At 60.0% G+C, this 57,671-nt stretch carries 48 protein-coding genes, 1 tRNA gene and 4 pseudogenes (1 of these 53 only partly in view); 27 read left to right on the top strand and 26 right to left on the bottom strand.

Annotation, left to right across the window (positions count from 1 at the left end; translation table 11 throughout):
* Window positions 1–346: 346 nt before the first annotated feature.
* Window positions 347–730 (bottom strand): annotated as a pseudogene (locus AC2444_RS16180) (glycosyltransferase family 2 protein); the annotation flags it as partial.
* A gap of 145 nt (window positions 731–875) precedes the next feature.
* Here AC2444_RS16180 and AC2444_RS16175 point away from each other — a divergent pair.
* Window positions 876–998: pseudogene (locus AC2444_RS16175) on the top strand (non-homologous end-joining DNA ligase); the annotation flags it as partial.
* A 212-nt stretch (window positions 999–1,210) separates the two neighbouring features.
* Window positions 1,211–2,260 (top strand): glycosyltransferase family 2 protein, encoded by a 1,050-nt coding sequence (locus AC2444_RS16170; protein ID WP_012758595.1) that lies wholly within the window; start codon window positions 1,211–1,213, stop codon window positions 2,258–2,260.
* Here the strand turns inward: AC2444_RS16170 and AC2444_RS16165 are convergent.
* Window positions 2,249–5,296 (bottom strand): trifunctional glycosyltransferase/class I SAM-dependent methyltransferase/polysaccharide deacetylase, encoded by a 3,048-nt coding sequence (locus AC2444_RS16165; RefSeq protein WP_012758594.1) that lies wholly within the window; start codon window positions 5,294–5,296, stop codon window positions 2,249–2,251. The two genes, AC2444_RS16170 and AC2444_RS16165, sit on opposite strands and share 12 nt — an antisense overlap.
* Before the next feature lie 115 nt (window positions 5,297–5,411).
* On the opposite strand from AC2444_RS16165, the gene AC2444_RS16160 reads away from it, so the two are divergent.
* The 4 genes from AC2444_RS16160 to AC2444_RS16145 are packed head-to-tail and all read left to right on the top strand — an operon-like array spanning window position 5,412 to window position 10,102.
* Window positions 5,412–6,260 (top strand): ABC transporter permease, encoded by an 849-nt coding sequence (locus AC2444_RS16160; RefSeq protein ID WP_012758593.1) that lies wholly within the window; start codon window positions 5,412–5,414, stop codon window positions 6,258–6,260.
* Entirely contained in the window at window positions 6,257–7,558 is a 1,302-nt protein-coding gene (locus tag AC2444_RS16155; RefSeq protein WP_012758592.1) for an ABC transporter ATP-binding protein, read from the top strand. Before AC2444_RS16160 ends, AC2444_RS16155 begins: the two co-directional genes overlap by 4 nt.
* The gene (locus AC2444_RS16150; protein WP_012758591.1) at window positions 7,558–8,742 is read left to right on the top strand and encodes a glycosyltransferase family 2 protein; all 1,185 of its coding nucleotides are present in this window, start codon (window positions 7,558–7,560) and stop codon (window positions 8,740–8,742) included. Before AC2444_RS16155 ends, AC2444_RS16150 begins: the two co-directional genes overlap by 1 nt.
* Window positions 8,735–10,102: a glycosyltransferase gene (locus tag AC2444_RS16145; protein WP_012758590.1), complete on the top strand. Its 1,368-nt coding sequence runs from the start codon at window positions 8,735–8,737 to the stop codon at window positions 10,100–10,102. Before AC2444_RS16150 ends, AC2444_RS16145 begins: the two co-directional genes overlap by 8 nt.
* A gap of 20 nt (window positions 10,103–10,122) precedes the next feature.
* Here the strand turns inward: AC2444_RS16145 and AC2444_RS16140 are convergent.
* The 8 genes and pseudogenes from AC2444_RS16140 to xylF form a co-directional block, all read right to left on the bottom strand.
* Window positions 10,123–10,435, bottom strand: a pseudogene (locus tag AC2444_RS16140) (glycosyl transferase); the annotation flags it as partial.
* Window positions 10,436–10,463: 28 nt separating this feature from the next.
* Complete coding sequence (locus AC2444_RS16135) at window positions 10,464–11,417, bottom strand: NAD-dependent epimerase/dehydratase family protein (RefSeq protein WP_012758588.1); 954 nt, start codon at window positions 11,415–11,417, stop codon at window positions 10,464–10,466.
* A gap of 840 nt (window positions 11,418–12,257) precedes the next feature.
* Complete coding sequence (locus AC2444_RS16130; protein ID WP_012758587.1) at window positions 12,258–13,634, bottom strand: peptidoglycan L,D-endopeptidase MepK; 1,377 nt, start codon at window positions 13,632–13,634, stop codon at window positions 12,258–12,260.
* A gap of 463 nt (window positions 13,635–14,097) precedes the next feature.
* A complete protein-coding gene (locus AC2444_RS16125; protein WP_012758586.1) occupies window positions 14,098–14,460 on the bottom strand; it encodes a hypothetical protein in 363 nt (120 codons plus the stop codon).
* Between the two features lie 216 nt (window positions 14,461–14,676).
* Window positions 14,677–14,753 (bottom strand) — tRNA-Arg (locus tag AC2444_RS16120).
* Between the two features lie 205 nt (window positions 14,754–14,958).
* The gene (locus AC2444_RS16115) at window positions 14,959–15,741 is read right to left on the bottom strand and encodes an ATP-binding cassette domain-containing protein (RefSeq protein WP_003561812.1); all 783 of its coding nucleotides are present in this window, start codon (window positions 15,739–15,741) and stop codon (window positions 14,959–14,961) included.
* Window positions 15,742–15,755: 14 nt separating this feature from the next.
* Window positions 15,756–17,069: a sugar ABC transporter permease gene (locus tag AC2444_RS16110; RefSeq protein ID WP_012758585.1), complete on the bottom strand. Its 1,314-nt coding sequence runs from the start codon at window positions 17,067–17,069 to the stop codon at window positions 15,756–15,758.
* Between the two features lie 266 nt (window positions 17,070–17,335).
* Entirely contained in the window at window positions 17,336–18,376 is a 1,041-nt protein-coding gene (xylF, locus tag AC2444_RS16105; protein WP_003542055.1) for a D-xylose ABC transporter substrate-binding protein, read from the bottom strand.
* 227 nt (window positions 18,377–18,603) lie between these two features.
* On the opposite strand from xylF, the gene AC2444_RS16100 reads away from it, so the two are divergent.
* Window positions 18,604–19,854 (top strand): ROK family transcriptional regulator, encoded by a 1,251-nt coding sequence (locus AC2444_RS16100; protein WP_012758584.1) that lies wholly within the window; start codon window positions 18,604–18,606, stop codon window positions 19,852–19,854.
* A gap of 326 nt (window positions 19,855–20,180) precedes the next feature.
* Here AC2444_RS16100 and iolG read toward each other — a convergent pair whose 3' ends face one another.
* Entirely contained in the window at window positions 20,181–21,173 is a 993-nt protein-coding gene (gene iolG / locus AC2444_RS16095; protein ID WP_012758583.1) for an inositol 2-dehydrogenase, read from the bottom strand.
* Between the two features lie 313 nt (window positions 21,174–21,486).
* On the opposite strand from iolG, the gene AC2444_RS16090 reads away from it, so the two are divergent.
* Together AC2444_RS16090 and AC2444_RS16085 are read left to right on the top strand one after the other, a co-directional pair.
* Window positions 21,487–21,768 (top strand): hypothetical protein, encoded by a 282-nt coding sequence (locus AC2444_RS16090; protein WP_026157448.1) that lies wholly within the window; start codon window positions 21,487–21,489, stop codon window positions 21,766–21,768.
* 170 nt (window positions 21,769–21,938) lie between these two features.
* Window positions 21,939–22,165, top strand: a pseudogene (locus tag AC2444_RS16085) (hypothetical protein).
* Between the two features lie 120 nt (window positions 22,166–22,285).
* On the opposite strand, the gene AC2444_RS16080 reads toward AC2444_RS16085, so the two are convergent.
* The 3 genes from AC2444_RS16080 to AC2444_RS16070 all read right to left on the bottom strand — a co-directional run bounded on the left by AC2444_RS16080 (window position 22,286) and on the right by AC2444_RS16070 (window position 25,135).
* On the bottom strand, window positions 22,286–23,164 hold the full coding sequence (locus tag AC2444_RS16080; protein ID WP_012758580.1) for a Hint domain-containing protein: 879 nt from the start codon (window positions 23,162–23,164) through the stop codon (window positions 22,286–22,288).
* A gap of 310 nt (window positions 23,165–23,474) precedes the next feature.
* Complete coding sequence (locus AC2444_RS16075; RefSeq protein WP_012758579.1) at window positions 23,475–23,948, bottom strand: hypothetical protein; 474 nt, start codon at window positions 23,946–23,948, stop codon at window positions 23,475–23,477.
* Window positions 23,949–24,130: 182 nt separating this feature from the next.
* Window positions 24,131–25,135, bottom strand: coding sequence for a LysR family transcriptional regulator (locus AC2444_RS16070; protein ID WP_012758578.1), 1,005 nt, complete (start codon window positions 25,133–25,135; stop codon window positions 24,131–24,133).
* A gap of 270 nt (window positions 25,136–25,405) precedes the next feature.
* Between AC2444_RS16070 and chvE the strand changes: the two genes are divergently transcribed.
* The 6 genes from chvE (at window position 25,406) to araD (ending at window position 33,727) form a co-directional block, all read left to right on the top strand.
* Window positions 25,406–26,470: a multiple monosaccharide ABC transporter substrate-binding protein gene (chvE, locus tag AC2444_RS16065; RefSeq protein WP_012758577.1), complete on the top strand. Its 1,065-nt coding sequence runs from the start codon at window positions 25,406–25,408 to the stop codon at window positions 26,468–26,470.
* A gap of 92 nt (window positions 26,471–26,562) precedes the next feature.
* Window positions 26,563–28,101, top strand: a complete 1,539-nt coding sequence (gene mmsA / locus AC2444_RS16060) for a multiple monosaccharide ABC transporter ATP-binding protein (protein WP_012758576.1) — start codon at window positions 26,563–26,565, stop codon at window positions 28,099–28,101.
* On the top strand, window positions 28,098–29,309 hold the full coding sequence (mmsB, locus tag AC2444_RS16055; protein WP_003561801.1) for a multiple monosaccharide ABC transporter permease: 1,212 nt from the start codon (window positions 28,098–28,100) through the stop codon (window positions 29,307–29,309). Before mmsA ends, mmsB begins: the two co-directional genes overlap by 4 nt.
* 118 nt (window positions 29,310–29,427) lie before the next feature.
* Window positions 29,428–30,423 (top strand): AraD1 family protein, encoded by a 996-nt coding sequence (gene araD1 / locus AC2444_RS16050; RefSeq protein WP_012758575.1) that lies wholly within the window; start codon window positions 29,428–29,430, stop codon window positions 30,421–30,423.
* Between the two features lie 69 nt (window positions 30,424–30,492).
* On the top strand, window positions 30,493–31,926 hold the full coding sequence (locus AC2444_RS16045; RefSeq protein WP_012758574.1) for an aldehyde dehydrogenase family protein: 1,434 nt from the start codon (window positions 30,493–30,495) through the stop codon (window positions 31,924–31,926).
* A gap of 61 nt (window positions 31,927–31,987) precedes the next feature.
* Window positions 31,988–33,727, top strand: coding sequence for an L-arabinonate dehydratase (araD, locus tag AC2444_RS16040; RefSeq protein ID WP_012758573.1), 1,740 nt, complete (start codon window positions 31,988–31,990; stop codon window positions 33,725–33,727).
* 90 nt (window positions 33,728–33,817) lie between these two features.
* Here araD and AC2444_RS16035 read toward each other — a convergent pair whose 3' ends face one another.
* The 5 genes from AC2444_RS16035 to AC2444_RS16015 form a co-directional block, all read right to left on the bottom strand.
* Window positions 33,818–34,879: an HD domain-containing phosphohydrolase gene (locus tag AC2444_RS16035; protein WP_012758572.1), complete on the bottom strand. Its 1,062-nt coding sequence runs from the start codon at window positions 34,877–34,879 to the stop codon at window positions 33,818–33,820.
* A 362-nt stretch (window positions 34,880–35,241) separates the two neighbouring features.
* Window positions 35,242–36,066 (bottom strand): transglutaminase family protein, encoded by an 825-nt coding sequence (locus tag AC2444_RS16030; protein WP_012758571.1) that lies wholly within the window; start codon window positions 36,064–36,066, stop codon window positions 35,242–35,244.
* A gap of 12 nt (window positions 36,067–36,078) precedes the next feature.
* Window positions 36,079–37,020 carry an alpha-E domain-containing protein gene (locus AC2444_RS16025; RefSeq protein WP_003561792.1) on the bottom strand — a complete coding sequence of 314 codons (942 nt, stop codon included), beginning with the start codon at window positions 37,018–37,020 and terminating at the stop codon, window positions 36,079–36,081.
* Entirely contained in the window at window positions 37,020–38,429 is a 1,410-nt protein-coding gene (locus AC2444_RS16020) for a circularly permuted type 2 ATP-grasp protein (protein ID WP_012758570.1), read from the bottom strand. Before AC2444_RS16020 ends, AC2444_RS16025 begins: the two co-directional genes overlap by 1 nt.
* Complete coding sequence (locus tag AC2444_RS16015; RefSeq protein ID WP_155248925.1) at window positions 38,411–38,578, bottom strand: hypothetical protein; 168 nt, start codon at window positions 38,576–38,578, stop codon at window positions 38,411–38,413. Before AC2444_RS16015 ends, AC2444_RS16020 begins: the two co-directional genes overlap by 19 nt.
* 218 nt (window positions 38,579–38,796) lie before the next feature.
* On the opposite strand from AC2444_RS16015, the gene AC2444_RS16010 reads away from it, so the two are divergent.
* Window positions 38,797–39,696 (top strand): DMT family transporter, encoded by a 900-nt coding sequence (locus AC2444_RS16010; RefSeq protein ID WP_012758569.1) that lies wholly within the window; start codon window positions 38,797–38,799, stop codon window positions 39,694–39,696.
* A gap of 96 nt (window positions 39,697–39,792) precedes the next feature.
* On the opposite strand, the gene AC2444_RS16005 is transcribed toward AC2444_RS16010, so the two are convergent.
* The 3 genes from AC2444_RS16005 to AC2444_RS15995 all read right to left on the bottom strand — a co-directional run bounded on the left by AC2444_RS16005 (window position 39,793) and on the right by AC2444_RS15995 (window position 44,064).
* Window positions 39,793–41,520, bottom strand: a complete 1,728-nt coding sequence (locus AC2444_RS16005) for a DEAD/DEAH box helicase (protein WP_017994897.1) — start codon at window positions 41,518–41,520, stop codon at window positions 39,793–39,795.
* 246 nt (window positions 41,521–41,766) lie between these two features.
* On the bottom strand, window positions 41,767–42,882 hold the full coding sequence (locus AC2444_RS16000; RefSeq protein ID WP_012758567.1) for a DNA alkylation repair protein: 1,116 nt from the start codon (window positions 42,880–42,882) through the stop codon (window positions 41,767–41,769).
* Between the two features lie 153 nt (window positions 42,883–43,035).
* Window positions 43,036–44,064: a LacI family DNA-binding transcriptional regulator gene (locus AC2444_RS15995; RefSeq protein ID WP_012758566.1), complete on the bottom strand. Its 1,029-nt coding sequence runs from the start codon at window positions 44,062–44,064 to the stop codon at window positions 43,036–43,038.
* Between the two features lie 163 nt (window positions 44,065–44,227).
* Between AC2444_RS15995 and AC2444_RS15990 the strand changes: the two genes are divergently transcribed.
* Both AC2444_RS15990 and AC2444_RS15985 read left to right on the top strand, forming a co-directional pair.
* Window positions 44,228–45,175, top strand: a complete 948-nt coding sequence (locus tag AC2444_RS15990) for a dihydrodipicolinate synthase family protein (RefSeq protein ID WP_012758565.1) — start codon at window positions 44,228–44,230, stop codon at window positions 45,173–45,175.
* Window positions 45,176–45,368: 193 nt separating this feature from the next.
* Window positions 45,369–46,754, top strand: a complete 1,386-nt coding sequence (locus AC2444_RS15985; RefSeq protein ID WP_012758564.1) for an MFS transporter — start codon at window positions 45,369–45,371, stop codon at window positions 46,752–46,754.
* Between the two features lie 127 nt (window positions 46,755–46,881).
* On the opposite strand, the gene AC2444_RS15980 is transcribed toward AC2444_RS15985, so the two are convergent.
* Window positions 46,882–47,190, bottom strand: coding sequence for a hypothetical protein (locus tag AC2444_RS15980; protein WP_012758563.1), 309 nt, complete (start codon window positions 47,188–47,190; stop codon window positions 46,882–46,884).
* 319 nt (window positions 47,191–47,509) lie between these two features.
* On the opposite strand from AC2444_RS15980, the gene AC2444_RS15975 reads away from it, so the two are divergent.
* Window positions 47,510–50,905, top strand: a complete 3,396-nt coding sequence (locus AC2444_RS15975; RefSeq protein WP_012758562.1) for a PAS domain-containing hybrid sensor histidine kinase/response regulator — start codon at window positions 47,510–47,512, stop codon at window positions 50,903–50,905.
* Here AC2444_RS15975 and AC2444_RS15970 read toward each other — a convergent pair.
* From AC2444_RS15970 to mnmC2, 3 genes are all read right to left on the bottom strand, one after another.
* Window positions 50,899–51,207 (bottom strand): type II toxin-antitoxin system RelE/ParE family toxin, encoded by a 309-nt coding sequence (locus tag AC2444_RS15970; RefSeq protein ID WP_012758561.1) that lies wholly within the window; start codon window positions 51,205–51,207, stop codon window positions 50,899–50,901. The two genes, AC2444_RS15975 and AC2444_RS15970, sit on opposite strands and share 7 nt — an antisense overlap.
* Window positions 51,204–51,452 carry a type II toxin-antitoxin system ParD family antitoxin gene (locus AC2444_RS15965; RefSeq protein WP_012758560.1) on the bottom strand — a complete coding sequence of 83 codons (249 nt, stop codon included), beginning with the start codon at window positions 51,450–51,452 and terminating at the stop codon, window positions 51,204–51,206. Before AC2444_RS15965 ends, AC2444_RS15970 begins: the two co-directional genes overlap by 4 nt.
* Window positions 51,453–51,533: 81 nt before the next feature.
* Window positions 51,534–52,250 (bottom strand): tRNA (5-methylaminomethyl-2-thiouridine)(34)-methyltransferase MnmC2, encoded by a 717-nt coding sequence (mnmC2, locus tag AC2444_RS15960; RefSeq protein WP_012758559.1) that lies wholly within the window; start codon window positions 52,248–52,250, stop codon window positions 51,534–51,536.
* Between mnmC2 and AC2444_RS15955 the strand changes: the two genes are divergently transcribed.
* The 8 genes from AC2444_RS15955 to AC2444_RS15920 all read left to right on the top strand — a co-directional run.
* Window positions 52,249–53,427 (top strand): NAD(P)/FAD-dependent oxidoreductase, encoded by a 1,179-nt coding sequence (locus AC2444_RS15955; protein WP_012758558.1) that lies wholly within the window; start codon window positions 52,249–52,251, stop codon window positions 53,425–53,427. The two genes, mnmC2 and AC2444_RS15955, sit on opposite strands and share 2 nt — an antisense overlap.
* A gap of 114 nt (window positions 53,428–53,541) precedes the next feature.
* Window positions 53,542–54,249 carry a DUF1045 domain-containing protein gene (locus AC2444_RS15950; RefSeq protein WP_012758557.1) on the top strand — a complete coding sequence of 236 codons (708 nt, stop codon included), beginning with the start codon at window positions 53,542–53,544 and terminating at the stop codon, window positions 54,247–54,249.
* Window positions 54,250–54,363: 114 nt separating this feature from the next.
* Window positions 54,364–55,287 carry an allantoinase PuuE gene (gene puuE, locus AC2444_RS15945; RefSeq protein ID WP_012758556.1) on the top strand — a complete coding sequence of 308 codons (924 nt, stop codon included), beginning with the start codon at window positions 54,364–54,366 and terminating at the stop codon, window positions 55,285–55,287.
* The gene (gene uraD, locus AC2444_RS15940) at window positions 55,287–55,787 is read left to right on the top strand and encodes a 2-oxo-4-hydroxy-4-carboxy-5-ureidoimidazoline decarboxylase (RefSeq protein ID WP_012758555.1); all 501 of its coding nucleotides are present in this window, start codon (window positions 55,287–55,289) and stop codon (window positions 55,785–55,787) included. Before puuE ends, uraD begins: the two co-directional genes overlap by 1 nt.
* Window positions 55,784–56,146, top strand: a complete 363-nt coding sequence (locus tag AC2444_RS15935; RefSeq protein WP_003541963.1) for a HepT-like ribonuclease domain-containing protein — start codon at window positions 55,784–55,786, stop codon at window positions 56,144–56,146. Before uraD ends, AC2444_RS15935 begins: the two co-directional genes overlap by 4 nt.
* Window positions 56,130–56,651: an ureidoglycolate lyase gene (locus AC2444_RS15930; RefSeq protein ID WP_012758554.1), complete on the top strand. Its 522-nt coding sequence runs from the start codon at window positions 56,130–56,132 to the stop codon at window positions 56,649–56,651. Before AC2444_RS15935 ends, AC2444_RS15930 begins: the two co-directional genes overlap by 17 nt.
* A complete protein-coding gene (gene uraH, locus AC2444_RS15925) occupies window positions 56,648–57,004 on the top strand; it encodes a hydroxyisourate hydrolase (RefSeq protein ID WP_003541961.1) in 357 nt (118 codons plus the stop codon). The genes AC2444_RS15930 and uraH overlap by 4 nt, the downstream gene beginning before the upstream one ends.
* A 3-nt stretch (window positions 57,005–57,007) precedes the next feature.
* Window positions 57,008–57,671, top strand: partial view of a metallophosphoesterase family protein gene (locus AC2444_RS15920; protein ID WP_012758553.1) — the 5' portion only. Its footprint extends 77 nt past the window's final position; 664 of the gene's 741 nt are visible here — the first part of the coding sequence; it begins with the start codon at window positions 57,008–57,010; the stop codon falls past the right edge of the window.

Here is a 57,671-nt window from a genome sequence, read left to right as displayed (position 1 = left end):
CCCGAGCTTTGACCTTCACTTGCCGATGATGGGGGATTTTCTGATCAAGCCGATCTCAACAGCATGATACCACTATCCAAGTAAGATCTAATTATGCTGATGCAGCGAGAACGGCGACCGCATTATGGCAATCAGCCGGGAAGCAAAGTTGAGGACCCGCCGGGGTGGTTGGCGGGTCCTCCAGTAGGAATGCTTGCACAGTGCGTACGTATGATTGCAGTTAAAATCGACATTGTCGAAGTTCATTATTGGGGTAATTCTTTTTTATGTAGATTACTCCATTTTTTAGCAATTACTATTCTGTTTTAATATAAAATTTTGTAGTACAAAATAGTGGAGATAGTCGTCAGGCCTCCTGCGAAATCGCCGCAGAGCATTCGCCAGACCGATCGATCTCAGACAAGCGGCTGAGCAATGCCTCCGTTCTAAAGCGAGACCAACCGCCAACCAACGGGAGAAGCGGGTCTATCTCGTCGAATTTCCTGAGATTCTTTTGCTTCTGTTCCCTCGCTGGCCAGACTTTCGATAACGCCCTGCGTGAGGCTCTGTTGGCTTTTGTAAAGATCAATCTGGTGAGGATGCAGGAGGCGAGCATTGGGCCATGATGATAAATGTGTCTGAGCGAGGTCGCAGCGCTGGACCAGTCTTTCAAAGCGGCAAATTTTGAAAATGCATAAAGATGCGCCGACGCGCGGGCGCAGCAGACGACAAAAGCTGGTAGAGTTTCATTATCGATGGCACCCATTTTACGGGGTTGTTTTCGGCACGGAGGTCGCGAGGATCGGGCCAGCAGTGCGATCGTACGGATAGAGGTTCGACCGGGCGAAGTCATTCAGGTTGCAGAATGGACGTTGGACCGGGCGTTTTGCATCGGCATGGGGCCGGCGTTGATGATCATCGATGGCGGGGCAGTTGTGCTCGACGAGGAGGGGCGGCCGGGTTTCGGGCTGCTGCAGCGATCGCTGGGCGCACCCGGCAAGAAAGCTGGCAATCACAGCTGTGCATCGATGGATACGGATCAGCTTCTTCACAGGTAGATGGTAGCCGTCTTTTTGGCGGCGCGCGTCACTTTGCACCGGCAATCTATCGACTACGAACAGCTGCTGGCTAGAAATATCTTTGTCGAATAACCATTGCTCCATTTATTGAAACTCAAACGTCCATCTTGGTGTAACTTCCTCGCGATCGTGTGGACTTCGGAGTTGAGAGCTTGAAGAAATCGGCAAGAAGTGAAGTAACTGTTGCTGTTGTAATCCCGGCCTACAACGCGGAACGAACTCTGGCTGAAACAATCAGCAGCGTTCGCAATCAAACGCATCATGCGCTCGATATCGTCGTGGTGGACGACGGTTCTAAGGACGATACCCTGGCTGTTGCGCAAGAAATCGTTAAAATTGATCCGCGCGTGCGAGTATTGAAACAAAGAAATTCCGGCGTCGCTGCTGCTCGAAATGCGGGTTGGCGCTCTACCCCTGCCGACCTAGTGGCATTCCTAGATGCTGATGACCTTTGGTCACCTGATAAAATTGAGCGACAATTGGTGGCATTGGAGACAGGCGGCCCACAAGTTGGGCTAGTCTACACGTGGTATGCGATGATCGACCACAAGAATTACGTCATTTACCGGAGCAATGAGATTTCTGTCGAGGGAGATGTGCTCGACGAAGTACTTGCCAAAAACTTCATCGGAAATGGAAGCTCGCCACTCGTACGACGGAATATCCTCGACGCGACGGGAGGATTTGACTCCTCACTCCAACAGCGCGAGGCGCAGGGATGTGAAGATTATCTCTTCTACTGCCTTGCCGCTGAACTCTCGCATTTTGTAGTGGTGCCGGATCATCTTGTCGGCTATCGCCAAACCCCCGACAACATGTCAGCCAACCTCACGCGAATGCTTCGGTCCTGGATTCTGGTCGCGGATGAAATGCTAAAAAGACACCCGGAAAGGGGCTTTGCAATCCGGGCCGGCCTACGCGGCTGCGGCCGGTGGCTCGCCCAGAGGGCGGTTGAACAAGGCCGATACCGCGCGCTCATCGGACTTGTGGCTACCATGTCGCGACATGATAAGCCAATTGCCGCCAAGATGCTTGTGGTCGACGCGAGATCAAAGGCAATGAAGAGCCTCAAGAAAAAGGCCCGGTCATGGCTGAAGCAGGAACCTTATTTCTCTCCAAATCCCAATCATCGCTTTGCTCTAGGAACAAAGTACGATGCGGGTTGGACGGTGGCCCCCCCCATTCTTGTCTCAGCCAAATAGCAGATTTGCAAACTCTGACTGGCTGATCCCGCGAAAGACCTCCTGTCTTTTCAATGCGAGCTTATCGGCATCCGCCCGCACCGTGCCACCGACGCAGCTTAACCCGATCCGGTAACCACATTGTTCGGCTATGTCCCGGATAGCGGGGTCGAAGTCGCCGTACGGATAAGCGACCGCCAGCACTTCTCGACCTAGACGTTTTTCAAGCATTGCTTTGGAGCCAGCAAGCTCTCGCAATAGGCTCTCCGGTGCCAGGGCAGATAAACGCACGTGCCGGACACCGTGGGCGCCCAGCGTCACGTCGCTGTTCGCGACTGCCGCAAGTTCCTCCCAAGTTAGCAGTGGAGCTGGCGATCCATAGGCCGAATCCCATATTGCCGAGCCGCCGACCCGATCGGTTGGGACAAAGAGTGAGGATGGGAAGCCGTATCGATGGAGCAGTGGGAGGGCATGCGTCATGAAATCGCGTGTAGCGTCGTCAAAGGTCAGAACTAATGTCTTTTCGGGCGGTTTGGCACCTTCATCGAAACAAGCAAGCAGCCGATCCAAAGTCATCCCGCGCCATCCGGCGTCGCGCAGGAAGGCCAGTTGAGTTTCGAAAGCCTCCGGAGACTGGCGGTATCGAGCAAGCTGTTCAGCACCGTCGTCCGAAACCTGATGATACATCAAGATCGGGACATCGTTCCAGTCGGCGGCCGCTTCCACAACTTGCCCCCCTCTCCAGCGTACTTGGCTGGCGACCTGAAGAGGCAAGGGCTGTGCCGTGTTTACTTCCACGCGTGTGGGCTCAAGGAAGCCCCCGAGCTCCACCTTCTCGAACCTTTGGATTCTATAGAGCGGACTCTTGGCTTCGACCGAGAGAGTTAAATCCGGATGCTGGTCAAACATCTCACCTATGCCGACCGCACCGAATTCATGCGGCCACCCAAATCCTGTCTCATGCGGCATATCAATCAGGAGGTTGGCGTGGGCAGTAACGAACCAACCACCCGTGCGAAGACTGCCCGCAATCTTATCGACTATCTGCTGGAGTTTTTCTCTGTTCTCGAAATAGTACAGAACTTCACTGCAGACGATGAGATCGTAAGGCCCTTCTAGCGCGTCGCTCAAAAGATCCAACTGCCGATAGGCTACCGCGGAACCATGGTCCTGAAGCGAGGCCGCTCGAGCGACTGCCGACGCCGAAATGTCGGTCGCCAGCAGGTTGTCGACGCGGGGGGCCAACATCCGTGTAAAGGTTCCTTCCGCGCAGGCCAGCTCAAGGCCGTTTGAAAAGCGCCGATCGTCCAACAACGAGAGTGTTTGAAGATATTTCACAGTCTCATAGTTGTTTCGGTAGTCCCAAGGGTCTACCTGGGAAAACAGCTCCTCCCAGTACGCCTCCGTATCGTATCTCGGCACCTCATCGCCCACTGGGCCGGTTTTTTTCGACGGCATCTCCATGGACATCTGCGTTGAGGCTGCAACCGCCCGCTGGCTTTCCTCTTCAACGATTCGATCGAATTCGGCGCGCCCGGCGTGCGCCATGCCTGATATCGAGTCGACACGTGTTGGTGTCGGCTCTTTCTTGCTCCACCAACCCGTTACTGTCTTTGCTTCGGCCCAATATGATACTTTCGCCATGAGCTTCAGCACCTGTTGAGCTACTCCGCTGTAGCTTGGCGCTGCCATGCTGGCGGCGGCGCGCCCGTCATCCTGATCAGAAAGATTGACGAAGCCATCTTCTGCCAACAAAGCTGCTGCTGGGTGGTTCAGATCGTCGAACTCCGGGCCGAACTCCCTCCTAAGTCGATTTCGTATAGCATCCGCTTCGATTGCTCCGAAGACAACAAACTCCAGTTGCCCCAGCAGCGTCGAACCTCGCCAGATGCAACAGCGCAACCGCTCAATGCCGGGCAAGATAAGGTCGACGATAGGTTGATCCAAATCAATTGGCTGTATCCTTGTTCTCCCGATCGTGGTGGGCACGTTGGTCGGCAGCTGGTCAGCGACCTTTCGCTCCAGTGAACGAACCAACAGGGAACCAAAAGCTTCTTGGGGAGCATGCCGATCAAGCCAAGCCTCTAGGTCCGGAAGCTTGTCCTGGATCTTCGACCAGAGTCCGGGCCAGATCGGCTCGTCGGGGAAGGCGCCGACCACAATCCCGTCTATCATTATTGCGCAGAACGCGTAGACATCGGCGTCAGGTGGGATAGGCTCTGCCACCCGGTCAAGCAGTTCGACAGGATTGTCGCCCTGACCTATTGAGGCGCCGACAAGCCAGATCGCGAGATACCAGCACGCCATTCCCAAAGCAGCTTTTGTTATTCCCTGGGCGAGCGCCGGCACCGGATAGGCGATGCGCGGATCGGAATGGTGGCCGCGCCGGATCACCTTAAGACCAAAATCGAGATGCTTAACCCTGTTTGACGACAGCGAACCGGCCTCTACGCTAACGTCAGCCATCAGGCCTTCGACCGGCGCAAATTCGGCGCCAGCTCGGGCGAGGCGCTGCCATAGGTCCCAGTCCTCGCACATTTTCATCTCTGGATTGAAGCCGCCGACTTCTGCAAGCCGGGACCGGCGAAGCAAGGCGGCGTGGATCGCGAAGGGGCAATATCGCGCCGCTACGGCAAACGGATTGTCCATTTTCACCGCGGGGTGAGACTGCCACCAGGGAGCACCATTTTTCAGACGGCGCCAACCGCAATGCAGAATGTCGGCCTGCGGCAAAGTGCGCGTGTGATTCAGCATGGTTTCGAGATGGAAGGGTGCCAGCGCGTCGTCAGAGTCGAGAAAGACGACCCAGTCGCCTTTCGCCTGTGCCAGTCCCGCATTGCGAGCAGCCGAAACGCCGCTCTGCTCCTGCCGTAGCACACGGAAGCGCGTATCCCGAGCCGCGAAACGGTCCGCGATCTCAGCGGTCTGATCGGTTGAACCATCATCAATGATGAAGCATTCCCAGTCGGGATGACTTTGCGCTATCAGGCTCTCCAAAGTCGAAGAAATCGTTGTTTCCGCTCCATGCGCCGGTGTGATGATGGAAACCATCGGCATAATTGTTGCTTCCTACGATAACGATCACGCTAGTGTACCGTGTCAGTTCGCGAGTATGATGATCTTTACTACTTTGAGGCAAGGTGTATTTAACCGGTGGCAAAAGTGAGCCGAAATGCCTGAACAGCTCAAGGATGATGCGCTTGATCGCGCGAAGCGACGGGACCAATACTGGCGCCGTGATCAGTGGAAGTCCTTGATCCACATCTGTCTGCAATGGAACGATTTGCTGTTAGAACTTCTGGCACGCGATCTGAAGATGAGATATCAACGGTCCGCAATTGGCCTCGGCTGGTCCTTAATGCGGCCATTGAGCCAGCTGCTGGTTTTTTCGCTGATCTTTCGTCACGTTCTGCCCCTAGATATTCCCCATTACACCACTTTCGTCTTTTCCGGCGTGTTGGCCTGGGGTTGGCTCAGCACTGCGGTACCCGCAGCGACGACTTCCATAACCGGCAGCAGCGAACTGGTGCGCCGGCCGGGCTTTCCGGTCGGCATACTTCCTGTTGTCGCAGTCATCACACAAGCAGTGCACCTTCTGCTCGCTCTGCCACTCCTCTTCATCATCTCGTTTATCGAGACCGGGGGCCTGACTTTGAGCGTCGTCGCACTTCCACTCGTCTTCCTTGCGCAGGCGCTATTCACGATGGGCCTGTCCTATCTTGTTGCGATTGCGCATGTCCACTTCCGGGATACTCAACATTTGGTAGGCGTAGTTTTGATGCTGGGTTTTTACCTGACACCCGTGTTCTACAGCCCACTTAAGGCGAGTGAGCCGATGGCGTTAATTCACACCTTGAACCCGATGGCCTGGATTCTTGAGGGCTACCGCGCCATTTTCGTCGAACACGCGTGGCCTCCCGTTGATATCTATTGGAAGACTGCGCTGATTTCTTTGCCGATGCTATTTGCTGGAATTTGGCTGGTCGAGCGTGGCAGCGCAAGCCTAGTGGACGAACTATGAGACAAGGCGCCATCACCGTCCACGACGTCGGCAAGCGCTACCGTGCGCAAGGGGGTGCACGCTCCACCACGTTGAAGGGTTACCTTTTGTCCGGACGGTCCGTGGTGCCGTCGAAAAGCTTTTGGGGCCTGCGCCACATCAGCTTCGCGGTTGCGCCAGGGCAAGCTGTCGGCGTGGTCGGGCTAAACGGGGCCGGGAAGTCCACTTTGCTGCGTCTGATCGGCGGCGTTGGTCGTCCCGACGAAGGGCAGATCAAGGTGATGGGTCGAATTGGCGCCTTGCTCGACATCGGGGCGGGCTTGACCGACGATTTGACGGGGCGCGAGAACATCTTCCTGCTGGGTGTTATCGCGGGAATGCGGCGGACCGAGGTTGCCGAGCGGTTTGACGAGATTGTAGCCTTCGCCGAGCTGGAGGCGGCCGTTGAGAACCCGGTTCGCAGTTATAGCACCGGGATGCGCATGCGCCTGGCATTCGCCGTGGCAGTCCATGTGCGCCCGGACATCTTGCTTATCGATGAGGCCCTCGCTGTAGGCGACCAAGCCTTCCAGCAGAAGTGCATTGCAAGAGTGAAGGAGATACTGAACGACGGCGCCACTATCTTCTTCGTGTCACACGACGTCTCGCAGGTAAGAGAAATCTGCGACTACGTGCTGTTCCTGAGAGGCGGACGCGTCGTGGGCTACGGACCAATCGACGAAATGCTCCCACTTTATACCTCGGCTGTCGAGGCGAAGGTCGCCAGTGTCCAGCACGAACCGTTCGGCGTTACAAAATTGCCCGTCGAGCTTGTGCCGCAGGTCAGCCGGTTCGGCAATGGCGAACTCCAGATCACAGCCGTAGCATTGCTGAACGAGCAAGGCATGCCGACAAGTACCATCGTTGCGGGCGACCGGCTGTCGATTTCACTGACCTATGTGGGCGCCACCAGAGATCGCAACGCCGTTATCGTCATCGGCATCTATGCGGCGGACGATACGTGCTGCTTCGAGACCGACAGCAAGTTGGCCGAATTCGCCCCTCTCGTAGATACGGACACGGTGCGCATCGAAACAACACTCAATCGTATCGACCTGGCGCCAGGCGACTATCGCGTTACGGTGGGCCTTTTTTCGGCAGACTGGCAGCAGGTTTACGATTATCATGCTGAAGTCTATCCTCTCGCCGTGACCGGCCCCGGCCCAAGAAAGGGTATGCTGAATCCCCCGACACAGTGGCAGCAGGTGCAGTCGCGCCCCACCGCGACCTCGCCGGACCACGGCTCATTGGGGCAGCACAGCTTGGATCCGAACTCCTGATGCGCCTTGCGGTCCGAGACATCGACATTCTTGACCTTCCGCCAGATTTTGGGCCGACTGGTGACTATCAGGGTGCACTTGTGCTGATCCGGGTCGCCGGTCGTCCGTGCGGCCAAGCTGTGATCGCCTTCGACACCGATGGCGGCAAGACGCCAATTAAGGATCGGATTCTGTCTGCGGCCAGTTCGTCGGTGTTCGAGGCTTGGCTGAGGCATCGGCTGGCCCTCCCTGACCCGTCGCCGACTCCAAATCAGCTGCCGAAAGCTTCCGTGGTGATCTGCACGCGCGATCGTACCGAAGATCTGGAGCGCTGCCTCACCGGGCTTTTGGCTATGCCCGATAAGGCCGATATTCTAGTCGTCGACAATGCCCCATCGAACGAGGCCACGCGAGATTTAGTCGGGCGCTTCGATACTGTGAGATATCTGCGCGAGCCGCGTCCTGGTCTTGACGTCGCGCGCAATACTGCCCTTCGCAACACAGAAGCAGACGTCGTCGCCTTCATCGACGACGATGCGGTCCCCGACCCGCTATGGCTTAGAACCTTGCTTCGCAATTTCGAGGACCCCCTGGTGCTGGCCGTAACCGGCCTTACTATGGCGTCCGAGCTGGAAACGGACTCGCAGATCGCCTTTCAACATTTTGGCGGTTTTTGCCGTGGTTTCAGGCGTCAGGTCTATGACGCCTACAACCTGGACCCTTTCACCGGATGGCATGCGGGTGCCGGTGTCAACATGGCATTGCGCCGAACGATCGTTGACGTGGTGGGGTGGTTCGACGAGGCCCTCGACGCTGGAACACTAAGTCTGGCTGGTGGCGACACAGACATGTTCCGGCGCGTGCTCGAAGCCGGGTATCGGATCATCTACGATCCCGAAGCTCTGAACTGGCACCGCCATCGTCGCTCAAGCAAGGAACTTCAGCAGCAGATGTATGGCTACGAGGCTGCATCGCTCGCCATCTTGACGAAGGCCCTCGTGTTCGAGGGAAACCCGCGCGCGCTCCCTCGCATGATTCGTTCGTACATCAGGCTTTTTCGGCGATTGTTTCAACCTCGACGGACACACCAATTCAGCCTGCCTTACAACGACGCCTTAACCCAGTTCAGAGGGGCTGCGAGCGGCCCGGTTCGTTATCTGAGGGCGCGGGCGCGAGCAGTGAAGGCAGGGCATAAGCGTGGTTGACATCAGCGTTATCATACCAACCCATAATCGTGCTGCCATGCTGAGATCGCTTCTGGGCAAGCTCGACGCCCAGCGAGATGGGACCCCAGCGTTCGAAGTCCTGGTTGTGGCTGATGGCTGTGAGGACGACACGTCGACAATGCTCGCGTCGCTTCGTACCCGCGTTCCGCTTCGTACCCTGTCGTTGCCGGGCGTCGGTCCGGCACTCGCCCGCAATGCGGGGTCGCAGGTCGCGAGCGGCCGTTTATTGATCTTCCTTGATGACGACATTGAGCCCGGGGAAAACTTCGTTGGGGCGCACGTCGTTGAACATCAGCGCCACCCTGGGGGCGTAGTGATGGGCCCCTATCCGCCACTTCCGCACATTGCAAGGGACCGCTTCCGCCTCAGCGCGCGCGCATGGTGGACGAGGCACTTCGAGCGCGTGTCCCTCCCTGGACATCAGTTCGCCTTTACCGATGTGCTGACAGGAAACCTTTCGCTGGATGCGGAACTATTTCACGCAATGGGCGGCCTCGATCCTCAATTCGCCCGTGCACGAGAAGACTTCGAATTTGGTCTGCGTCTGATCAAAAAGGGAGTTCCAATTCGTTTTGCTCCTGACGCATTGGGCTATCATCTCGAACATCAGACGGCGACACTGACCGGAAAGATGGTGCGCAGGCATCAAGAGGGACGCTCCGATGCCTTGATGGCTCGCAAGCACCCCGACATACAGCGGCGGCTCGAGATCCATCGGTTTGCCGGAAAAAAGGGGCGGAAAAAACGTCTGCAAAGGATCATCGCTACCCGCGCCGGTTCTGTCCTTGACCCCCTCGTCAAGGCTGGCCCCCGCGTCCTCCAAATGTTGGAAAAGGCTGGCCTTCGCAGGCTCTATGAGAAGGTAGAGCGACAGCTCAATGGATATCATTATCTTCGCGGCGCCGCGGAAGTTTTGGGTGAGGATTGGCGGCTTCCGACGGATCCGACAGCTTCCGCTGACGAAATCGAGGTGCTCGAGATCAATCTGGACCAAGGCCTTGAGGCAGCCGAAGCTATGCTGGCGGAACGCCGACCCCTCGCTGCTCGTATCGTGAATGGGACGGTACCGGTCGGCGACATGGGTCACCAGATCGGCGCCGAACCGTGGGACGCACGGCATTTCCGTCCGTGGCTGAACGGCCAGGCAATACGCGGATATCTTCCTGTGGCGCTTGCCGAATGGCAGATTCAGCCGAACAACGTCCCCCCGCATTTGTCCGACTTCACATTGAACACCCTCAATAACCCCGGTTTCCGCGCGCATATAATCGAACAGCACGTCCAATGGATGCAGGCGAAACTGAGTTCAGCACTCTATGACAATACGACCAAATCGTAGCGGCCGACGCTGCTGCGGCCGAGTGCCAGGTTCAGACGCCCTACCGCGCTCATGCCGATGCGCCTGCCGTGGGGCAGTTCCGGCTGTCGAGTACGGCACGCTCGGCGAGTGCCGCCGTCTCAGGCCTTTCGATTAGGCTTGTCCTACGGGAAGACCATCCGACAGGAAGACCACGAGCCCATCGGAGACCAGGAGCGAAACGGCATCACGGTGAGAGGTGGCGAGATCAAGATAGTGAATCGATATGAGAAAACTTATATCCTTCAGATCGGACGGAAGTGGTTCCCGCATCATCACTCTCTCAATCACGTCGTGAACATACGCCATCTGCACCTCGGACGAGAATCTCGAAAGTCATAGTTTATTCCGCGGCGTGCCTCATTTGGTCCCTGAACCAGTCGAGAGTCATCGCCACGCCCTGTTCGTAGGTGATGTTGCACGACCATTCGGGCATGACATAGTGCGCATTGGTCAAATCAGGCCGTCTGTTCGTGGGGTCCTGCGGTGGTGACGGCTCGAAGACGATCGGCACGCCGCCAACGAGCCTGGAGACATATTGCGCGACCTCGAGAACCGAAATCTCGCGATCATTGCCGACGTTCAGAGGCCCCTTATAGTCGGTTTCATTTATCCAGAAATATCGCGCGAAACCATCGACAACGTCATCGACATAGCCCCAACTGCGTGACTGAAGACCGTCACCGAACACGGTAATCGGGCGACCCGAAAGCGCCTGGGTGATGAAGTTGGAGACCGCGCGCCCATCGTCGGAGCGTGTCCGGGGACCATAGATATTGAAGGGGCGAACGATCTTGACGTCGAGCCCTTGGGTACGCTGCATCTCGAACAGCAGCGACTCAGTGCACCTTTTGCTTTCGTCGTAGGACGAGCGCGGTCCGGTGCAGTCGACCTGACCCTTGTAGGATTCCGGCTGCGGCGACACCAGAGGATCGCCATAGACTTCGGAAGAGGAGGTGAAACCGAAACGTCCGCCCTTCTTCAGCAAGTCGAGCAACCGGAATGCCCCGAGAAGATTGGCGGAGATCGTTCTCTTCGGCTCCTTCATGTACCACGGCGGCGATGCGGGGGATGCAAGGTGATAGATTTCGTCGAACTTATCCGAGGTCTGCAGCGTCTCGACATCAGATTTCACGAAGTGGAAACGGGGGTCCCGGATGTGCGCGATATTTTCGAAAAGCCCGGTCCAGAGGTTGTCAACAACGACTAGCTTCTGGACGTCCTTCCTCAGCAAAAGTCGATCGCACAAGTGGGATCCGATGAAGCCAGCCCCGCCAGAAATCAATACGCTTTTCATTGCTTCGTGCCTCGTGACTTGAGATTAAGCTGTTTGCTTATTAGTATCACCTGTAATGCATGACAATTATTTAGAAGAGTTCTAAGAATTACTCACTTATTAATGTCAATTGTTAAAAGTAACCACTTTAAGGTGTTTCTGACGAGCTGCGCTCGACAACGAGCAGCCGGGCCGGACCGGATGCTACAGATGTTCGTCGCGCGATCATCGTGACCTGCCCAATCTCGACCATCCGTTCCATGAGACGGCCGCGACCATTTGCGGTTCGATCGGAGGAATCGGCATGGTATCGAGAACCTCTCCAACGAGTTCCGGATCCAGGGAGCTGAGGTTGCCTGTGGAAAGGAGGGTTCCGAATGTGTGTTATATTTTCGAAAGGTCCGGTGCAAAGATTGTCAACAACAGCCAGTTTCTGGGTATCATTTTCGAAGTAGAAATCGTCGCATAAATGCGATCCAATGAAGCTGACCCCGTTTCTCACATCGTTTCGCCTCGTTACTTGAGAATATATTAATGTTATTACAGCGATCGACAGTTTAGTATGGGCACGAAGTCCGGGGGTGGATCGGACTTTGGTCTGAATTTCGCGCGCGCGGAAACGTCGTCATAGAAATCGACAGCGCTTCTGGTTCGGGACGCTTATCTCGGCTTCCCGCCATTCGTGGTGACGCTGGGCTTGCTGTCGATTGCCCGAGCCCGGCAGGCGTTACATCGAACAACCGTCGTCTGGCGCTGGGCAAGGGGCGCTTGGTTTTTCGAGATCGCAAAGCCGGTTCTCACCGGGTCGTTCTGGCGCGGCTGACCGGCTTCGTCCGGCGTATCAAGCCTTGATGATTGAGGTCAGCCCTCCGGGGGCGACGCAAACCGGCTCGCATCGAACAGGTCTGTCGCGGCGACCGGAATGATATCCTCACCTGACGTCGCGACATTGACCTCACGATGAACCGTGCGGGGGGAAACGCGAGGCGCGTTCAATCCCATTACTTCGCCGGGAGAATGCAGCGCCCATTTCATCAGCGCCGCGTCGGACGTCGATTCAAAGAAACTTGCTTCTTCCCAGGAAGCGGTCATGGGCAGAGAGGCGATCATATCAGCGCCCTGCTTGGAGGCCTGGTGTGCAACACGGAGGGGTTCGAAGCGGGCGTAGGCCGGCAATGCAGGCGCCGGCCTGTCCGGAAGGACATCAATTGGGCCGATCGACGCAGTCTCCAGTTTGTCATCTGCGCCGGCGTCGTGCTTGAGGGCGGGCGGGCGCATCGCCGGTATCGGAATCGGCAAAGATGAAACATCCCCAGCGGACCGTTTGTCGTCACGCTCGACCGCGCCGGTTTGCAGCGCGAGCGCATTCAATGCCCGGCTTCTGGGCGCGGGCAGAAGCGCCGTCACGAGCTTATTGTCTATGGTGTCGCCGTTCGGCCTGGCCGACGCGCTCACGTCTTCGTCTTCTCCCGCGGTGCTGGCGATCTGGATCGAGGTGGGGCCGCCGCGCTTCTTGTAGTTTGCAACCGCCTGATTGTATCCCGGCAGCGGCCTGCCATCGGCCGGGAGATGGATCGTCTGCCCATTCGGGAATATTCGAGCGAGTTCCTGCCGGGACATGCGGGGCCAGGCCCTGACATTGCCGACATCGAGATGCACGAAGGGCGATCCCGAGGTAGGGTAATATCCGACACCGCCGACCTGCATCTGCATTGCAAGCGCACGCAGCGTCGAAAGCTTCACGCCGGGAACGTAGAAGTCCATCGCCTTGCCCAGCATGTGCTGGCTCTTCTTGGCGACGCCCGTGATGCGCGAGCGGTTGCGGAGCATGTTGTTGGTGGTGGGCGAACGATAGGCGGAGACGATGTGGATGTAGTCCTTGCCGCCGCTGCGCTTGTACACCTCCCAGACCAGGTCGAGCAGCCGGGGATCCATCCGGGTCGGCTCGTTCCTTCGCCAGTCGCGCAGAAACCGATTGATCTGGGTGAGGCCCTTTGGATCGAACTTTCCGTCCCGCTTGTAGGTGATCGTGGCCCTCTCGCCTGTATGGGTAAAGAACAGCTTCAGGGCCCGATCTTCCGCCGAGGCAAATGTTGCGGAGCCGACAAGTGCGGGCAGCGCAAACAGAGCCGGCAGAATGGTCTTTGCGACGAACCGTTCCGCACGCGACAGCAGTGTGGCAATTCCGCCCAAGGCTCCGCCCGATAATCCTTGCACTGGATACTTCAACACGAACAATTCCGTCCTACACCAAACACTCGACGGTGTGCGGGAATCTCCGCATCCATCACGCTTAGTAAAGCCAGCTTATGGTCAACAAATTGCTAACGAGCGGATGCGTATGCTCGGCGAAGTGAGGATGCGCGTCATCACAAGCGCAATCGGACCCTACGCCCGCGAGAGGAGAGCATCGAGCGCATTCTGTGCTGCTCTGAAATCCCCGCCGCTCTGAAACGGTTACAACCGCTCCCAACCTTCAGTCTCCCGGAACACGCGACCTCAACTCCCGCCTAGCGGCTGACCAGAACATGCATCGACCTTAAACCCGGATCAATCAATAGGGCGGGCCAGTTGGGAATGAGGCATCCGATGCGCTTCTAACCGCCAGCCTCGTCGATCGGTGGAGACGCGACGCCTTGCCCAGAAATGCGTACCTCGGTCGGAACTGGAAAAGTTCGCTGAACAAACTCTGGCTATGTCCTTAGAAGTTTGGACTATCCTCATGGCCCTCCAACTCAGGACACCCCCTGATGTTGCCGAAACCGATCGTTCGCCGGTCGCCCGATTCATCCAGACCACTGAGCACGATGACATTGTCATCCTGCTGTATAATCTCGCTACGATAGATGCCGGCCCGAAGCGCCCGGTTTTTCGCCTGGCTTATGTTGCATTGCCCGGGCGGCGGAGTGACGTGCCAGTATCTCGTCCCTTGCCCATCCGAGTGCCATCCGCCCGAAGCTGCGAATGCTGACAGGCTGGATAGCAGTATCCCAGACGCCAATATTGCGCTGCCTAGAACCAGTTTCATGTAACCTCCGTAAGCTGCGGCAGGGCTGGTCGTCATTCTGCTTGTCCTGTTTTCAACGGACAGCCGGGTTTCCCATGGCGTCACCACATTAGGTGGCTCGCGCTAACACTGTGCTAACGCCCGCTTCGGCGGCAATTTCCGGATACTAAAAACAAAGGTTTTTTTCGACGCGGTTCGCCTTGTGCTACCGATGTCACCGCTCGGAGGAAGAGCAAGTAAAGGGAAATATTTCAATAATTTCAATGTGTTTTGTGGCGCACCCGACAGGATTCGAACCTGTGACCTTTGGAATCGGAATCCAACACTCTATCCAGCTGAGCTACGGGTGCATGCCTAAGGCGGTTTGAATCGCCTGTCCGATGGGTGGTTCTTAGCCTAGCTTGCGGCTGGCTTCAATCGCGAAATTCTCAGAAATACGGGTGCTTGCGCTTTGAAGGGTGTTTTTATCCGTCGGCCCGGGGAATGCTTACAAAAATCTCCGCCGGCCTTGCGGGCGGCGGAGTGTGTTTGTCGCGAGCTGTCGCTTTGTGGCGGTCAGATCTGCATGGCGCCGGGGCCGGGGATGGCCTTTGACGGTACCTTGCCGAGGATGATCATGCCGAGGACCTCGTCCTTGGTCACATCCTCGGTGCGGGCGTGGCCGACGACCTGGCCGTTCTTCATCACCGAGACGCGGTCGGCGAGGTCGAAGACGTCGTGGATGTCGTGGCTGATGAGGAAGATGCCGATGCCTTCCTTCTTCAGTTGCTTGATCAGCTCGCCAACCTGCGCCGTCTCCTGGGGGCCGAGCGCTGCCGTCGGCTCGTCCATGATCAGGATGCGGGCGTTGAAGAGGATCGCACGGGCGATCGCCACCGATTGCCGCTGGCCGCCCGAAAGCGCCTTCACCGGCTCCTTGAAGCGCTTGAAGTTGGGGTTGAGGCGCCCCATCACCTCGCGGGCCGAGGCTTCCATCGCCACGTCGTCGAGCGTGCCCCAGCGGGTCTTCAGCTCGCGGCCGAGATAGAGGTTGGCGGCGGCGTCGACATTGTCGGCGACGGCGAGCGTCTGGTAGATCGTCTCGATCCCGTATTTCTTGGCATCGCGCGGATTGCGGATATCGGCAGGCTCGCCGTTGATCAGGATCTCGCCGCCATCACGCTTGTAGGCGCCGGAGAGGATCTTGATGAGCGTCGACTTGCCGGCGCCGTTATGGCCGAGCAAGGCGACCACTTCGCCGGGGTAGAGATCGACCGAGGCATTGTCCACGGCGTGAATGCCGCCGAAGGAGATCGAGATGTTTTTCAGTTCCACGAGGGGAGTGCGTTGATCAGCCATGTCTGGGGCTCCTCTCACTTGGCACGGGCGCGGTAGACGGTGTCGAGCCAGACCGCCACGACAAGGACGGTGCCGACGACGACGCTCTGCAGCGGCGTATCGACATGCGCGAGCACCATGCCCGACTGCAGCGACTGCATGACGAGCGCGCCGAGCATGGCGCCGGCGATGGTGCCGGTACCGCCTGCCAGCGACGTTCCGCCAATGACGGCGGCGGCGATGGTGTAGAGCTCGTCGAGCGTACCCTGCGAGTTGGTCGCGGCATTGAGGCGGGCGGTGGAGATCGCCGCTGCAATGGCTGCGAGAATGCCCATCAGCGCGAAGATGCGCACGGTGACCCAGCGGGTCTTGATGCCGGCGAGCTCGGCCGCTTCGGGGTTGCCGCCGATTGCGAAGACGTAGCGGCCGAAGCGCAGCCTTGTCGCGATGAAGGTCATGATGATGCCGACGACGATGGCGATCAGCACCGGCACGGCGATACCGTAGGGGATATCCAGGCCGGTCTCGGGCCAGGGAATATTGTTGGTCTCGGCATATTTCTTGGCGATGTTGATCGGCCAGTAATAGCTGTTGGCGATCCAGACCGCGCCGAGGATGAGCACGCAGCTCAGGATGGCGAGGAAATATTCAGCCCACATCGGCCGGCGGGGGAAACCGAAGCGCCGGCGCTGCCGGCGCGAGCCGACGATGCTGGCGATGACGAAGAGGCAGGCGCAGATGCCGACAATCCAGCTCCAGGTGGCGCCGATCGAGCCTTCGGCACCGCCGCCCATGATGCGGAAGGTCTGGTCCATCGGCGCAACCGTCTGGCCGCTGGTGACGAGCCAGGTGGCGCCGCGCCAGACGAGCAGGCCGCCGAGCGTGACGATGAAAGAGGGAACGTTGAGGAAGGCGATGATGATGCCCTGGAAGGCGCCGATCAGGCAGCCTGCCGCCAATCCGACCAGCAGCGTGATCGCCCAGGTGAAGGGGCTGTCGAAACCGATATATTCCGGCAGGATCTTGGCCTGCGTCACGCCCATGATCATGCCGCAGAGGCCGAGCACGGAACCGACCGAAAGGTCGATGTTGCGGGTGACGATGATCAGCACCATGCCCGTCGTCATGACGGCGATGTCGGTCGTCTGGACCGAGAGGTTCCAGAGATTGCGCGGAGTCAGGAAGAGGCCGCCGGTGATGATGTGGAAGCCGATCCAGATGATGATCAGCGCGCCGATCATGCCGAGCAGACGCGTGTCGATCTCGGTGGCGCGGAAAAAGCGGGTCACCGGACTGGCTTCCGCCGCTCGCGGTCCGCTTGATGTTGTGGATTTTACCATTTCGGCCATGGGTTTGCCGTTCCCCCACTTTGTTTGGACGGACGCGCCGGCGTGCTAGAGGCTGCCATCGGCGTCATGCATCTGTTCTTCAACTCACCATCGCGATGCTTCCGGAAGCCGGTCGCGTGGCGTCGCGACACCCTTCCGGCAGGGAATGAAAACCCGCGATGGTGCGGCGAGGCGGAGAAAACTTCGTCGTTGGAATTCTCATCCGCATCCGGCGCCGCAACGGTGTTTCGCTGCGGCGCCGGCAATTCCAGTTTACAAGCCCTGGCTTACTTGCAGGCAGCGACGCTGTCGGCCTTGACGCCCTGGCACGCTTCCGCCTTGGAGATCCAGCCGGCGTCGATGACGACGTTCAGATTGTCCTTGGTGATCGCAAGCGGCTTCAGGAAGACCGACTGCATTTCGACGCCCTTGGGGCCGCCCTTGAAAGCCTGGGCGCCGTCGATCTTGCTCATGTCCTTGCCGCCGGCGAGGTCGAGAGCGATTTCAGCGGCGCGCTGGCCGAGTTCGCGGCTGTCCTTCCAGACGGAAACCGTCTGCGTGCCGAGAGCGATGCGGTTGAGGGCCGCCTTGTCACCGTCCTGGCCGGAAACCGGAACGGAGCCGGCGAGGCCCTGTGCGTCGAGAGCAGCGATCGCGCCACCGGCGGTGCCGTCATTCGAGGCGACGACGGCGTCAACCTTGTTGTTGTTGGCGGTCAGGAACTGCTCCATGTTGCGCTGAGCGTTCTCCGGCAGCCAGCCGTCGGTATAGGCTTCGCCGACATTCTTGATCTTGCCGGCGTCGATGGCGGCCTTCAGGACTTCCTGCTGGCCCGAGAACAGGAAGTCAGCATTCGGATCGGAAGACGAGCCCTTGATGAAGACGTAATTGCCTTCCGGCTTGGCCTTGAAAACGCCTTCAGCCTGCAGTCGGCCGACTTCCTTGTTGTCGAAGGTAATGTAGAAGGCAGCCGGGTTTTCGATCAGGCGGTCGTAGCCGACGACGGGGATGCCTTCAGCGGCGGCCTTCTCGATGGCCGGGCCGATCGCATCGGAATCCTGGGCGAGAATGATCAGCGCGTTGGCGCCCTGGGAGATCAGCGATTCGACGTCGGTAAGCTGCTTTGCGGCAGAAGACTGCGCGTCAGCGGAAATATACTTGGCGCCCTTGGCTTCGAGAGCCTTCTTGATGGCGGCTTCGTCCGTCTTCCAGCGTTCTTCCTGGAAATTCGACCAGGAAACACCGACGACGAGATCGGCAGCCATGGCAGCGGTATGCACGGAAACGAGGATGGCAGCACCTGCCATCAATTTCAAAATAGACTTCATAATGTCCTCCCGAGTGGATTGCGACCGGCCCAGCCCATGCTTCCTCCGGCCACCGCGAATAGCTGTCGAGAAAGGTTCGGATTTTTTTCTCGACAGTCGAGAAATTTAGTGTCAGAGATTTTTTCAACTGTCAACACTGCACTGCCAGCTTAATTTCCTTGCGAAACATCGGCTGGAGATGCAGTGGAAACCACGGGAAGAACAAGCAGGAGGAGAGGGCGGCATTCATGCTGACCAAATCGAGCACGGAGCTGGTCCGGCAGAGAAACAGCGTGCTCGTGCTGTCCGTGCTGCGTCGCCACGGTGCGCTCGCGCATACCGAAATATCCGATTTCACCGGGCTGTCGTCGGCCACCATTTCGGCGATCACCACTGAGCTGGAAAAAGCCCAGATCATCGAAAAGTCGGAACATCAGCCGGCAAGCGGCCGCGGCCGGCCACGCGTGCTGCTGCGCCAGCGGCGCGATTGCGGCTATCTTATCGTCGTCATCATCTCCTCAGATGCGGTGCAATATTCGCTGGTCGATTATGCCGGCAAGCTGATCGACCGCTTCAGTGAGGAACGTTCGCATGATCCTGCAGGCGCTGCCCGCTTCGTCGCTGCCGTGCGGGCCGGGCTTTTGCGTATTCTCGATCGTTCGAAGATCAGCCAAGAAAAGGTGCTGCTGATCTCGATCAGCAGCAAGGGGCTGGTCAATTCGACGGAGCCGGTTCTGGTATGGTCGCCGATCTTCGGCAGCGACCAGATCGATTTCGAATTGGCACTCCGGCCGGAATGGCAGGCCAAGGTGATCCTCGACAACGAGACGCTGCTGGTCGCAGCCGCGCTCGGCGCGCGTGAGGAGATGGTGAAGGGCGCCGATTTCCGTTCGCTCGCCGCCCTTTCGCTCGGCCACAGCGTCGGGCTTGGCATCGTCAGGCGCGGCAACCAGACGGGCCAGGAGATATCGGCGCCGAATTTCGGGCACATGCTGCACATGGCCAATGGTGGGCTCTGCCGCTGCGGCACCCGCGGCTGCATCGAGGCCTATGCCGGTTTCTACGCGATCCTGCGCAGCGCCTTCGAAGTGCCGCTCGATACGATCCCGGCAAAGTTCGTGCCGGTGGCGGAACTGGACAAGATCGCCGCAAAGGCGCGCCAGGGCCACCGCGTCCCCGCCTTTGCCTTCCGCCAGGCGGGGCTGGCGCTCGGCAACGGGCTGTCGCGCATGCTGAGCTTGACGGAGCGCATGCCGATCGCCATCACCGGGCCGGGCACGCGTTATTACGACCTTCTTCGGCAAGGGATCGAAGAGGGTCTCGGGCAGTCGCATATTGTGCGCATGGAAGGCATGCCCGAGATCAGGGTGGTGGCCGACGAGCAGATCCTCGTCTTCGAAGGACATCTGAACCGGGCGCTGTCTGTCATCGACGAGGATATCGTTCTCTCGGGCGTTCAGGGAATCCAGGCATCGGCGATTATTCAGGAATCGGGTTGAGGGTTTCTTTGAACCGACGTGTGGTGATTGCAGCAGCAACGGGCCAGTCGGTAGTATGCGACTTTGAGGGGTGTGCCGTGCCAGCCCCCCTCTGGCCTGCCGGCCATCTCCCCCACAGGTGGGGAGATCACAAGTGGCTAAACCTTACCGCCCGTCTAGCATTTCGTCGTGCTGTGACGCCTGTTGTCGGGCGAGCAAGCGCGGCCAGCCAATCTCCCCACCTGTGGGGGAGATGGCCGGCAGGCCAGAGGGGGGCGTTGCGGCACGCCGTTCACCAAAAGATCTCTGAAACGCGAAATGCATGGCTTCCGGCCGGGAGAGGGCCGTCAGCCGATCTTGATGAGCTTGCCTTCCTTGACGGACTGGACCGCGGCATCGGCGAGTGCCAGCGCTGCGAGGCCATCGGCGCCTGATGGAGAGATCTTGGAGCCCTTCTCGATCGCGGCGATGAAGCTGGCGATCTCGTTTGCATAGGCTTCGGTATAACGGGTCATGAAGAAGTCATGCAGCGGCGGGCGGGTGTAGCCTTCGCCGTTTGCGACTTCGATCGAGACCGGGCGCTGGTTTTCGGCCGAGACGAGGCCCTTGGAGCCGTGCGCCTCGATGCGCTGATCGTAGCCGTAGGTGGCGCGGCGGGAGTTGGAGATGATGGCCTGCTTGCCGGATTTCGTCTGCAGGATGACCGAGACGCTGTCATAGTCGCCAGCTTCGCCGATCGCCTTGTCGACGAGCACCGCGGCGGTCGCGAAAACCGACACCGGTTCTTCGCCGAGCAGGAAGCGGGCCATGTCGAAGTCATGGATCGTCATGTCGCGGAAGATACCGCCGGAGCGCTTGATGTAATCGACCGGCGGGGCGCCGGGGTCACGCGAGGTGATCGTCACCATCTCGACATCGCCGATCTTGCCTTCGTCGATGACTTTGCGCACCGCCATGAAATGCGGGTCGAAGCGGCGGTTGAAGCCGACCATCAGCTTGGCGCCGGTCTCTTCCACCACCTTGATGCAGGCCTTGACGCGGGCGACGTCGAGGTCGATCGGCTTTTCGCAGAAGATCGCCTTGCCGGCGCGGGCGAAGCGCTCGATCAGGTCGGCATGGGTATCCGTCGGCGTGCAGATGACGACGGCGTCGATATCCTTGGCTGCCTCGATCGCCTCGATGGTGCGGACCTCGCAGCCATAGGCGGAGGCGATCGCGTCGGCTGCCTGCGGAAAGGCGTCTGCGACCGCAACGAGCTTTGCATTGGCGTCGCCGCTGACAGCCTTTGCATGAACTTTGCCAATGCGGCCGGCGCCGAGAAGACCAAATCTCACTGTCATTCTAACCTCCCTTGAATTCGGAACAAATAAACCGAACTGCCAAAATTATGGAATTTTCATTCCACCTTCTGTGGACCGCGTCAAGCCCGCGGATCTTTCACATTTGCAAGATTCGAACCAGGCCTGTCCTGGTCGGATTGAACTATTCTGCCGGAGCAGGTTTTGGTCAGGGCAGAGCCGATCGCTTCTGATCCTGGCGGAAAGATGCCCGGCCTTTCAGCCAAGAGAATACTTTAATCTGACCAGGAAAGGCTCTAGAGACAATCACGGCATGGGCCGAAGGCAGTGCGACAAATGCGACCGCGGGGCAGGAATGCAACTCATAGATCCGAATCATCCGGCATATCGGCGCCTCTGGGTGCGAATTGCCATTGTTGCCGTCTGCTTCGGCTGGGCCGTGGTCGAACTTGTCACCGGCGATCCGTTCTGGGCGGTGCTGGCCGGCGGGGCAGGCGCCTATTCCTTCTATATATTGTTCTGGACCTTCAATCCGCAGCCTCCGGCCATCGAGCTGCCCGTGCAGCCGGACCCCGAGGACGAGGACGAACCCGCGGCGGCCGCTGAAAAACCTCCTAAGGACGGGCAGGCGGAATAGTCAGCGGCTCAATCGCCGCAGCGCTTCGTCGATCAGCAGGTTGGCCAGCATCATGCGCTTCGTCGCATTGTCGCGAAAGAGCAATTCTATGCCATCGGGATGATTGGCGCGCGTGAAGGCGCGGCGCTTTTCACGGAGCGTCAGCGGCCTACCGGCACCTTTGGTTCCGCGTGCTCATTGTCGTCGTCTGTTTTGGATGGGCGATCGTCGAATTCGTCGGCGGCGACCCTTTCTGGGCGTGCTGGCCGGCGGTGCGGGTGTCTATTCCTTCTATATGCCGATCTGGCTATATGCTGATCTGGCCTTCGATCCGGCGCCGCCCGAGACTGCAGTCGTCACACCCGATGACGCGGACGGGAACGAGCCGGCAGGTGACGAAGAGAAGAAGGCCGAATAATCAAAGCGTGCCGCGATCTTTCCGATGCGCGCCACGCTTGACGTCTGGCTTGATACTCTCGCAAAACCGACGCACGGCTTCGCGTGCAGCCAGCCCGATCCCCGGCGCATTCCCGTCCTGTCAGAGTGACAATTCCTTGGCTTGCGCGTCGATTTTTTCGCAGGCATTCCCGAATGGATCGTGCATCGGTACCAGCGGCGAAACGCCGAGCAGGAGAAGCGCCTTCAAATGTGACCAGCCACCTCCCAGCAACGGCGCAAAGGATGTCATCACGATGCGTTCCTTGCCATAGAGACGCTCGTACTCTGGAAAATTGCAGAAGTTCTCGTGATTGCTGTTCTTCAGATGGAAGGACTCGGCCTCAGCACCTTCGGCAAGGATAGCTTCGTGCGTATCGAGCATGACGGCATAGTACTCGATCGATACGTCGGCGGCGGGAGTGACCGATGCAATCGTCGTGCCGTTCACGAGGTCCTTTACCTGGATCAGAATGCCGTTCAGGTGCAGCGCATGGCCAGGCGACAGATAGAGATCCGAATGGGGTGCGTGCCCGCCCAGTGCGTGGCGTGAAACCCGGATAGGCACGACGTCCTTCTGCCAGCGCGCGCCGCTCTTCTTGAAGCTTTGGCGGCCGACCCACTTTACGGAACGCGTGCTACCGTCAGGAAGGGCAACGCGATCGCCGATGCGCAGATCCTCGACAGGCTTCTCACCGCAATCCGTGAGGATCGCCGTTCCCCGCAGGAAACATTGTGCGCCGCTCCCGCTGCCGCCACCGCCACTGGAGCCACCACTTCCGCCTGAGCCACCGCTCCCGCCAGAGCCTCCACCGGAGCCGCCCCGTCCCCAAAGCCGCCCCAGCGCATTGGCCGGAGAGGTGGTAATTGCTGCGGCCAAGGCGGCCACGCCGGCAATACGAGCTCCGGCGGCTGCGGCTACACCTAGAAAATGTCTGCGCGCAGTGTTGCGTGGTAGCTTCGGATCTTCCGTAGATGACATGTCGGCGCTCTCCTGAAAAACATTTACACCGCCCTATGTTACACTGGGTTGTATCGCATTCAATTTCGCTAAATTGCGCTAGGTCCTACCGAAAAGGGCGTAGGCATGGTCTATTGGGGTCCCGAAATACGCTATTGCCGCTGCCAAAAAGCGGAAGATTTATCTGCTACCCGAACGCGAAAGAATCAAACTGATTACCATGGCCACAGGTTGAAACGCAGGAAAAGCAGCCCATATAGAATTCGCGAATCGAGCCGGAAACGGCGGCTCTTCCAAAGCCTCGGAACGTTTGTCTGCGTTCGAGAAAGCTTCAGCTGTGCGGCAGCCGGCGCATCGCCTCGTCGATCAGCAGATTGGCGATCATCATGCGCCTGTTGGCATTGTCGCGGAAAGGCTCTGCGATGCCATCAGGATGATTGGCCTTGGCAAAGGCGCGCCGCTTCTCGTTCAGCGTCTGTTGGGTATCGGCGGCAGCGATCGCGAGTTCCGCGGCGATCTCTTCCGGAGCGATGCGGGCGAGATGGTCCGGCATGACGGGCTCGGGTGGGGGCGCAGGCGCCGGTTCCTCCGCGATCGCGGCGGCGGGATCGAGTTCCAGATTTTCGAAATAGGCCTGGCCGACGCGTTGCGAGACGGCCGAGACGCCCTCCATGACATCGAAGGCGAGCCCGGTGCCAAGACCGGAGACGCGATGGACGGCCGGCACTTCGGCGTCTTCGGCCGTCTCGTCCTCCGCCTTCAGCCGCTCGAGGACTGATTGAAATACCGACTGTCCGAACAGCATCCCGCCTTCCTTGAGAGCATTTCCGTTTTTCTTCGAACCACGGAAATGCTCTATCTCCTTGTTCACGCAATTCCTGGGAAAGTCGCTTCGCGCTTTTCCCGGCAAAACTGCTGCGCACTTTTGCTGGAATTGCTCGAGGCGCATTAAAAGAGAGCAAGATGGTGCAGGGCTTGCGGGTGTCGTCAGCCGGCCTGCTTGCGGCTCTCCTCAAGGATGATGTCGTAGAGCAGCCTTGCGCTCGGCGGCAGCGCCCGTTCCCTCGCCGTGATCATGCTGTAGGGCTTGACGTTGATGTCGAAATCGATCGGCAGCATGCGCACATCCGAGGCATTCGAGCCTTGGCTGGCAAGGAACTGGGCGACGTCGACGGCGACCGGAGCGATCGCATCGGTCTCGCAGATGATGGCGCAGGTCAGAAGCAGCGAGGAGGTGTTGACGATGTTTTCGGGCAGCGCCACGCCACGCGACAGGAAAACGTCCTCGATCGTGCGGCGCAGCAGCGTGCCGGGCGGCTGGAACACCCAGTCGTAATCCCTGACGTCGGCGAGGCTGCTCATCTTGTGCTTCATAAGCGGATGGCGGCTGCGCACGATCAGGCAAGCCCGCTCGATGCCGATCTCCGCCACCTCGAACAGGCGCGGGTTGAGATCATCGGGAATGCGGCCGATGATGAAGTCATGGCGGGCGGCGAGCAGTTCGCGGGCAAGCACATTGCTCGTCTCCACCTGGATGTTGATTTCGATGCCGGGATAAGCCTTGCGCACCTTGTTGATCGCCGGCACGACGAGGCTCATGGCCGGCGCGGTCACCGCGCCGATGAAGACCGAACCGCCCTTGCCGCTTTTCAATTCGCCAATCTCGCGGCTCGCCTCGCGCAGTTCCAGGAGGATCTTCCGAGCCCTTCGGGCAAGCGCTGCGCCGAAGGTCGTCAGAACCACGCCGCGGGCCACCCGCTCATAGAGCGACGTCTTGGTGATCGATTCCATTTCGGACAACATCCGCGATGCGGCGGGCTGCGAAATGTTCAAGACTTCCGCAGCTGCGGAAATCTGTCCGCTATCTTCGATTGCGACGATCATGCGCAGGTGATTCAGCTTAAGTCCTGCACGCAAAAGGCTGTCATCGCCGAAATTATCGCTGTGGATATCGACGTGATCCATCAAAAATGGCTCAGAAATAACCGTCATGGTTGCAGCCTCCTCGCTGCGCTCCATCAAAAGTAATACTTTTTAACGATATACCAAAATTGTTATGCACGTTAGCACTTATTCTATTTGACAGTTATAGGAATCCATACCAGTTTGCCGCCGTGTGCTGGTTGGCACTCAACACGTGTGAGATCGTGGAGGAGACCTACTTCGTTTCTCACCATCTGAAGTAACTATCCAATACGGAACCTGCCACAGTTTCGGGGCGGGCGATTTTTCGTCCGCTGCTTATTAACAAGGGAGAGAGAAATGAAATCCATTATCTCATTGATGGCTGCGGCTGCCTTCGGCGTCGCTTCGTTCGTTGCACCGGCTCTGGCCGCGGATAAGGGCACTGTCGGCATCGCAATGCCGACCAAGGCTTCTGCCCGCTGGATCGACGACGGCAACAACATCGTCAAGCAGCTCCAGGCTGCCGGTTACGGCACTGACCTGCAGTATGGCGACGACGACATTCCGAACCAGCTTTCGCAGATCGAAAACATGGTCACCAAGGGTGCCAAGGTTCTCGTCATCGCTTCGATCGACGGCACGACGCTTTCCGACGTTCTCCAGAAGGCACACGACGCCGGCATCAAGGTCATCGCTTATGACCGTCTGATCCGCGATTCGGGCAACGTCGACTACTACGCGACGTTCGACAACTTCCAGGTCGGCGTTCTGCAGGCTGGCTCCATCGTTGACGGCCTCGGCCTCAAGGACGGCAAGGGCCCGTTCAACATCGAACTGTTCGGCGGCTCGCCTGACGACAACAACGCCTTCTTCTTCTATGATGGCGCCATGTCCGTCCTGCAGCCTTACATCGACAGCGGCAAGCTCGTCGTGAAGTCCGGCCAGACCGGCATGGACAAGGTCGGCACGCTGCGTTGGGATCCGGCAACGGCCCAGGCCCGCATGGACAACCTGCTCTCGGCTAACTACACCGACGCCAAGGTCGATGCCGTTCTGTCGCCTTACGACGGTCTGTCCATCGGTATCATCTCCTCGCTGAAGGGCGTTGGTTACGGTACTGCGGCTCAGCCGCTCCCGATCGTCACCGGTCAGGACGCTGAAATCCCGTCGGTCAAGTCGATCATCGCTGGCGAACAGCACTCGACGATCTTCAAGGACACCCGCGAACTCGCCAAGGTCACTGTTGCCATGGTCGACGCTGTGATGTCCGGCAAGGATCCGGAGGTCAACGACACGAAGACCTACGACAACGGCGTCAAGGTCGTCCCGTCCTATCTGCTGAAGCCGGTTGCCGTCGACAAGACCAACTACAAGCAGATTCTCGTCGACAGCGGTTACTACTCTGAAGACAAGCTGAAGTAATGAGAAGGACCGGAGCCCGCGCTTGCGGGTTCCGGTCTTCGATTTTATGATCGCCCGGCTGGTTGACGGCTGCAGGCGCTGGAACTTTGACTATGGACAATACTATCCTCGAAATGCGGAGCATCACCAAGACGTTCCCGGGCGTCAAGGCGCTGGAGAATGTGAACCTCAAGGTTCGCCAGGGTGAAATCCACGCATTGGTGGGCGAAAACGGGGCCGGCAAATCGACCCTGATGAAGGTGCTATCCGGCGTCTATCCGACAGGAAGCTATGAAGGCGACATCATCTACGAAGGTGAGACGCGCAACTTCAAGGTCCTGAAGGACTCCGAAGAAATCGGCATCGTCATCATTCACCAGGAACTGGCGCTCGTGCCGTTGCTGTCGATCGGCGAAAACATCTTCCTTGGCAACGAGAATGCCAAGAGCGGCGTCATCAGCTGGGACGAGACATTCAACCGCACCAAGCAGCTGCTGAAGAAAGTAGGCCTGTCCGAATCTCCGAACACGCTGGTCACCGACATCGGCGTCGGCAAGCAGCAGCTCGTCGAGATCGCCAAGGCGCTGTCGAAGAGCGTCAAGCTGCTCATCCTGGACGAGCCGACCGCCTCGCTGAATGAACGCGATTCCGACGCGCTGCTCACTCTGCTCATGGAGTTCCGCAAGCAGGGCATCACCTCCATCATCATTTCCCACAAGCTGAACGAGATCCGCAAGGTCGCCGACCAGATCACGGTCCTGCGCGACGGCATGACGGTCAAGACGCTCGACTGTCACGCGGACGAGATCAGCGAAGACATCATCATCCGCAACATGGTCGGCCGCGATCTTGAAGACCGCTATCCGCCGCGTTCGGTGCCGATCGGCGAAACCATTCTCGAAGTGAAGAACTGGAACGCCTACCACCAGCAGCACCGCGACCGTCAGGTCCTGCACAATATCAACGTCACCGTACGCAAGGGCGAAGTCGTCGGCATCGCCGGCCTGATGGGGGCAGGGCGCACAGAATTCGCCATGAGCCTGTTCGGCAAGGCCTATGGCCACAAGGTTTCGGGCGAGGCGCTGATGCACGGCAAGCCGGTCGATGTCAGCACCGTGCGCAAGGCAATCGATGCCGGGCTCGCCTACGTCACCGAAGACCGCAAGCAGCTCGGCCTCGTGCTCAACGACACGATCCTGCACAACACGACGCTCGTCAATTTGGCGGCGGTGTCGAATGCGTCCGTTATCGACAGCTTCAAGGAAGCGCGGGTTGCGACCGACTATCGGTCGAAGTTGCGTATCCGTTCCTCCAGCATTTTCCAGGAGACGGTCAATCTTTCCGGCGGCAACCAGCAGAAGGTGGTGCTGTCGAAATGGCTGTTCTCCAATCCCGATATTTTGATCCTCGACGAGCCGACGCGCGGCATCGATGTTGGCGCAAAATACGAAATCTATACTATCATCAACCAGCTTGCCGCCGATGGAAAGGGCGTTCTGATGATCTCGTCGGAAATGCCCGAACTGCTCGGCACGTGTGACCGCATCTACGTGATGAACGAAGGACGCATCGTCGCGGAACTGCCGAAGGGAGAAGCAAGCCAGGAAACCATCATGCGCGCTATCATGCGCTCAGGGGAGAAGAAACAATGACGCCGATCAATCAACCCATCGCAGAGCAAGGGCGTGTCGTCTCCATCGGAGACTACGTTCGCGGCAACATCCGCGAATATGGCATGTTTATCGCGCTTATCGCGATCATGGTGTTCTTCCAGTTTTCGACCGGTGGCGTTCTCTTCAGGCCGCTCAACCTGACAAACATCATTCTGCAGAACTCGTTCATCGTCATCATGGCGCTCGGCATGCTGCTGGTGATCGTTGCCGGCCATATCGATCTTTCGGTGGGATCGGTCGTCGGCTTTATCGGCGCTATCGCCGGCGTAATGACGGTGCAATGGCACACCAATTATGTTCTGGCGGGTATCGTCTGCCTTGCCATGGGCGCGCTTGTCGGCGGCATCCAGGGCTATTTCGTCGCGTATCACAAGATCCCGTCCTTCATCGTCACGTTGGCCGGCATGCTGGTCTTCCGCGGCCTGACGCTGTTCGTGATGACGGCATCGGGGACCGGCACCAGCATCGGTCCTTTCCCGCCGGCTTTCCAGCTGATCAGCATCGGCTTCCTGCCGAACGCTTTCGATATGGGCGGCATCAACTCGACCTCGATCATTCTGACCGTTGTCGGCGCCGTAACCCTCTTCTATCTGGCATGGCGCAAGCGCCTATCGAATGAAAAGCATGGCAATGATGTCGAGCCGCTGGGCTTTTTCCTCGCCCAGAACGCCCTCGTCACGCTCGCCATTCTGGCGCTCGGCTACCAGCTGTCGATCTATCGCGGCTTCCCGAACGTGCTGATGGTCATGCTTGTTCTGGTGGCCGCCTATGCCTTCATTACCCGCCGGACGACGATCGGCCGCCGCATCTACGCCATGGGCGGCAATGAGAAGGCGACGAAGCTTTCCGGTATCAACACCGAGCGGCTGACCTTCCTGACGTTCGCAAATATGGGTCTGCTTGCCGGACTGGCCGGACTGATCGTTGCCCTGCGTCTCAACTCGGCGACGGCCAAGGGCGGCTTTGGTCTTGAACTCGACGTGATCGCGGCCTGCTTCATCGGCGGCGCATCCGCCCAGGGCGGCGTCGGCAAGGTGACCGGCGCTGTTATCGGGGCTCTGATCATGGGCATCATGAACAACGGCATGTCGATCCACGGTCTCGGCACGGACTCGCAGCAGATGGTCAAGGGTGCGGTGCTTCTCGCTGCCGTGTTCTTCGACGTCTACAATAAAAACAAGGGCTGAGCGTCTCAAGGCGTCAGCCAGGCATTCGCAGTCATATGAATGATGGATTCCGGCTCCTGATGGAGCCGGACAGGCGGAGCTTTTTCCTGTCTTCGCCGAAACGAGAAGGATCGAAGACGTGCTTATTTCACAGATCAAGGGTGCAAACGGAGAGATCATCGTCGCCGTGCGTGAGCAGGGCGGCGCTGCAAGGTCGATCAAGAACGCCGTCAGCGTCTATGCGCTGGCGATGGAAGCTGCAGACGGCGGCAAGTCTCTTGCCTCGGTCATCGAAGCGCATGGCTACGGGGACGCCGTCGATCTTGAAAAGGCCTATGCGGAAGGCCGCTTCCTTCCGCCGATCACCCATCCAGATGCCGCGCACCTGCATCTGACCGGCACCGGCCTGACGCATTTGGGCTCGGCGGCAACGCGCGATTCGATGCACAAGAAGACCACCGAAGCCGCTGAGGAAACCCTGACGGACTCGATGAAGATGTTCAAGATGGGCCTCGAGAACGGCAAGCCGAAGGCCGGCGAAAAGGGCGTCCAGCCCGAATGGTTCTACAAGGGCAACGGCTATGGCGCCGCAGCCCCTGGCGCGCCCCTCATCTCGCCCTCCTTCGCGCTCGACGGCGGTGAAGAGCCGGAGATGGCCGGCATCTACGTGATCGGCAAGGACGGCTCGCCCTTCCGTATCGGTTTTGCGCTGTCGAACGAATTTTCCGATCACGTCACCGAGCGGATCAACTATCTCTATCTCGCCCATTCGAAGCTGCGCCCGGCCAGCTTCGGCCCGGAAATCCGTGTCGGCGCTGCCCCGGAGGATATTCGCGGCACCTCGCGCATCAAGCGCGGCGACAAGGTGATCTTCGAAAAGCCGTTCCTATCCGGTGAGGCGAACATGTCGCACACCTTCGCCAATCTGGAATATCACCATTTCAAATATGGCCTCTTCCGTGCTCCGGGCGATGTGCATGTCCATATGTTCGGCACGGCGACCCTTTCCTTTGCCGACGGCGTCAAGACCGAAGAGGGCGACGTCTTCGAGATCGAAGTTGCCGAATTCGGCCTGGCGCTCCGCAATCCGCTGAAGGTGGCCGCCGAGGAAGAGATCGCCGTCAGGCAGCTCTGAATTCAAGACCTGGCCGCATCCGCCGGCCGGCTCTTTGCTCGTAAACGGTAAAGGAGGCTTGTTAAGCCCATGACCATTTATCAAAACCTGATCGCCGGCGAATGGGTCGGCTCGAACGCGACGAAGAATATCAACCCATCGGATACGAATGAGGTCGTCGGCCTCTATGCCGATGGCAGCGCAGATGACACGAGAAACGCCATTGCTGCCGCCAAGGCTGCCTTCCCAGCCTGGTCGCGCTCCGGCATCTGGGAGCGCCACGTCATCCTGAAGAAGACAGGCGACGAGATCATGGCGCGCAAGGATGAGCTCGGTGCGCTGCTTGCCCGCGAAGAAGGCAAGACGCTGCCGGAAGCCACCGGCGAGGTGATCCGCGCGTCGCAGATTTTCGAATTCTTCGCCGGCGAGGCACTGCGGCTGGCCGGTGAGGTCCTTCCGTCGGTTCGCCCGAATATCGGTGTCGAGATCACCCGCGAGGCGCTCGGCGTCATCGGCATCATTACGCCGTGGAACTTCCCGATCGCCATTCCCGCCTGGAAGATCGCGCCGGCGCTCTGCTACGGCAACACTATCGTCTTCAAGCCGGCCGAACTGGTGCCCGCCTGTTCCTGGGCGATCGTCGATATCCTGCACCGCGCCGGCCTGCCGAAAGGCGTGCTGAACCTCGTCATGGGCAAGGGCTCGGTCGTCGGCCAGGCCATGCTCGAAAGCCCCGACGTTCACGGCATCACCTTCACCGGTTCCACCGGCACCGGCAGACGCGTCGCCGCCGCCTCCATCGAGCATAACCGCAAGTTCCAGCTGGAAATGGGCGGCAAGAACCCGATGGTCGTGCTCGACGATGCCGATCTCAACGTCGCCGTCGAGGCGGCCGCCAATTCCGGCTTCTTCTCGACCGGCCAGCGTTGCACCGCTTCCTCGCGGCTGATCGTCACCGAAGGCATTCACGACAAGTTCGTCGCAGCGCTGACCGATAAGCTGAAGACGCTGGTCGTCGACAACGCCCTGAAGGCCGGCACTCATATCGGCCCCGTCGTCGATGAGCGGCAGTTGAAGACCGATACCGACTATATCGAGATCGGCAAGTCGGAAGGCGCCAAACTCGCCTTTGGCGGCGAGGTGATCTCCCGCGAAACGCCCGGCTTCTATCTGCAGCCGACGCTGTTCACCGAAGCGACCAACCAGATGCGGATCTCGCGCGAGGAGATCTTCGGGCCCGTGGTGTCGGTAATCCGGGCGAAGGATTACGACGAGGCGCTGGCGACGGCCAATGACACGCCGTTCGGCCTTTCGGCCGGCATCGCCACGACTAGCCTGAAACATGCCACGCATTTCAAGCGCAATTCCGAGGCCGGCATGGTGATGGTCAACCTGCCGACGGCAGGCGTCGATTTCCACGTGCCGTTCGGCGGCCGCAAGGGCTCGTCTTACGGCCCGCGCGAGCAGGGCAAGTACGCCGCCGAATTCTACACAACCGTCAAGACCGCCTACACCCTGGCTTGAGACAAGTGCGATAACCCGGGCCGTACGAGGCGGTCCGGCGATATCCTGAAGGATAGAGACTATGAAAAAGATAGCGGAATGGCCGCGCAGGCTGAGGTCGCAGGAATGGTACGGCGGTACGAGCCGCGACGTGATTTATCACCGCGGCTGGCTTAAGAACCAGGGTTATCCGCACGACCTGTTCGACGGCCGGCCGGTGATCGGCATCCTCAACACCTGGTCGGATATGACCCCCTGCAACGGTCATCTCAGAGAGCTCGCCGAGAAGGTGAAGGCGGGCGTATGGGAGGCCGGCGGCTTCCCGCTCGAGGTGCCGGTGTTCTCGGCATCCGAAAACACCTTCCGCCCGACCGCGATGATGTACCGCAATCTTGCCGCGTTGGCGGTAGAAGAGGCGATCCGCGGCCAGCCGATGGATGGCTGCGTATTGCTGGTGGGCTGCGACAAGACCACGCCGTCGCTTATCATGGGGGCGGCTTCCTGCGACCTGCCTTCTATCGTCGTCACAGGCGGACCGATGCTAAACGGCTATTTCCGTGGCGAACGGGTCGGCTCGGGCACGCATCTGTGGAAGTTTTCCGAAATGGTGAAGGCCGGCGAGATGACGCAGGCCGAATTCCTCGAGGCTGAGGCCTCGATGAGCCGTTCGTCGGGCACCTGCAACACCATGGGCACCGCCTCCACCATGGCTTCCATGGCCGAGGCACTCGGCATGGCTCTGTCAGGCAACGCCGCGATCCCGGGCGTCGATTCCCGCCGCAAGGTCATGGCGCAGCTGACCGGCCGGCGTATCGTGCAGATGGTCAAGGATGACCTGAAGCCCTCCGAGATCATGACGAAGCAAGCCTTCGAGAATGCCATCCGCACCAACGCGGCCATCGGCGGATCGACCAACGCCGTCATCCACCTGCTCGCCATTGCCGGCCGTGTCGGCATCGATCTTTCGCTTGACGACTGGGATCGCTGCGGCCGTGACGTCCCGACCATCGTCAACCTGATGCCGTCGGGCAAGTATCTGATGGAGGAGTTCTTCTATGCCGGCGGCCTGCCGGTGGTGCTGAAGCGCCTCGGCGAGGCGGGCCTGCTGCACAAGGATGCGCTGACGGTATCCGGCGAAACCGTCTGGGACGAGGTCAAGGACGTCGTCAACTGGAACGAAGACGTTATCCTTCCGGCCGAAAAGGCGCTGACAGCTTCGGGCGGCATCGTCGTGCTGCGCGGCAATCTCGCGCCGAAGGGCGCGGTGTTGAAGCCTTCGGCGGCTTCGCCACATCTGCTGGTGCACCGGGGCAGGGCGGTCGTGTTTGAGGACATCGACGACTACAAGGCCAAGATAAACGACGAGAACCTCGACATCGACGAAACCTGCATCATGGTCATGAAGAACTGTGGGCCGAAGGGCTATCCCGGGATGGCCGAGGTCGGCAACATGGGTCTGCCGCCGAAGGTGCTCAAGAAGGGCATCCTCGACATGGTGCGTATTTCCGACGCCCGCATGTCCGGAACTGCCTACGGTACCGTCGTGCTGCACACCTCGCCGGAAGCGGCGGTCGGCGGTCCGCTCGCAGTCGTGAAAAACGGCGACATGATCGAGCTGGATGTGCCGAACCGTCGTCTGCATCTCGACATTTCCGATGAGGAACTGGCGCGGCGGCTCGCTGAGTGGCAGCCGAACCATGATCTGCCCACATCCGGCTATGCCTTCCTGCATCAGCAGCATGTCGAAGGGGCCGATACCGGCGCCGATCTCGACTTCCTGAAGGGATGTCGTGGAAACGCGGTCGGCAAGGACAGCCATTAACAGGTGCAATCAGGACAGTGAATCGACGAAGAGGCGGGGTATCACCCCGCCTCTTTTTTTGTCCGCCGGTTCCTTGCAGGCTAATGGTGATCAGGCGTTTGAGACCACCATGCTGTGATCTTCGTCGGCGCCATGTTCGAAGAGCGCGCGGATTGCCGGCCATTTGCGGCGGAAAGCGGCGACGCAGGCGGGGTCGAAATGCGATCCGCTGCAGGCGATGATTTCCTCGTAAGCCCGCTCGATCGGCCAGGCCTGCTTGTAGGGCCGGTCGGAGCAGAGCGCTTCGAAGACGTCGGCGACGGCGACGATGCGCGCTTCGATCGGGATGGCGTCGCCGGACAGGCCCTTTGGATAGCCGGTTCCGTCCCATTTCTCATGATGGCCGGCGATGATGGCGGTCGCGACGCGGGAGAGCTCGGCGGAGCTGTTGGCCAGAATGGCGACGCCGATTGGGACATGCTCGCGCATGCGTTCGATCTCGTGCCGCTCGAGCTTGCCCGGCTTCTGCAAGATGGCATCGGGAATGGCGATCTTGCCGATATCGTGCAGGGGAGCAGCGAGATAGATATTGCGCCGCTGGATGCGATCGAGGCCGAGGCCTTCGGCGATCAGCTCGGCGATATTGGCGACGCGCTCGATATGGTCGCCGGTATTGCCGTCGCGCGAGGCCATCGCTTGGGCAAGGCACCAGATGATCTCCTGCTCGCGCATGTCGGCCTGTTCGGTGGCGTGGCGGAAGGCCATGTCCAGTGATTTCGCCCGGTCGGCAAGCGCCAGCTGGGCCTTGTGCAGGGCCATCAGGTTGAGGACGCGTGCCTGCAGTTCCAAGGGGTCGAAGGGCTTGGCGAGAAAATCCGTGGCGCCGGCCTCCAGCGCTTCCAGCCGAACCGACCGCTTCGCCTGCGAGGTGATCATCACGACGGGCACATCCTCATAACCCGGCTGGCGCCGCAGCCTGCGGATCATCTCGATACCGTTCATCTCAGGCATCATATAATCCACCAGCACAACGTCGAAATCGACCTCCCGGCAGCGGGCAAGGGCTTCGAGCGGATTGGTGAAGCTTTCGACCACACAGCCGGCGAAACCACAGACTGCGGTCTCAAGGGCGAGAAGGCTGGATTCGCTGTCGTCGACGATAAGAAGAGGCATGGACGATCCCGTTAAATCCCAGAAGCAAACAGGCTGCCCTCATCGGAGGGCGCGTTCGTCGCCTCATCCATGCCGGCAACTGAAGATCATTATGAAAGCTTGCATCATGCCGCTTCTTAAACGACGCCTGCCGAAATACACTAGGCGTCGCCGCAGACAAGCTTGTGCCTGCGGCCTTAAAATAGAGTTAGTCTGCAATGAAAAATTGACGAACGGCAATTATGACGTGTGATGGGTGTCGGAAAACAGCGGAATTTCGAGACCGTCGGTCGCTATATTCAAGTCCAACATGTTTGTTTCGCGACGAGTTCGGCAGCTATTCTACCGGCCAATCGCAGGGTGCGATAAAGCTGCATGTATGTTCAGCTCTGGCTCTGGCTTTGCATCTGTCCGCCGTCCTCGACCTTCACGGTGACCGTCAGCGTTTCGCCCGGCGTGCCGATGCGCATGCCTGAAATCGGCGCGGCATCACGATAGCAGAGGCCGGAGGCGACTCTGATGTAACGGGCATCCGGGCAGATCTCGTTGGCGGGATCGAAGCCGACCCAGCCGAGGCCGGGAATATGGGCCTCTGCCCAGGCATGGGTCGCCGCCTGTTCGATCTTTTCCTCCATCATCAAATAACCGGAGATGTAACGCGCCGGCACCTGCAGGGCGCGGGCGGCGGCGATGAAAATATGCGCATGGTCCTGACAGACGCCGCTCTTCCTCTCCAGCGCCTGCTCGGCCGTCGTCTCGGTATTGCTGGTGCCGGGCCTATAATCGACCGTTTCGTGGATCGCCGCCATCAGCGCATGCATGCGGGCGAGCTCGTTATCGCCACCGACGCCCTTGATCAGTTCCTTCACCAGCTTGCCACCCTTTGTCAGCGGTGTGTCGCGCAGGAAGAGCCAAAGCGGGCAGAAGCCGGTATGCGGACCGGTGACGCCGTTGTTGTCCCCCGTCTCGACCTCGCCTTCGGCGAGGATACGCGTCACCTCTTGTTCGCCTTCCAGCGAGACTAGATTGACGTGATTGCCGTACTGGTCGTCATATTCGACCTCCGGCGTAGCGCCCTCGACCTTCAGGGCCCAGCCGAGTACTTTTTGAGTGGAGTTCGTTGGCGGCGTCAGCCGCAGCCGTTGCAGCGAGAACTGCGCCGGTTCGTCGTAGCGGTATTCGGTGAGGTGGCTGATCTTCAGTCTCATGTTGTTATCCGCTTATACATAGAACCGGTAGCCATCGGAAATTTCCGCGCCGAGCTTGTTGTTGCGCGAGACGAAATCCTCCAGGAACTCGTGCAGGCCCTGATCCATGATATCCCGGATCGCCCTCGTCTGCAGCGTGGTGCGGATTGAATCCGCGGTATCGTGGGCAGGGAGCCGCGCCTCGTAATCCTGGGCAAGATAGCCGAGATTGCTGACGATCTTCTCGTAGCAATAGGCAAGCGAGCGTGGCATCTGGACATTCAGCGTCAAGAAGTCGGCGATGTTCATCGCCCGGTATTCGCCGTCATAGGCCCAACTATAGGCGCGGTGCGCGGAGACCGATCGCAGGATCGATTCCCACTGCACATTGTCGAGGGAGGAGCCGACGGCCGAGACCGAGGGCAGCAGCACGTAATATTTCACGTCGAGGATGCGGCTGGTATTGTCGGCCCGCTCGATGAAGGTGCCGATGCGGGCAAAATTATAGAGCTCGTTGCGCAGTGTCGAGCCATGGAAGGCACCGCGGATGAGGCCGGCGCGGCGCTTGATGACATCGATCACCTCGGGCATTTCAGCCGCCTTGACGCGCTTTTCGAGCAGCGACTTCAAGTCGATCCAGCATTCGTTGGTGGCTTCCCAGGTCTCCCGCGTCAGCGCCGTGCGCACCATGCGGGCATTGTTGCGGCCGGAATCGATGCAAGACATGACGCTCGACGGATTGGTGCGATCGCGCAGGAGATAGTCGATCGCGTCGGCGTTGGTCAGCTTGTTATGGCCCTCATCATAAGCCTCGCGCACGCCCGCACTTTGTAGAACGCCATCCCAATTGTCATCACCGGTGCTGCTGCGGGTCAGCGACATGCGCAACCCCGCATCGATCAGGCGGGCTATATTTTCGGCGCGCTCGATGTAACGAAACATCCAGTAGAGGCCGTTTGCTGTTCTTCCGAGCATCAGTCCTCCAATACCCAAGTGTCTTTGGTGCCGCCGCCCTGGCTGGAATTGACCACCAGCGAGCCCTGCTTCAGCGCTACGCGGGTGAGCCCGCCCGGAATGATCTGCACCTTGTCGGATACAAGCACATAGGGGCGAAGGTCGACATGGCGCGGCGCAATGCCCTTGTTGACGAGGATCGGCACCGTGGAGAGCGACAGCGTTGGCTGGGCGATGTAATTGTTCGGTTTGGCCTTCAGCTTTTCGGCGAAATCGGCGCGCTCCTTCTTCGATGCCGTCGGGCCGACCAGCATGCCGTAGCCGCCGGAGCCGTGCACCTCCTTGACCACCAGCTCTTCCAGGTGTTCCAGCACATATTTCAGGCTGTCGGCTTCCGAACAGCGCCAGGTCGGCACGTTTTCGAGCAGCGCCTTGCGGCCGGTATAGAATTCGACGATCTCGGGCATATAGGAGTAGATCGCCTTGTCGTCGCAAATGCCGGTGCCCGGCGCATTGGCGATGGTGATGTTGCCGGAGCGGTAGACATCCATGATGCCGGGAATGCCGAGCGCGGAATCGGACCGGAAGGTCAGGGGATCGAGGAAGTCATCGTCGACGCGGCGGTAGAGCACGTCGATCGCCTCGTAACCGCGTGTCGTCCTCATTTTCACCTTGCCGTCGATGACGCGCAGATCCGCGCCTTCGACCAGTTCGACGCCCATCATGTCGGCGAGGAACGAATGCTCGTAATACGCGGAATTGTAAATGCCCGGCGTCAGCACGGCGACGCGCGGCTTGCCCTTGCAGCCGGGAGGGGCAAGCGAGGCGAGGCTCTGACGCAGCAGGTAGGGATAATCCTCGACACGTTGCACCTTGTTCTCATGAAAGAGCTCAGGGAACATCTGCATCATGGTTTCCCGGTTTTCCAGCATGTAGCTGACACCGGAGGGCGTGCGGGCATTATCCTCCAGCACGTAAAACTGGTCCTCTCCGGTGCGCACGATGTCGGTGCCGACGATGTGGGTATAGACGCCGCCGGGCGGCCGGAAACCGATCATTTCGGGGATGAAGGTGACGTTATTCTCGATCAGCTCACGCGGAACGCGGCCGGCGCGGATGATCTCCTGCTTATGGTAGATATCGTCGAGAAAGGCGTTGAGCGCGATCACCCGCTGCTCGATGCCTTGGGCGAGCTTGCGCCATTCGCGGGCGGAGATGATGCGGGGAATGATGTCGAAGGGGATGAGCTTTTCGGAACTGTCGGCATGGCCGTAGACCGCGAAGGTGATGCCGGTCTTCCGGAAGATGTTTTCCGCATCGCGGGACTTGGCAATCAGATGCGCCCGGTCTTGGCTGTTGTACCACTCGAAGTATTTGTCGTAAGGCGGGCGAGGGCTTTCGTCCCCGGTAATCATTTCATCAAATGCCAAAAGCGCGGCTCCCCTTTTTGTTCATTTGAATACAACGCAAATGGCAATGCAAGAACCATGCGCAGTTCAGGGAAAAGATTTTGCGCTGCGGGAAACGGGTGAAAATCTGGGCATTTAAAGTGATGCGCTGCGGCATGGCGGATATTCATCCAAGGTGTCTGCGCAAAATCTGAGCATGTGACCGTTTTTCGTTCTGTCAAGGCGATCGAATATGGTCATGTGTGCGAGGCTCGCCGCCCCTTGCCGAACCGCCATCGGTCTCTGCATCAGTGAAATTTCAAATAAGCATCAACCCTTCGCTTTTGACTACAGCCGCCGGGTGGGGCTATCAGCACGGCGAACCCTCCTCTGTCGAGCCGCGCGCCCCATGTCCCTCGATCGCCTTGCCCCCGCCGTTTTCGTCCTGCTCTGGTCTACGGGCTGGGTGGTGGCGAAATATGCCTCGCTGCATTCCGAGCCCTTCACCTTTCTTTCGATACGTTATGCGCTGTCGGCGGCGGCATTCCTGGCACTCTGCCTTGTGGTGCGGGCGCAATGGCCCAGCCGGGCGAGGGCGCTGCGCGCCGTCTATTCCGGCTTCTTCCTTCATGGTTTCTATCTCGCCGGTCTCTGGTGGGCGATCGCCAATGGCGTGCCGGCCGGCATATCGGGCATCATCGCGGCGCTGCAGCCGCTGCTGACGGCAATGGCAGCTCCCTTCCTCATCGGCGAGCGGCTGCAGCAGGCACAGAAACTCGGCCTTGCCCTCGGCTTCATCGGCATTGCCATCGCCATTTCGCCGAAGCTGCTCGATCCGGCGACCGCCGATCTCACGCATGCCGCCCTGCCTCTGGCGATCAACCTCGTCGCCATGGCGTCCGTCACCTACGGCACGCTCTATCAGAAGAAACACCTGCAATCCGGCGACCTCAGAACCATCGCGACCTTGCAATATATCGGCGCGCTGATCCTCACCCTGCCGCTGTCGCTGATCTTCGAGCATCAGCATTTCGACGGCGCCGCGCAGGCCTATGGTGCGCTTGCTTGGTCGGTCTTCGGCCTGTCGATGGGCGGCGTCGGGCTGCTGCTCTATCTGATCCGCCGGGGTCAGGTGTCACGCGCCGCCTCGCTGATCTATCTGATGCCGCCAGCGGTTGCTCTCGAAGCCTTCATCGCCTTCGGGGAACCGCTGACCCTGCCGCTGATCGTCGGCACCGTGGTGGTCGTGACAGGCGTCTATCTCACGAACCGCAGGGCGTCCAGCGAGCATAGGCCTGCGGAGGTTTAGAGCGCCGCGCGTCCTTTCGGACGCCCAAAGCACGATGCGCTAGATAATAAAAAGGCCGGAGATCCCCGGCCTTTTTGCCTTTCAATCTTTCAACGATCAGGCGCGTTCGCGGCGCTGGCCGCCGCCGTTGCGGGAGCCACCGCGGTGGTTGCCGCCGTTGCCGTCGCGGCGTGGTTCGCCGGCCTGGGCCTGCTGCGGGCCGCGGTCCTCGCCGTGCTTGCGGGCCGGGCGGCCGTGGGCATGGCGGCTGTTGCCGCGGTGATGACCGCTCGGCTCACCATTGGCATGGGCGCCGTGATGGGCCGGACGCTGCGGCTTTGCAGAGGCGCGGAAATCGGAGGTCGAGGCCAGATCGTTGTCGGGGCCGAGATCCGGCGTCGTTTCACCGCGGCGCTGACCGCGGAAATCCTCGTTGCGGCTGGTCTGGCGTTCCGGACGCGGACGACGCTCCTCGCCGCCGGCGCGGACTTCGCTGCCTTCACCTTCGCGGCGCGGGCGGCGTTCCTGACGGTTGCCGCGATGCTCGGAGCGATTCTGGTCGCCACGGCCTTCGCCACGACCCTGACCTTCGCGACCCTGGCCGCCATTGCGATTGCGGTTGTTGCCGTTGCCGTTGGCGCGACGGGGGCCGCCGCTGATGTTTGCCGGCGCTTCGCCGCTTGCGACAGTGATGTCGATGCCCATCAGGCGCTCGATATCACGCAGCAGCTTGGCTTCGTCGGGAGCGCAGAAAGCGATGGCGATGCCGTCGCGGCCGGCACGCGCCGTGCGGCCGATGCGATGCACATAGGCGTCGGGCACTTCAGGCAGGTCGTAGTTGTAGACGTGGCTGACGGCCGGAATGTCGATGCCGCGGGCGGCGACGTCGGTGGCGATCAGCGTCTTGATGCTGCCGTCGCGGAAGGCCTTCAGCGCCCGCTCGCGCTGACCCTGGCTCTTGTTGCCGTGGATCGAGGCGACGGAATAGCCGATGTTTTCGAGATGCTTCATCAGCTTCTCGGCACCATGCTTGGTGCGCAGGAAGACCATGGCGCGGCCATCGGGGTTTTCGGTCAGCGACTTGCGCAGCAGCTCCGTCTTGTCGTTCTTGCCGGCGACGAAATGAACGTACTGCTCGACCTTGTCGGCAGCCTTACCTGGAGGCGTGACTTCGACCTTGACGGGATCGACGAGATATTCGCCGGCAAGATCGGCGATCGCCTTCGGCATGGTCGCCGAGAACAGCATGGTCTGACGCTTTTTCGGCACCATCTTGGCGATCTTGCGCAGATCGTGGACGAAGCCGAGGTCGAGCATCTGGTCGGCTTCGTCGAGCACGAGATAGCGAACGGCAGTCAGCGTGATCGCGCGGCGATTGATGAGGTCGAGCAGGCGGCCGGGCGTGGCGACGAGAATGTCTGTGCCCTTTTCAAGCTGAAGCTGCTGCTTGTTGATCGAGACGCCGCCGACGACGACATTGATGCGCAGCGACGACTTGCGGATGAACTTCTTCAGGCTCTCGGCGATCTGGTTCACCAGTTCGCGGGTCGGCGCAAGGATCAGCGTGCGCGTCGTGCGGTTGTCGGGGCGGCGTTCATCGGCGAGCAGCTTTTCGATAAGCGGCAGGCCGAAAGCGGCGGTCTTGCCGGTGCCGGTCTGGGCAAGGCCGATCAGGTCGCGGCCTTCGAGGAGGAGAGGAATTGAATGTTCCTGGATGGGCGTCGGCGTTTCGATGCCGAGCTGGAACAAAGTAGCGACGATCGGCTTGGAGACACCAAGCGATTCAAAATTAGTCAAGGTATAACCTTTCGGGGCGCCACAATGACTATCGCCGGAACGCACCATGCGATCCGGTTTCATTCTGGCGTCAAGAACCCCGCGTGAAGTGGGAACTTGTGAGTTGGAAAAAGCTTTCCAGCGCTTCTGGCCGCTCATGGGAGTGCGGCGCTCTATCGAAATGCGCTTTTGTCCCTTCTTCCTGCATCTGTATTTTTCAGCAGGGGCACGCTCACGCGGCGGCCGGAAGGGTGAAAGCTGACCCGCATTTGGGCTAGTTCGCGTGGAAAGTCAAGTGCGGTGCACAAGAAAGCCTCAGCCTTGGTCAGGTGAGGGCATGACGAGGACGAAGCTTTGCGATGCTGTCTCTGCGCCGTTGACGAGGATGGCGATGCGATGTTCGCCTGGATAATAGCGCCGCGTCGTGATTGGCCGCATGGCGTGACGACGCTCAATTGTATGGCTTTGCCCCGGAGCGAGCAAGATCGCCTTGCACTTGAACACCTTGGGTGAGAGCGAACCGTCGCTCTTCACATGGTGAACGGCGTAGTCGATCATCAGCGACTGCGCTCGCTCGCCTGCATTCGTCACCCGGATTTCGAAATCCAGCCCTTCGCCGAACATCACCTCGCCGTTTACGAGCCGCAGTTCGCATTCGAGCGAATCGCTGGCCGCGAAGCCGAAATTGGCGAGCGCCTGCGCGTGGCCGTTCTTCATCAGCGTGCGTGAGGCATGTTTCAGCAGCCAGCGGCGTTCGGGCGAAGCGCCTTCGATATGACTGGCGATGAACGCGGCGACCAGATCCGGGTGGTCCTTGGCGACGTCGTTCAGGCTGTTGGCCACGGAGCGGCGCACATAATCCTCCGGATCATCCATCAGCGCGGTCAGGATGGGCAGGATCGGAGCCGGATCCTTGACGAGCTGCGGCAGGCGCATCGCCCAGGGCAGGCGCGGCCGCGTTCCCTCGCTCGCCAGCCGGCGTACATGCTGGTCGGGATCGTCGACCCAGCCGGAAATGATGGCCAGCGCGCGCTGCTGGTCGCGGTGGATGAAGGGGCGGATACCGAATTCGGCGGTGAAATGCGGCGTCAGCGCCTTCAGGAGCTCGAGCCCCAGATCGAAATGATCAAGGCCGCGTGCGGCGATGAACTGATTGATCGGCAGCAGCATCCAGCCGGAGAGCCCCGGACTCCCGGCAGTGGGCAGGCTGGCCTTGAAAATGGCTGCGGCCTCCCGGAAATCACCGGGAAGCGTGGCAAACAGCGCGTCGCGGATAAGCGCCGAGCGCTCCATCAGCTCCAGCGCTCCGAGGCCATCGGTCGCCAGCATCACGAAGCGTTTTTTATCGAAAGTTGGCGCGTTGCCGGCAATGCGATCGGCCATATCGCCGACCAATGCCTCATGCAGCAGGTTCTTGAGCGGTTCCGGCATGCTGGTCCTTCCTCTCTATGCGGCCGCCGCATGCCGGCCGCATAAGGGCAACATGGTCTGCGAAACATCTGGCGATTTGCTATCGGAGAATAGAGTGATCGCACCCGCTCGAGCAATCGTGTGCAGATAGCGGAGGTGTGCGTGTGGCGCGAGTTAGCGTAGCGGTGCCGTCGATTTCCTTGGAATAAGTGTGGGGGCCGAGATCCGAATACGCTCGTCGGCGGGACTGTTGTCGCCGGCAAGAAGATCGAGAGCGTTTGCTGCAATTTGCTCAAACGGCACCCGCAACGTCGTGAGCGGCGTAGGGAGGTGGCCGACAATCGGAATGTCGTTATAGCCTACGATCGAGATGTCCTGCGGCACGGAAAGACCAAGTTTCGTCAGTCCCGACAACGCGCCGATAGCGGTATTGTCGTTGACGGCGAAAATAGCGGTTGGGCGGGGATTAAGATGCATCAGGGTTTCGACGGCCACCGCACCGGACTCGATGCCGAATGTCGAGGGAATGATGTATGAGGGATCTGCATTCAGTCCGGCCTCTTCCAAGGCGTGGCGGAAACCCTCCACGCGTCCCCGCGAACTGGAGGCATAGGATGGACCGGCGATGACGCCAATTCTGCGATGGCCGAGATCGAGGAGGTGGCGGGCGGCGAGGTACCCACCGAGCCTGTCATCGCCGACCGACGAGAGGCTGTGGCCATCCGTCCGGAGTGCCAGGACATAAGGAATACCGCGTTTTGCCAGCTCGTCCGGAAAGTCATCGTCTTCCCGCGCTGTCGAAAGAATCAGACCATCGACGCCGCGTTTCAGCAGAGACTCGGCCGCAAGCCGGTCTGCCTTTGGCTTGTCGTCGGTCGTTGCGACAATCGCGAAGCGGCCGCTACGGCTGCAGGCCTTGGCCAGTGCTTCATAAAGCATGGCCATGACCGTATCCGTCAGCCTGGGCACGATCACCCCGATTGTCATCGTGTTGCCGCGCCTGAGGCTCGCTGCGGAAACATCCCGAACGTATCCGAGCTCTTCGGCAACCTTGCGCACGCGACGCGCTGTCTCGCTGTCGGAGCGGGGAAGCCTCTCGTCCAGTATGCGGGACACGGTAGATTTGGAGACACCGGCTGCGGCAGCGACGCCGTGAATAGTGACGCGGGTCTGTCCCGGAACTTCATCCGTCTTTGAACTCATTGAGCCTTTTCCATTCGAGTCGGCAATCGGCCGTCGCCATTCTGAGCATGCACCAAAAAAGATATTGACTCCAGAGAATTCGAGAACGATATTGGGAACGTTCCCGTAAACGATCCTATATCGGTCGCGAGTGAACCGCGATCGCACGAAGGAGGAGACCAATATGCAACCGATGGATATGCGCGGGCTGAGCCCGGCCCCCGTTACCGCTTTCACCCGCGACGGTGAAGTTGATCACAAAGCCAACGCCAAACTCGCCAAATGGCTAGTTTCGATGGAAGGCGTCAAAAGCCTCGTCATCCTCGGCCATGCCGGCGAAGGCACCTTCCTCACGGAAGAGGAGCGCCTTGCTCTCATCCGCACCTATGTCGAAGCTGTCGACGGTGCCGTTCCGATCATTGCCGGGATTACCGGTGAAGGCACGAAGGTCGCCGCTGAAGAGGCGAGGAAATGCAAGGCTGCGGGTGCCACCGGCGCACTCGTCTATCCGAACCACGGCTGGCTGCGTTTCGGCTTTCAGAAGGGAGCGCCCCAGGATCGCTACAAGGCAATCTGGCAGGAGTCTGGCCTCCAGTGCATCCTGTTCCAGTATCCCGACGCCACCAAAGCATCATACGATCTCGAAACACAGCTTGCGATTGCCACACAGGAAGGCGTCGTCGCCACCAAGAACGGCGTGCGCAATATGAAGCGCTGGTATGTCGAAATTCCAGAGCTGAAGAAGGCCAATCCAAAGCTGCAGGTTCTGAGCTGCCACGATGAATGGCTGCTGCCGACCATGTTCGATGTCGACGGTCTGCTCGTCGGTTATGGCAATATTGCGCCGGAGCTGCTCATCGACCTGATCAAAGCCGGCAAGGCGCAGGACTATCCGGAAGCGCGCAAGATCTTCGAGCGCCTTCTTCCGGTGACGCGTGCCGTCTATCACCGCGGCTCTCACATGGAAGGCACCGTGGCCCTGAAACTTGGACTCGTGCACCGCGGTATCCTTGACCACGCTACGATCCGCGAGCCGCTGAAGAACCTTGGCGAAAAGGCCGAAGCAGAGATCTTCGCCGCCTTCGACGCCGCCGGAATTGGCCGCGTTGACCAGTTGCTGGCTGCCGAGTGACCTCTTTGACGCCCCTGCGCAGGTCGCAGGGGCGCATTCCGATGGGAGGAAACCATGGGAACCCGCCGAGTCAGGCTTAATAGCTTTGAAGGCCATTGCCCTGACAGGACGAACTGACACGCAGTAGCAACCATCAAGCAGGAGCGCCCCTGGCCGGGAGAGTAGTAGGCCACGGGGCGAGAAGGAGGAACCAATGAATGTCATGCAGCCTATGCCGGCTGAGACGGCGAATGCCGCTGATCGTCAGGCCGAAATCAGCGCTCGTCTGGAGCGCCTTCCCATCACCCGTGAGGTATTTTGGGCGCGCAATATCGTCGGCGCCGCAACGTTCTTCGACGGCTACACGGTCATCGCCATCGCTTATGCCATGCCCGTCCTCGTGCGCGAGTGGGGTCTGACCCCCTCGCAGACCGGCATGATCCTGTCGATGGGCTATCTGGGGCAGTTGATCGGTGCGATCCTGTTTGGCTGGCTCGCCGAGAAGGTTGGCCGGCTGAAAGTTCTTCTGTTCACCATCCTGCTCTTCGTCAGCATGGATGTCGCATGCCTGTTTGCTGCCGGGGCCGGCATGATGATGGCCTTCCGTTTCGCCCAGGGGATCGGCACCGGCGGCGAGGTCCCAGTCGCCAGCGCCTATATCAACGAGTTGATCGGATCGAAGGGGCGCGGCAAGTTCTTCCTCCTCTATGAGGTCATGTTCCTGCTGGGCCTCGTCGGCGCCGGGCTGATCGGCTACTTCATGGTACCGGTTTACGGCTGGAAGGCGATGTTCGTCGTCGGTCTCGTTCCCGCACTTATCATGATTCCTCTACGCTGGTTCCTGAAGGAATCACCGCGTTGGCTAGCTGCCAACGGCCGCTATGGCGAAGCAAACGCTATCGTTACCCGCATGGAAGAAAGTGCTCGTGCAGCCGGCAAGGAATTGCCCGAACCGAAGCTCATCCAGGCGCCGGTCCGCCGCCAGTCGGACTGGCGCGAACTCTTCCAGGGCATTTACTTGAAGCGGACACTTTCCATCTGGGTCATGTGGTTTACCGCCTATACGGTCGCCAACGGTACGATCACCTGGCTGCCGACCCTGTATCGACAGGTTTTCAACCTGCCGCTTCAAACCAGCATCTTCTATGGTTTCCTGACGTCGGTCGGCGGCGTGATCGCCGCCGTCATCTGCGCGCTGCTCATCGACAAAGTGGGACGCAAGCGCTGGTACACCGGTGCGCTGCTTCTCGCTCCCCTTCCGCTGCTGGCTCTCGCATGGCTCGGCGCGACCTCTCCTATCCAGGTTTTGGTTCTAGCCGGTCTCGCTTATGCGATCGTCCAGACCGTCACATTCTCCCTTTACCTGTACTCGGCAGAGATCTACCCGACACGCCTCAGGGCTTTGGGAACCGGAACCGGCAGTGCCTGGCTTCGCCTGGGATCATCGGCCGGCCCGATCCTCGTCGGCACGGTGATGTCTTCCATGGGCATCCAGTATGTCTTTGCGAGCTTCGCAGCCATTCTGATTGTCGGTGCAATCGTCACGATGTTGTTTGCGGTCGAAACCAAGGACCGCGTGTTGGAGGAGCTTTCTCCGTAACGGTTGAAAATGCGATCTGCTCAGCTTTGATCTGGCGGATGGAAATCCGCCAGTTTCATTTGGTCGCCGTTGAGGGCACTGGGTAGGCGCCGCCGGGAGGGTCAAGCGGCGCCGGATGCGGTTTTCGCTATCGCTGGCAGACTTTGACGCGATGGGGATTGCCCCAATCGTCGTGCAACCATTCGAAGTGGCAATAGTCCGGCCGGTAATAGGTACGGTAAACGGGGTAAGGGCGGTAAGCGGGATAGGCCGGATAGACTGGGTAGGCGGGACGGGCTGCCTCCGACAGCAGGGCGCCACCGACGACGCCGGCGGCAACGCCGCCCCAGAAGGCATCGCGTGGATGGGCATCGGCGGTGGTGGCGGTGGCGAGCGAGGCGCCGGCAAAGGTCAGCGCGATCAGGCCCGTCGCCATGGTCTTATGAAGAACGGACATGGTATTTTCCTTTCATGGGTATGGCTTCCATAAAGCCATGCCGGAGACTCGGCCCGGATCGCGGCGGCGCAATGGCCGCGCAAGCGGTTTTGGCATTAAATTTTCGTCATGATTTCAACGGATCCCGACATCGAAAGGAATTATGGCGGGCGTCCTTTCAGTCTCGTGCAAGCCGGGGCTGGTAATCTCGAATTGTCTTCAGCTTGGTGAGCTGGCTCCTAAAATTCCGCTGTCGAAATTTATGGTTAAAACCTTGTTAAAAGCCTTGGCGTTATAGTTTTTCTAGTCGATATTTCATTCATTGCGGGAGCGATATTTTTTGAAATCAGCCGGGGAACTTCTTGAGTTGGCTTGCCGCCGGATCGCTGATCTGGATACCCCGGCCTATGTCAAGAACAGCGAGCTGCGTTATGTCGCCGTCAACGAGGCCTATGCCCGTTTTCTGGGCCGCGAGATTTCCGATTTCATCGGCGGGCGCAGCCGCGAGCTCCTCGATCGCCCCGAGGAAGAGGATCGTGAGGATAAGGAACGCCGAGCGCTGGTGTTCGGCACCGAGGAAAACGCCATCTGCTTCGATGCGGCGGGCCTCAGTCATGAACGCATCCAGATCGAAAGCTTCTCGCCATCGCTGGATCGGGCCTACGTGCTCGGCATTTTTGAAGTGCGCGAACCGACGCGCCGGGCGATCGGCGATCCAGGGATCGCTAGCGATCCTGGCATGACGGGCGACGCCGGCGTCGCTGCCGATTTCGCTCGTGTGCGCGAGGCACTGGAACAGCTCGACTATCCGATTGGCATCTTTGCGGGGGATGGCCGCCCCCTGGTCGTCAATGCCGCCTATCGCAACGACGCAAAGCCTGCGGCTGTCAGCGACGCGGCCTGGCACGAGAGCGTCAATGAACTCGACCTGCTGCGCACCATTCTGGAGGACCTGCCGGTGGCAGCCTTCGTGCGCGACGAGAAGCATCGCCTCGTCTATGCCAACCAGTATTACGAGACCTTCAGCGGCCATAGCCGTTCCCGGGTGTTGGGGCTGACCGAACATGAAATGTTCGGGCTGGACGGCGGCGAGGCGATCTATCAGGAAAACCTGCTGGCGCTGGAAGGCGGCACGTCTAAGGAAATCGAAAGCCTGTTGCCGAGCAAGGACGGCCACATCTATTCCGTCCTTTCGCGCGTCAATCGCGTCGTGACAGCGGACGGACGGCCCTATGTCGTCGGCTCTTTTTCGGACATCTCGCCACTCAAGGACCGAGAGAAGGCGCTGATCGAAGCGCAGAAACACAAAGAGGTGCTGCACCGGGATATCGAGAATATCCTGCGCTCGCTGCCGGTCGGCGTGCTGATCCTCGATAACGACCACCGGATCCTCTACGTCAACGACGAGTTCTACGGCATCTGGGAGCTGCCACTCGACGATCCCTTCGACGGCCGCCCGTTCATCGACGTCATCCGCCGCAATTATGAGCTCGGTCGTTACGACGGCACTCAGACGCCCGAGGAGATCTACGATTTCCGCAAGCATCTGTTCGAGACCGAGGAGCCCGAGCCGATTGAGCTCGGCTGGGCGGGCGGCAAATCCGTCATCTTCGATAGCCGCCGTATCTCGAACGACCGGATCCTGCTGACCTATGCCGACATCACGGCCGTGCGTGAGCGGGAAAAGGAGATCCACGAGGCCCGTGCCGCGCTGGAGCGGCTCGGCGAAATGATGCGCGATGCGACCCATGCCATGCCGCAGGGCCTAGCCGTTGTTCAGGACGGCATCATCAAGATGTCCAACGAGGCGCTTTCTGACATCTTGCAGATTCCGGCCACCTATCTCGAGCCCGGCGAGGGCTGGATCGGCATGTTCGAATTTTGCGCGGCGCGTGGCGATTTCCACGATGCCGCCGGCGAAATCCTGCAGGGTTGGCGTGACAATATCGCGGCCAGGCTGCCGATTTCCACCGTCTTCCATGTCGGCGGCGAGCGCTGGGTGAACATGGATGCGACGGTCAGCAAGGGGCAGCACTGGGTGGCGCTTTTTACTGACGTCACCGAACTCAAGAGCCGCGAGGAGGAGTTGCGCCAGCTGCTGTCGCGCGCCGAGGCTGCCGACCGCGCCAAATCCGAATTCCTTGCCAATATGAGCCATGAGATCCGCACGCCGATGAACGGCGTGCTTGGGATGGCGGAGCTGCTTGCCAAGACTAATCTCGACACCCGCCAGAAGACCTTCGTCGACATCATCGTCAAGTCGGGCAACGCGCTGCTGACGATCATCAACGACATCCTCGATTTTTCGAAGATCGACGCCGGGCAGATGAAACTGCGCAAAGCTGCTTTCGATATCACCGAAGCGGTAGAGGACGTGGCGACGCTCTTGTCCTCGCACGCTGCCGAGAAGAACATCGAGCTCCTGGTGCGGGCTGCACCCGATCTGCCCGCCGCCGTAATCGGCGACGCCGGGCGTTTCCGCCAGATCGTTACCAATCTTGTCGGCAACGCCGTCAAGTTCACCGAGCGGGGCCATGTCTTCGTCGATGTCGGCTTCCAGCCGGCCGCCGGCGGCGAGATCATGGCGAGCATCCGCATCGAGGATACCGGGATCGGCATCCCGCCGGAGAAGCTTGAATCGGTCTTCGACAAATTCTCGCAGGTGGACGCCTCATCGACCCGGCGACATGAAGGAACCGGCCTCGGTCTTGCGATCACCGCCGGGCTCGTCGACCTTTTCGGCGGTTATCTCAACGTCGAAAGTGAATGGGGCAAGGGCTCTGTCTTCACCATCAACCTGCCGTTTGCGGTGGCGGCCGCCCGCCTTGAGCCGAAGCCGTTGCCGATCAACGTGCAGGGTGCGCGTATCCTCGTCGTCGATGACAATGAAGTAAACCGGCGAATCCTCACCGAGCAGCTTTCGCTCTGGGGCTTTGACGGCGTGGCCGCCGAAGGCGGCGGCACCGGGCTTGCGATCCTGGAGGCGGCGGCCGATCTCGGCGTTACCGTCGACGCTGTCGTGCTCGACTATCACATGCCTGATATGAACGGCGCCGATGTCGCGCGCCAGCTGCGCGCCGATCCCCGCTTCGTCGAATTGCCGATCATCTTCCTGACGTCGATGGATATTTCGGGCACAGAAAAGGAATTCGCAGCACTGAATGGCCACGCGCATCTGATGAAGCCGGCGCGCGCCAACGTGCTGCGCAACACCGTCGTCGAGGTGGTGCGCGCCAGCCGCGTCAAGCAGGTCTCCGAGGCCGAGATCGCCCGGCTGCAGACGGAAGCGATCGTGCCGGCGCCAGCGCCCGTGCCGCAGAAACGCGCCGCTGAATTCGTCGACGTGCTCGTTGCCGAGGACAACGAGGTCAACCAGATCGTCTTCACGCAGATCCTGCAGGGAACAGGCCTCTCCTTCCTCGTCGTCGAGAATGGCGAGGAGGCGGTCGCCGCCTGGGAGCGGTATACGCCGCGCATCATCATGATGGACGTCTCGATGCCCGTCATGAACGGCCATCAGGCGACCCAGACGATCCGCGAAAGGGAAAAGGGGCACGGCCACCGGGTGCCGATCATCGGCGTCACCGCCCATGCGCTCGAAAGTGACCGCGAGCTCTGCCTCGATGCCGGCATGGACGACTACATGTCGAAGCCGATTAGCCCCGAACTGCTCGAGGAAAAAATCCGCCAGTGGCTGGGAACGAGCGAGCAGCAGCCGGAGCGCACAAGCTACTGATCTGAACCTTCGGGAAACAGGATGCTCTCGAAATCCTGAGCGCCGTTGAGGATATGCAGGATCTCGATACGATCCTCGCCGACACGATAAAAGATCAAATAGCTGCCGTAAGGACGGCGGCGAACGGCGGTATGTTCGTAGCGTGGAACCAATGAAAAACCGTTTGGCATTTGCGCCAGACGCTCACACCGTGCCAGCAGTTCGTGAATGAAGCTTGCCGCCCGCTGCGGATCGACCTCAGCGATATAGTCGCCAATACGTTCGAGATCCGCCTCCGCCTGCGCGGTAATGAGGACGATCACGAACGATCGTCATATTTGCCTGAAAGGCGCGCGGCGACATCGCTGATGGGCTTGAAGCGGCCTGATTCCGCGTCGGCGATCCCCTGGCCGATCGCCAGATCGAGCGCCATCAGCCGTTTTTCCCGCTCCTCGACAAGCCGAACACCTTCCCGCAGAACTTCGCTGCGAGAGTTGTAACGACCCGATTTCACGAGTTCGTTCACATAGTTTTCGAGTTGCTGTCCAAGATTCGCGCTGCTGGCCATATTGGTTCCTCTCGGGCGATTATCGCACGAGGTGATAACTGTTAGCAATGCAGCCGCTTGAATCGATCGTACTTGCCGAGATTACTTGACGCCGCAGAGCATTTCGCGCTTGCCAGCAAAGCCCCTGCGGCGCTCGACGGCGAAGCCCGCGGCGATGAGATTGCGGCGCACGAAGCCGGCCGCTGCATAGGTGGCGAAAGTGCCGCCGGCTGCGCTTTTCTCACAGACGAGCCGCATCAGTTCCTGCGACCACATATCGCTATTGCGCGACGGGGCGAAGCCGTCGAGATACCAGGCGTCGAAGTCGTCTTCGGCTGCCGCGACGCCGTCCAAGGCATAGCCGCATACGACGCTGAGCGTCGTCTGGGCATCGAGATCGAGGCGCACGATACCGGCCGGTATTTCCGGCCAGGCCGCCGTCAGCACCTGACGTTCGGCGTCGATCTCCGGCCAGTGCGATAGCGCCCGGCCGATTTCTTCACCGCGCATCGGGTGCAGTTCGAAGGAGGTAAAATGTAGCTGCTGGCCGTCTGCACGGTGGAGCTTCCATTGCCGCCAGGTCTCAGCGAAGTTCAGACCGGTGCCGAAGCCGAGTTCTCCGATCCGGAATCTCTGCCGCCCGTTCCAGCGCTCTGGCAGGCCATTGCCGGCGAGAAAAACATGGCCGCATTCCAACCGCCCATCGGTCTGGCAATAAAAATGATCGCCAAAGGCGGTGGAATAGGGCATATCGCCGTCGCGCCATTCGAGCGGCTGCGGCGCGCCCGCGCCAATCTGATCGGGGTTCACGTCTGTCATGGAAAAAGCCGATAATCCTCAGCCGGTCTCAGGTCAATCGTCCTCAGAATTGCTGATCGTCGGCGGCGGTATCATGGGACTCTGGGCGGCCGTCCATGCCGAGCGCCGGGGCATCCGTGCCGTTATTGCCGACGCCGGCAGGTTGGGCGAAGGTGCAAGCGGCGGCGTGCTCGGCGCGCTGATGCCACACATGCCGGACCAGTGGTCGGAGAAGAAGCAGTTCCAGTTCGATGCGCTGGTCTCGCTCGAAGCCGAGATCGCCGCGCTCGAAGCCGAGACCGGACTTTCCGCTGGCTACCGCCGTTCCGGACGGCTGATCCCGCTGCCGAAGCCGCATCTCAACAAAATAGCGCGCGGCCATTTCGAGGACGCCGAACACCATTGGCGATCAGGCGACCGCCGTTTCCAGTGGTATGTGCTTGACAGGCCGCCGGTCGACGGCTGGATCGAGGCGTCCGCCGGCGAGAGCGGCTTCGTGCACGACACGCTCGCCGCCCGCGTTGCGCCCCGCTTGCTGATCGCGATGCACACAGCCTTCCTGCGGCGGGCAAGGCATGTCAGGCTCATGGAGCATGCCGGGGTCACCGGCCTTGATCCCGAACGCGGCATTGCCGAGGTCGGCGGCGAGACCATTGCCTTCGGGCGCTGCATCATCGCCGCCGGCCACCGGTCCTTTCCACTGCTCGAAGGCTTGACGCCGGGGCTGAAACAGCCACTCGGCCAAGCTGTGAAGGGGCAGGCGGCGCTGCTCAAGGCCGATATCGATCCTGCCTTGCCGACCATCTTCCTCGATGGGCTTTATGTCGTGGCCCATGAGGGCGGACATGCCGCGATCGGCAGCACCAGCGAGAACCGTTTCGACGATCCTACTTCCACCGATGCCCAGCTCGACGCACTGATCGACGCGGCGCGTGCGATCGTGCCGGCGCTTCGTTCCGCGCCGGTCGTCGAGCGCTGGGCGGGGCTTCGCCCGAAGGCGATCGACCGCGATCCAATGGTGGGCTGCCACCCTGACCATCCGCGCCTGATCGCGCTGACCGGCGGCTTCAAGGTCAGTTTCGGCCTCGCGCACCTGCTGGCGGAGGCGGCGATATGTATCGCAGGCGATGAACCTCACGAATTTTCGCTGCCGCAAAGCTTCGCGATTTCGAGCCATATCGCGGTGGCTTCACGTTAAACGTGAATTAGCCGCTGCTCTGCTTCGTTATTCTGTCATGCAAATCACCTATCTGCTTGCGCATCGACAGCGTCGGATCTGAACGGCGCTCACTTCCTTGATGGAGGAAATTGCATGCGCTATGCCATTTGCTTCACGCCTCCGGCGAGCGACCCGTTGTCGCTCGTGGCCGCCAATTGGCTTGGCCGAAACGTGTTTTCGGGCGATATGATGGAGCCTCCGGCAGTTCGTGGCCTCGGTATTCACGAGATCGCCTTCCATACCGCCGTGCCGCGGCGCTACGGCTTTCATGGTGTTTTGAAGGCGCCCTTTCATCTGTCCCACGACATGCCCGAATCGCAACTCCTGCGCGACCTGATGCGTTTTTCCGGAACCTTCGTTCCTTTTCGGATTCCGCGTATCGAAGTCGCCCCGCTCGGCAATTTCTACAGCCTGCTGCCGAGCACTCCCTGCGAGCAGATCCAGTATCTCGCCTCGGCGATCGTGCAGGAATTCGATCGTTTTCGCGCACCGCTCAGCGAGGCCGAGATTGAACGCAGCGATCCGGACGGGCTGTCGGCGACGCAATTTTCCAATCTGCATCGCTGGGGCAATCCCTATGTGATGGAGGAGTTCCGCTTCCATATGCCGGTGACAGGCCCCGTCAACGCGATCGACATGCCGCGCATCGAGCCGGTGTTGCGGAGGATCTTCGAGCCTGTCCTCTGCGAACCTGTCATGGTTTCCAACGTTGCCCTGATGATCGAAGAGGGCACTGGCGGTCCTTTCCGCGTTCATTCGCTGCATCCGATGGGCAAGGTCAGCGCGCGCAAAATCGCTTGAATCGGCAGATGAGCTAAAGGCTTGTGCCGTAAAGGCAAATCCGGCGGAGCAGTTTCCGTCTCGACATTCCGGCTGCGGATGCTACCGTTCCCCGTCTTTTCAGAAGGTGATTTGATGGTATCCGAGACTTATCCGCGCAATCTTGTCGGTTATGGGCGTCTGACGCCCGATCCGAAATGGCCGGACGAGGCACGCGTCGCCGTGCAGTTCGTCATCAATTACGAGGAGGGCGGCGAAAGCTCGATCCTCGACGGCGACCCGGCTTCGGAAAACCTGCTGTCGGAGATCGTCGGTGCGGCCGCCTGGCCAGGGCAGCGCAACCTCAACATGGAATCGATCTATGAGTATGGTTCGCGTGCCGGCTTCTGGCGGCTCTGGCGGATGTTCACCGATCTCAAGGTGCAGGCGACTGTCTACGGCGTGACGCTGGCGATGGCCCGCAACCCCGAGGCCGTCGCTGCGATGAAGGAGGCCGGCTGGGAGATCGCCAGCCACGGCTACCGCTGGCTGGAATACAAGGATTTTCCAGAAGAATTGGAGCGCAAGCATATCCTCGAAGCCGTGCGCCTGCACACCGAACTTACCGGCGAGCGGCCCTACGGCATGTATCAGGGCAAGCCTTCCGACAATACGCTTCGGCTGGTGCAGGAGGAGGGCGGTTTCCTCTATTCCTCCGATTCTTATGCCGACGACCTGCCTTACTGGGTGAAGGGCGTCGACGGGAAACCCTTCCTGATCATCCCCTATACGCTCGAAACCAACGACATGCGTTTTGCGACGCCGCAGGGCTTCAATGCCGGCGATCAGTTCTTCACCTATCTGAAGGACGCCTTCGATACACTTTATGAGGAAGGCAAGGCGGGCAGTCCGAAGATGATGTCGGTCGGCTTGCATTGCCGCCTCGTCGGACGTCCCGGCCGGGCGGCAGCGCTGAAGCGCTTCATCGAATATGTGCTGAAGCACGACAAGGTCTGGATTCCGCGCCGCATCGAGATCGCCGAGCATTGGCACAAGCACCATCAGCCGGAAGCGCTCTGATGATGTCGCGCGAGGATTTCGTCTCCCGCTTCGGCGGCGTCTTTGAACATTCGCCTTTCATCGCCGAGCGCGCCTATGACGCCGGCCACGTGACGGAGCCGCTGACGGCGACCGGCGTGCATGCGTCGCTAACCGCTGTCTTCCGGGCGGCAAGCCCGCAGGAGCGCCTCGGCGTGCTCAGCGCCCATCCCGACCTTGCCGGGCGCCTCGCGATAGCAGGTGAACTCACCGAAGACAGCCGGAAGGAACAGTCCGGCGCCGGTCTCGACCGCCTGAGCCCAGCCGAACATGCCCGCTTCACCGAACTCAATTCGGCCTATGTCGAAAAATTCGGCTTTCCCTTCATCATCGCCGTCAAGGGGCTCGGCAAGGACGATATCCTGTCGGCCTTCGAAACACGGATCGGCAATGGCAAGGGCGAAGAATTTGCGACCGCGACGGCGCAAGTCGAGCGGATCGCGCTGCTGCGCCTGATGACCATGCTGCCGGAGGCCGAATGAACGAGCGGCGCGCGATCGACTATCTCAATGAGATGTATGAGGCAGCATCCGAAGCGCTGTCTTTCGTCGGCGGAATGGATGGGGCGGCGTTTGCCGGGGACAAGCTCACTTTCAAGGCGGTCACCTTTTGCCACTTCACCATCGGTGCCGCGGCATCCCGCTTGCTGGTGACTCATCCGGAATTTGCGACCGAGCATCCCGATCTGCCGTGGACGAAAATCTGCGGCACGGGCAACCGTATCCTCGACGGCGTCTTCGATCTCGATCCTTCCGACATCTGGGAGGCAACGTATCGCACACTGCCGGAGCTTCTTTCGGCGATCGATGCCATCCGTCACTGGCATGCCGAAGGTGAGTGAGCGATTGCCCCCACATCTCGACATCCGTCCGCTTACGAGATCCGCCTTTGCTCCCTTCGGTGAGGTGATCGAAGCCGATCCCGCCTCGATGCGGCTCATCAATGGCGGCACGACGGAGCGTTTCCATGCACTCGCCGCCACTGAGGCGACGGGCGAGGGTGCGCGCGTCATCATCAACCTCTTTCGCGGCCAGCCGCGCAACTTCCCCTATGAAGTCACCATGATGGAGCGCCATCCTTTCGGCAGCCAGAGTTTCTCGCCGGTCTCGGGCCGTCCTTTTCTCGTCGTCGTCTCCGAGGATGAGAACGGTCGCCCGGGCAGGCCGCAAGTGTTTCTGGCGCGCGGCGATCAGGGCGTGAACTATCGCCGCAACGTCTGGCACCATCCGCTGATGGCGCTCGGCCAAGCCTCAGATTTCCTTGTCGTCGACCGTGATGGGCCGGGCAATAATCTGGAAGAATACTTCTTCGAAACCCCTTATATCATCAAAGAGCCAGCCCCATGACCGGACTGACCACACATGTTCTCGACACCGCTCTCGGCAAGCCGGCCGAGGGCTTGAGGATCGATCTTTTCCAGCTTGACGGCGAGATTCGCAGGCATCTGAAGACGGTGGAGACCAATGCCGACGGCCGGGTCGACGGCGGCCCCATCCTCATTGGCGAAAATTTTCGGGCCGGCACCTATGAACTGGTCTTCCATGCCGGCGATTATCTGAGGGCCAGCGGCACGCCGCTGCCGCATCCCGCTTTCCTCGATCTCGTGCCGATCCGCTTCGGCATTGCCGATGTCACGGCGCACTACCATGTGCCGTTGCTGATTTCGCCCTATGGCTATTCCACCTACCGAGGGAGTTAAAAAATGCGGTTTGCAGCAATTGCCGATATCCACGGAAACCATCTGGCGCTCGAGGCCGTGCTTGCGGATATTCATGCGCAGGGGATCGATGAGATCGTCAATCTCGGCGATTTCTTCAGCGGCCCGCTGGAGGCCGGCAGGACAGCAGATTTGCTGATGCCGCTTAGCCTGACCTCGGTTCGCGGCAATCACGACCGCTACCTGATCGAACAGGACCCGGCGGCGATGCATATTTCGGATGCGGCCGCCTACAGTCAATTGTCGCCGTCTCATCTTAGTTGGATCCGAAGCCTGCCGTTCGATACCGTCTATCGCGGCGAGGTCTATCTCTGCCACGCAACGCCGAAGGACGACAATCTCTACTGGCTGGAATCGGTGTCGCCGGAGGGCGTCGTCTTCTTGAAGTCGATCGAAGCGATCGAGGCGCTGGCCGAAGGCACTGACCTGCCGCTGATCCTCTGTGGCCACAGCCACATTCCCCGCGCTGTGCGCCTCTCCGATGGCCGCCTGATCGTCAATCCGGGCAGCGTCGGCTGCCCGGCCTATGACGACGAACTGCCTTATTACCACAGGGTGGAGGCTGGCCATCCGCTGGCGAGCTACGCCATTCTGGAAAAGGCGGCGGGCGGATGGACATGGCAGTTCCGAACCGTCGCCTATGACCAGA

Source organism: Rhizobium sp. WSM1328 (genome assembly GCF_057653715.1).
The sequence above is the reverse complement of the archived record's forward strand: the minus strand, read 5'-3'. Positions and strand labels throughout refer to the sequence as shown.

Excerpts from the sequence above, each read along its gene's own strand:
- AC2444_RS16165 (WP_012758594.1), bottom strand. The coding sequence starts at position 5,296 with ATGCCGATGGTTTCCATCATCACACCGGCGCATGGAGCGGAAACAACG.
- AC2444_RS16160 (WP_012758593.1), top strand. The coding sequence starts at position 5,412 with ATGCCTGAACAGCTCAAGGATGATGCGCTTGATCGCGCGAAGCGACGG.
- AC2444_RS16155 (WP_012758592.1), top strand. The coding sequence starts at position 6,257 with ATGAGACAAGGCGCCATCACCGTCCACGACGTCGGCAAGCGCTACCGT.
- AC2444_RS16150 (WP_012758591.1), top strand. The coding sequence starts at position 7,558 with ATGCGCCTTGCGGTCCGAGACATCGACATTCTTGACCTTCCGCCAGAT.
- AC2444_RS16135 (WP_012758588.1), bottom strand. The coding sequence starts at position 11,417 with ATGAAAAGCGTATTGATTTCTGGCGGGGCTGGCTTCATCGGATCCCAC.
- AC2444_RS16125 (WP_012758586.1), bottom strand. The coding sequence starts at position 14,460 with ATGACGACCAGCCCTGCCGCAGCTTACGGAGGTTACATGAAACTGGTT.
- AC2444_RS16115 (WP_003561812.1), bottom strand. The coding sequence starts at position 15,741 with ATGGCTGATCAACGCACTCCCCTCGTGGAACTGAAAAACATCTCGATC.
- AC2444_RS16110 (WP_012758585.1), bottom strand. The coding sequence starts at position 17,069 with ATGGCCGAAATGGTAAAATCCACAACATCAAGCGGACCGCGAGCGGCG.
- xylF (WP_003542055.1), bottom strand. The coding sequence starts at position 18,376 with ATGAAGTCTATTTTGAAATTGATGGCAGGTGCTGCCATCCTCGTTTCC.
- AC2444_RS16100 (WP_012758584.1), top strand. The coding sequence starts at position 18,604 with ATGCTGACCAAATCGAGCACGGAGCTGGTCCGGCAGAGAAACAGCGTG.
- iolG (WP_012758583.1), bottom strand. The coding sequence starts at position 21,173 with ATGACAGTGAGATTTGGTCTTCTCGGCGCCGGCCGCATTGGCAAAGTT.
- AC2444_RS16090 (WP_026157448.1), top strand. The coding sequence starts at position 21,487 with ATGCAACTCATAGATCCGAATCATCCGGCATATCGGCGCCTCTGGGTG.
- AC2444_RS16080 (WP_012758580.1), bottom strand. The coding sequence starts at position 23,164 with ATGTCATCTACGGAAGATCCGAAGCTACCACGCAACACTGCGCGCAGA.
- AC2444_RS16075 (WP_012758579.1), bottom strand. The coding sequence starts at position 23,948 with ATGCTGTTCGGACAGTCGGTATTTCAATCAGTCCTCGAGCGGCTGAAG.
- AC2444_RS16070 (WP_012758578.1), bottom strand. The coding sequence starts at position 25,135 with ATGACGGTTATTTCTGAGCCATTTTTGATGGATCACGTCGATATCCAC.
- chvE (WP_012758577.1), top strand. The coding sequence starts at position 25,406 with ATGAAATCCATTATCTCATTGATGGCTGCGGCTGCCTTCGGCGTCGCT.
- mmsA (WP_012758576.1), top strand. The coding sequence starts at position 26,563 with ATGGACAATACTATCCTCGAAATGCGGAGCATCACCAAGACGTTCCCG.
- mmsB (WP_003561801.1), top strand. The coding sequence starts at position 28,098 with ATGACGCCGATCAATCAACCCATCGCAGAGCAAGGGCGTGTCGTCTCC.
- AC2444_RS16045 (WP_012758574.1), top strand. The coding sequence starts at position 30,493 with ATGACCATTTATCAAAACCTGATCGCCGGCGAATGGGTCGGCTCGAAC.
- araD (WP_012758573.1), top strand. The coding sequence starts at position 31,988 with ATGAAAAAGATAGCGGAATGGCCGCGCAGGCTGAGGTCGCAGGAATGG.
- AC2444_RS16035 (WP_012758572.1), bottom strand. The coding sequence starts at position 34,879 with ATGCCTCTTCTTATCGTCGACGACAGCGAATCCAGCCTTCTCGCCCTT.
- AC2444_RS16030 (WP_012758571.1), bottom strand. The coding sequence starts at position 36,066 with ATGAGACTGAAGATCAGCCACCTCACCGAATACCGCTACGACGAACCG.
- AC2444_RS16025 (WP_003561792.1), bottom strand. The coding sequence starts at position 37,020 with ATGCTCGGAAGAACAGCAAACGGCCTCTACTGGATGTTTCGTTACATC.
- AC2444_RS16015 (WP_155248925.1), bottom strand. The coding sequence starts at position 38,578 with ATGAATATCCGCCATGCCGCAGCGCATCACTTTAAATGCCCAGATTTT.
- AC2444_RS16010 (WP_012758569.1), top strand. The coding sequence starts at position 38,797 with ATGTCCCTCGATCGCCTTGCCCCCGCCGTTTTCGTCCTGCTCTGGTCT.
- AC2444_RS16005 (WP_017994897.1), bottom strand. The coding sequence starts at position 41,520 with ATGGTGCGTTCCGGCGATAGTCATTGTGGCGCCCCGAAAGGTTATACC.
- AC2444_RS16000 (WP_012758567.1), bottom strand. The coding sequence starts at position 42,882 with ATGCCGGAACCGCTCAAGAACCTGCTGCATGAGGCATTGGTCGGCGAT.
- AC2444_RS15995 (WP_012758566.1), bottom strand. The coding sequence starts at position 44,064 with ATGAGTTCAAAGACGGATGAAGTTCCGGGACAGACCCGCGTCACTATT.
- AC2444_RS15990 (WP_012758565.1), top strand. The coding sequence starts at position 44,228 with ATGCAACCGATGGATATGCGCGGGCTGAGCCCGGCCCCCGTTACCGCT.
- AC2444_RS15985 (WP_012758564.1), top strand. The coding sequence starts at position 45,369 with ATGAATGTCATGCAGCCTATGCCGGCTGAGACGGCGAATGCCGCTGAT.
- AC2444_RS15980 (WP_012758563.1), bottom strand. The coding sequence starts at position 47,190 with ATGTCCGTTCTTCATAAGACCATGGCGACGGGCCTGATCGCGCTGACC.
- AC2444_RS15965 (WP_012758560.1), bottom strand. The coding sequence starts at position 51,452 with ATGGCCAGCAGCGCGAATCTTGGACAGCAACTCGAAAACTATGTGAAC.
- AC2444_RS15955 (WP_012758558.1), top strand. The coding sequence starts at position 52,249 with ATGGAAAAAGCCGATAATCCTCAGCCGGTCTCAGGTCAATCGTCCTCA.
- mnmC2 (WP_012758559.1), bottom strand. The coding sequence starts at position 52,250 with ATGACAGACGTGAACCCCGATCAGATTGGCGCGGGCGCGCCGCAGCCG.
- AC2444_RS15950 (WP_012758557.1), top strand. The coding sequence starts at position 53,542 with ATGCGCTATGCCATTTGCTTCACGCCTCCGGCGAGCGACCCGTTGTCG.
- puuE (WP_012758556.1), top strand. The coding sequence starts at position 54,364 with ATGGTATCCGAGACTTATCCGCGCAATCTTGTCGGTTATGGGCGTCTG.
- uraD (WP_012758555.1), top strand. The coding sequence starts at position 55,287 with ATGATGTCGCGCGAGGATTTCGTCTCCCGCTTCGGCGGCGTCTTTGAA.
- AC2444_RS15935 (WP_003541963.1), top strand. The coding sequence starts at position 55,784 with ATGAACGAGCGGCGCGCGATCGACTATCTCAATGAGATGTATGAGGCA.
- AC2444_RS15930 (WP_012758554.1), top strand. The coding sequence starts at position 56,130 with ATGCCGAAGGTGAGTGAGCGATTGCCCCCACATCTCGACATCCGTCCG.
- uraH (WP_003541961.1), top strand. The coding sequence starts at position 56,648 with ATGACCGGACTGACCACACATGTTCTCGACACCGCTCTCGGCAAGCCG.